The 46,043-nt window shown below is 60.2% G+C and carries 34 protein-coding genes; 14 read left to right on the forward strand and 20 right to left on the reverse strand.

All coding sequences use genetic code 11. The features are described 5' to 3' along the window. Positions 1-60: 60 nt before the first annotated feature. A complete protein-coding gene (locus ACW9IR_RS14510) occupies positions 61-543 on the reverse strand; it encodes an acyl-CoA thioesterase (RefSeq protein WP_003229693.1) in 483 nt (160 codons plus the stop codon). Between the two features lie 279 nt (positions 544-822). On the opposite strand from ACW9IR_RS14510, the gene ACW9IR_RS14515 reads away from it, so the two are divergent. Then, the gene (locus ACW9IR_RS14515) at positions 823-2,586 is read left to right on the forward strand and encodes a cation:proton antiporter (RefSeq protein ID WP_102902487.1); all 1,764 of its coding nucleotides are present in this window, start codon (positions 823-825) and stop codon (positions 2,584-2,586) included. Between the two features lie 21 nt (positions 2,587-2,607). On the opposite strand, the gene ACW9IR_RS14520 is transcribed toward ACW9IR_RS14515, so the two are convergent. From ACW9IR_RS14520 to uvrD, 3 genes are all read right to left on the reverse strand, one after another. Next, the gene (locus ACW9IR_RS14520) at positions 2,608-3,015 is read right to left on the reverse strand and encodes an SMI1/KNR4 family protein (RefSeq protein ID WP_003187120.1); all 408 of its coding nucleotides are present in this window, start codon (positions 3,013-3,015) and stop codon (positions 2,608-2,610) included. A gap of 138 nt (positions 3,016-3,153) precedes the next feature. Further along, a complete protein-coding gene (locus ACW9IR_RS14525) occupies positions 3,154-4,029 on the reverse strand; it encodes a Tim44 domain-containing protein (protein ID WP_095119739.1) in 876 nt (291 codons plus the stop codon). A 297-nt stretch (positions 4,030-4,326) separates the two neighbouring features. Then, the gene (gene uvrD / locus ACW9IR_RS14530) at positions 4,327-6,510 is read right to left on the reverse strand and encodes a DNA helicase II (protein WP_457463814.1); all 2,184 of its coding nucleotides are present in this window, start codon (positions 6,508-6,510) and stop codon (positions 4,327-4,329) included. Positions 6,511-6,767: 257 nt separating this feature from the next. On the opposite strand from uvrD, the gene ACW9IR_RS14535 reads away from it, so the two are divergent. From ACW9IR_RS14535 to ACW9IR_RS14545, 3 genes are all read left to right on the forward strand, one after another. Next, complete coding sequence (locus tag ACW9IR_RS14535; RefSeq protein WP_457463816.1) at positions 6,768-9,638, forward strand: putative bifunctional diguanylate cyclase/phosphodiesterase; 2,871 nt, start codon at positions 6,768-6,770, stop codon at positions 9,636-9,638. A 127-nt stretch (positions 9,639-9,765) separates the two neighbouring features. Next, on the forward strand, positions 9,766-10,632 hold the full coding sequence (gene hexR, locus ACW9IR_RS14540) for a transcriptional regulator HexR (RefSeq protein ID WP_008078846.1): 867 nt from the start codon (positions 9,766-9,768) through the stop codon (positions 10,630-10,632). A gap of 161 nt (positions 10,633-10,793) precedes the next feature. Beyond that, positions 10,794-10,997 carry a PA3496 family putative envelope integrity protein gene (locus ACW9IR_RS14545; RefSeq protein WP_008078845.1) on the forward strand — a complete coding sequence of 68 codons (204 nt, stop codon included), beginning with the start codon at positions 10,794-10,796 and terminating at the stop codon, positions 10,995-10,997. Here ACW9IR_RS14545 and ACW9IR_RS14550 read toward each other — a convergent pair. Then, positions 10,939-11,901 (reverse strand): LysR family transcriptional regulator, encoded by a 963-nt coding sequence (locus ACW9IR_RS14550; protein WP_095119741.1) that lies wholly within the window; start codon positions 11,899-11,901, stop codon positions 10,939-10,941. The genes ACW9IR_RS14545 and ACW9IR_RS14550 overlap by 59 nt on opposite strands. A 190-nt stretch (positions 11,902-12,091) precedes the next feature. On the opposite strand from ACW9IR_RS14550, the gene ACW9IR_RS14555 reads away from it, so the two are divergent. Then, positions 12,092-13,507 carry an acetyl-CoA carboxylase biotin carboxylase subunit gene (locus ACW9IR_RS14555; RefSeq protein ID WP_025112637.1) on the forward strand — a complete coding sequence of 472 codons (1,416 nt, stop codon included), beginning with the start codon at positions 12,092-12,094 and terminating at the stop codon, positions 13,505-13,507. 11 nt (positions 13,508-13,518) lie between these two features. Then, positions 13,519-15,327 (forward strand): sodium-extruding oxaloacetate decarboxylase subunit alpha, encoded by a 1,809-nt coding sequence (gene oadA, locus ACW9IR_RS14560; protein ID WP_016984008.1) that lies wholly within the window; start codon positions 13,519-13,521, stop codon positions 15,325-15,327. A 102-nt stretch (positions 15,328-15,429) separates the two neighbouring features. Here oadA and ACW9IR_RS14565 read toward each other — a convergent pair whose 3' ends face one another. The 4 genes from ACW9IR_RS14565 to ACW9IR_RS14580 form a co-directional block, all read right to left on the reverse strand. Beyond that, a complete protein-coding gene (locus ACW9IR_RS14565; protein WP_457463820.1) occupies positions 15,430-17,607 on the reverse strand; it encodes an autotransporter domain-containing protein in 2,178 nt (725 codons plus the stop codon). A 199-nt stretch (positions 17,608-17,806) separates the two neighbouring features. Then, complete coding sequence (locus ACW9IR_RS14570; RefSeq protein ID WP_457463822.1) at positions 17,807-20,764, reverse strand: autotransporter outer membrane beta-barrel domain-containing protein; 2,958 nt, start codon at positions 20,762-20,764, stop codon at positions 17,807-17,809. Positions 20,765-20,845: 81 nt separating this feature from the next. After that, positions 20,846-21,685 (reverse strand): amino acid ABC transporter permease, encoded by an 840-nt coding sequence (locus ACW9IR_RS14575; protein WP_457463824.1) that lies wholly within the window; start codon positions 21,683-21,685, stop codon positions 20,846-20,848. After that, positions 21,682-22,503 (reverse strand): ABC transporter substrate-binding protein, encoded by an 822-nt coding sequence (locus tag ACW9IR_RS14580; protein ID WP_457463825.1) that lies wholly within the window; start codon positions 22,501-22,503, stop codon positions 21,682-21,684. Before ACW9IR_RS14580 ends, ACW9IR_RS14575 begins: the two co-directional genes overlap by 4 nt. A 113-nt stretch (positions 22,504-22,616) precedes the next feature. Between ACW9IR_RS14580 and ACW9IR_RS14585 the strand changes: the two genes are divergently transcribed. Further along, positions 22,617-23,516 carry a homocysteine S-methyltransferase family protein gene (locus ACW9IR_RS14585; RefSeq protein WP_457463827.1) on the forward strand — a complete coding sequence of 300 codons (900 nt, stop codon included), beginning with the start codon at positions 22,617-22,619 and terminating at the stop codon, positions 23,514-23,516. Positions 23,517-23,616: 100 nt separating this feature from the next. Here the strand turns inward: ACW9IR_RS14585 and ACW9IR_RS14590 are convergent, their stop codons facing one another. From ACW9IR_RS14590 to ACW9IR_RS14600, 3 genes are read right to left on the reverse strand one after another with little or no spacing between them, the layout of a single operon-like run. Next, a complete protein-coding gene (locus ACW9IR_RS14590; protein ID WP_150728970.1) occupies positions 23,617-24,288 on the reverse strand; it encodes a GNAT family N-acetyltransferase in 672 nt (223 codons plus the stop codon). A gap of 12 nt (positions 24,289-24,300) precedes the next feature. Then, positions 24,301-24,747, reverse strand: coding sequence for an N-acetyltransferase family protein (locus ACW9IR_RS14595; protein WP_457463829.1), 447 nt, complete (start codon positions 24,745-24,747; stop codon positions 24,301-24,303). Between the two features lie 10 nt (positions 24,748-24,757). Beyond that, entirely contained in the window at positions 24,758-25,381 is a 624-nt protein-coding gene (locus tag ACW9IR_RS14600; protein WP_077575101.1) for an FMN-binding negative transcriptional regulator, read from the reverse strand. 92 nt (positions 25,382-25,473) lie between these two features. On the opposite strand from ACW9IR_RS14600, the gene pdxR reads away from it, so the two are divergent. Beyond that, the gene (gene pdxR, locus ACW9IR_RS14605) at positions 25,474-27,027 is read left to right on the forward strand and encodes a MocR-like pyridoxine biosynthesis transcription factor PdxR (protein WP_457463832.1); all 1,554 of its coding nucleotides are present in this window, start codon (positions 25,474-25,476) and stop codon (positions 27,025-27,027) included. On the opposite strand, the gene ACW9IR_RS14610 is transcribed toward pdxR, so the two are convergent. The 6 genes from ACW9IR_RS14610 to aspA form a co-directional block, all read right to left on the reverse strand. Beyond that, positions 26,984-31,597, reverse strand: coding sequence for a dermonecrotic toxin domain-containing protein (locus ACW9IR_RS14610; RefSeq protein WP_457463834.1), 4,614 nt, complete (start codon positions 31,595-31,597; stop codon positions 26,984-26,986). The genes pdxR and ACW9IR_RS14610 overlap by 44 nt on opposite strands. A gap of 130 nt (positions 31,598-31,727) precedes the next feature. Further along, positions 31,728-32,759: a histone deacetylase family protein gene (locus tag ACW9IR_RS14615; RefSeq protein WP_457463835.1), complete on the reverse strand. Its 1,032-nt coding sequence runs from the start codon at positions 32,757-32,759 to the stop codon at positions 31,728-31,730. A gap of 204 nt (positions 32,760-32,963) precedes the next feature. Then, a complete protein-coding gene (locus tag ACW9IR_RS14620; RefSeq protein WP_457463837.1) occupies positions 32,964-33,956 on the reverse strand; it encodes an AraC family transcriptional regulator in 993 nt (330 codons plus the stop codon). A 248-nt stretch (positions 33,957-34,204) separates the two neighbouring features. Beyond that, positions 34,205-35,209: an asparaginase gene (locus tag ACW9IR_RS14625; RefSeq protein ID WP_110718160.1), complete on the reverse strand. Its 1,005-nt coding sequence runs from the start codon at positions 35,207-35,209 to the stop codon at positions 34,205-34,207. A 182-nt stretch (positions 35,210-35,391) separates the two neighbouring features. Continuing rightward, positions 35,392-36,840, reverse strand: a complete 1,449-nt coding sequence (locus tag ACW9IR_RS14630) for an alanine/glycine:cation symporter family protein (RefSeq protein ID WP_457463839.1) — start codon at positions 36,838-36,840, stop codon at positions 35,392-35,394. 532 nt (positions 36,841-37,372) lie between these two features. Next, positions 37,373-38,797 (reverse strand): aspartate ammonia-lyase, encoded by a 1,425-nt coding sequence (aspA, locus tag ACW9IR_RS14635; RefSeq protein ID WP_007912102.1) that lies wholly within the window; start codon positions 38,795-38,797, stop codon positions 37,373-37,375. A gap of 180 nt (positions 38,798-38,977) precedes the next feature. Here aspA and ACW9IR_RS14640 point away from each other — a divergent pair, with 180 nt between their 5' ends. The 5 genes from ACW9IR_RS14640 to ACW9IR_RS14660 all read left to right on the forward strand — a co-directional run bounded on the left by ACW9IR_RS14640 (position 38,978) and on the right by ACW9IR_RS14660 (position 42,798). Beyond that, the gene (locus ACW9IR_RS14640) at positions 38,978-39,895 is read left to right on the forward strand and encodes a LysR substrate-binding domain-containing protein (protein ID WP_457463841.1); all 918 of its coding nucleotides are present in this window, start codon (positions 38,978-38,980) and stop codon (positions 39,893-39,895) included. A gap of 332 nt (positions 39,896-40,227) precedes the next feature. Continuing rightward, on the forward strand, positions 40,228-40,719 hold the full coding sequence (gene purE, locus ACW9IR_RS14645; protein ID WP_007920220.1) for a 5-(carboxyamino)imidazole ribonucleotide mutase: 492 nt from the start codon (positions 40,228-40,230) through the stop codon (positions 40,717-40,719). A 10-nt stretch (positions 40,720-40,729) separates the two neighbouring features. Continuing rightward, positions 40,730-41,812 carry a 5-(carboxyamino)imidazole ribonucleotide synthase gene (locus ACW9IR_RS14650; protein WP_457463843.1) on the forward strand — a complete coding sequence of 361 codons (1,083 nt, stop codon included), beginning with the start codon at positions 40,730-40,732 and terminating at the stop codon, positions 41,810-41,812. 110 nt (positions 41,813-41,922) lie between these two features. After that, complete coding sequence (locus ACW9IR_RS14655; RefSeq protein WP_007920223.1) at positions 41,923-42,168, forward strand: GlsB/YeaQ/YmgE family stress response membrane protein; 246 nt, start codon at positions 41,923-41,925, stop codon at positions 42,166-42,168. A gap of 93 nt (positions 42,169-42,261) precedes the next feature. Next, positions 42,262-42,798: a DUF3299 domain-containing protein gene (locus ACW9IR_RS14660; protein WP_007920225.1), complete on the forward strand. Its 537-nt coding sequence runs from the start codon at positions 42,262-42,264 to the stop codon at positions 42,796-42,798. 123 nt (positions 42,799-42,921) lie between these two features. Here the strand turns inward: ACW9IR_RS14660 and ACW9IR_RS14665 are convergent, their stop codons facing one another. Then, positions 42,922-43,821, reverse strand: a complete 900-nt coding sequence (locus ACW9IR_RS14665) for a D-hexose-6-phosphate mutarotase (protein ID WP_457463846.1) — start codon at positions 43,819-43,821, stop codon at positions 42,922-42,924. 57 nt (positions 43,822-43,878) lie between these two features. After that, a complete protein-coding gene (locus ACW9IR_RS14670) occupies positions 43,879-44,283 on the reverse strand; it encodes an acyl-CoA thioesterase (RefSeq protein ID WP_003229628.1) in 405 nt (134 codons plus the stop codon). 376 nt (positions 44,284-44,659) lie between these two features. Between ACW9IR_RS14670 and ACW9IR_RS14675 the strand changes: the two genes are divergently transcribed. Next, positions 44,660-45,958 carry an MFS transporter gene (locus tag ACW9IR_RS14675; RefSeq protein WP_095119761.1) on the forward strand — a complete coding sequence of 433 codons (1,299 nt, stop codon included), beginning with the start codon at positions 44,660-44,662 and terminating at the stop codon, positions 45,956-45,958. Positions 45,959-46,043 lie beyond the last annotated feature (85 nt).

Here is a 46,043-nt window from a genome sequence, read left to right on the forward strand (position 1 = left end):
CACATGGGAACGCAAAACCCTGTAGGAGCTGCCGAAGGCTGCGATCTTTTGCTTTTGATCTCAGGCGTCGCCCTTGATCTCCTGATAGCGCTTCTCCAGCTCCTGGCGAATCTGCCGACGCTGTTGCGCCTGCATATAACGACGCTTGTCTTCACTGTTCTGCGGTTGCAGCGGCGGCACGGCGGCCGGCTTGCGCTGGTCATCCACCGCAACCATGGTGAAGAAGCAGCTGTTGGTGTGGCGCACCGAGCGTTCGCGGATGTTCTCGGTGACGACTTTGATGCCGACTTCCATCGAGGTGTTGCCGGTGTAGTTGACCGAGGCGAGGAAAGTCACCAGTTCGCCGACATGAATCGGCTCGCGGAAAATCACCTGGTCCACCGACAGGGTCACCACGTAGCGGCCGGCATAGCGGCTCGCGCAGGCGTAGGCCACTTCGTCGAGGTATTTGAGCAGGGTGCCGCCGTGGACATTGCCAGAGAAGTTGGCCATGTCGGGGGTCATCAGTACCGTCATCGACAGCTGGGCGTTTCCGGGTTCCATAACGTTCTCACGGATCAAGGCTGGTTGCTGAAAGCACCTCTGCGGGTGCCTGGTCGCTTTTCAAAAGCACCGTTATCGGGACGCCGGGCGACTGGCCGCCGTCACGCCGGAATCGATCTGTTTCCATATATTGCACCGCCTTCCAGGCGGAAGTCGCGGTGTTACCCTGCAAAAGCCCGCCTCAAGGGCAATTCCCACACCAAAAGCGGATTTTTACCTAGCTCGCCCAGACTTTTCTGACGTCTGCCCGCGAGCCTTGTCATTCAAGGAGCCCACGCCATGCATGCCATCAGTTTTATTCAGGACCTGGCAGTGATCATGTTGGTCGCAGGCGTGGTGACCGTGTTGTTCCACCGTTTCAAGCAACCGGTAGTGCTTGGCTACATCGTCGCCGGTTTCATCATCGGCCCGCATACACCGCCGTTCGGCCTGATCCACGACGAAGAAACCATCAAGACCCTCGCCGAACTCGGGGTGATCTTCCTGATGTTCTGCCTCGGCCTAGAGTTCAGCCTGCGCAAGCTGTTCAAGGTTGGTGCGACGGCGTTTATCGCGGCGTTCCTCGAGATCGTCCTGATGATCTGGATCGGCTACGAAATCGGCCAATGGTTCGACTGGAACACCATGGACTCGCTGTTCCTCGGCGCGATTCTGGCGATCTCCTCGACCACCATCATCGTCAAGGCTCTCAATGATCTGAAGATGAAGAACGAGCGCTTTGCGCAGTTGATCTTCGGCGTGCTGATCGTGGAAGACATCCTCGGCATCGGCATCATTGCGCTGCTATCAAGCATTGCTGTCAGCGGCACGGTCAGCTCCGGTGAGGTGTTCTCCACTGTCGGCAAGCTGTCGCTGTTCATGATCGTCGCGTTGGTCATCGGCATCCTGCTGGTGCCGCGCCTGCTGGCTTATGTGGCCAAATTCGAAAGCAACGAAATGCTGCTGATCACCGTGCTGGGCCTGTGTTTCGGCTTCTGTCTGCTGGTGGTCAAGCTTGAGTACAGCATGGTGCTCGGTGCCTTCCTGATTGGCGCGATCATGGCCGAGTCGCGGCAGTTGCTTAAAATCGAACGCCTGATCGAGCCGGTTCGCGACCTGTTCAGTGCGATCTTCTTTGTCGCCATCGGGTTGATGCTCGACCCGATGATTCTTCTCGAATATGCGTGGCCGATTGCGGTGATCACCGTGGCCGTTGTCCTCGGCAAGATGTTGTCCTGTGGCCTCGGGGCGTTTATCGCTGGTAATGACGGACGTACCTCACTGCGCGTGGGAATGGGGCTGTCACAAATTGGCGAATTTTCCTTCATCATCGCCGCACTGGGGATGACCTTGCAGGTGACCAGCAACTTCCTTTATCCGGTCGCTGTGGCCGTGTCGGTGATTACCACGCTGCTGACGCCGTATCTGATCCGTGCGGCGGATCCGCTGTCGATCAAGCTGTCGGCGGCGGTGCCCAAGCCTCTTGGCCGAGTGCTGGGCATGTACGGCGAATGGTTGCGCAGCATTCAGCCGCAAGGCGAGGGCGCGATGCTGGCTTCGATTATCCGCAAGATCTTGCTGCAGGTCGGGGTCAATCTGGCGCTGGTGATTGCGATCTTCTTTAGCGGAGCATTCTTCGCCGAGCGCCTCTCGACCTGGTTGCAGGACTGGATTGCCGACCCGAGTTGGCAGAAGGCGTTGATCTGGGGTGGGGCGCTGCTGGTCTCGCTGCCGTTCTTGATCGCGGCCTATCGCAAGCTCAAGGCGCTGTCGATGCTGCTGGCGGAGATGGGCGTGAAGCCGGAGATGGCGGGGAGGCACACGCAGCGAGTGCGCCGGGTGATCTCCGAAGTGATCCCGATTCTCTCGCTGCTGGTGATTTTCCTGCTGTTGGCAGCCTTGTCGGCCAGTATCTTGCCGACCAACAAGTTGCTGGTGCTGATCGCCGTGGTCGCGGCCGCCGTGGCGGCGCTGCTCTGGCGCTGGTTCATCCGCGTGCACACGCGGATGCAGGTGGCGCTGCTGGAAACCCTCGACAACCACAAGGAGTCGTCGGGGCATTGACCTGGCGGGGCGGCTGGCTGATCAGCTTTCCAGCCAGACGTCCCGCGCCCAATGCCACACCGATTCCCAGGTTTCCTCGGCAATCAACTCTTCTTCGGCCTGCCATAACACTACCGTGCCATCCTCTTCGACACAGTAGTAGTCGTCGCCGTCCTGACAGATTGGAATCAGGCTGCGATCAACACCGGCATCCCAAGCGTTGGCGGCCACATCCGGCAAGTAGGTGTGGGATTGTGGGTCGGTGACAGTCACCGGTTCGAGGCTGCCATACACCACATCGCTGACGGTCAGCAAAAACTCTCTGAAGACAAACGGAATGTCGATGAACAGCTGTTCTTCGATTTCGACCAGCAGATCTTCGTCAGGCAACTCCAAAGGAACCGGCACGGGTTCGTTGGCTTCACGCAGTTGTTCGATGATTTCTTCCACGTCCGGGATCCTCTTGCTTGAATGGCGCGGTTTATATGGGCCGGTTTATACAGTAGCTCGCTATAGATGCAACCGCGAAATAGAAAACCCCAGCCGAGGCTGGGGTTTTTATTACCGCAAGTTAAGCGTAGTGAGGGATCAGCCGTTCTGGCGGATACCTGCAACCAGCCAAGGCTGGTTGTCGCCCTGCGGACGTTCCATGTTCCAGCTTTCGCTGAACACTTCGCCCTGGTCGAAGCGCGAGGACTTCGACACACCGCTGAAAGTCAGGGTAGCGATGGTCTTGTCGGCACGATCATCCACGCCATCCAGTTGTACCTGGAGGTTGTCGATGTAGGTCGACTGGAACGCATCGCCCAGATCCGCACGCTCGCGCTTGAGGAACTCGAGCATTTGCGGGGTCACGAACTCGGCGATCTTGTCCATTTCGTTGGCGTCCCAGTGCTGCTGCAGCGACTGGAAGTGGCTGCGTGCAGCTTCAAGGAAGTTCTGCTCATTGAACCAGGCCGGCGCGTTGATCACCGGACGGGCGGCAGCAGGTGCAGCCGAACCACCGAAGATCGAACCCATGGCAGCAGGCTTCTGCTCGAACGCTTCACGCTGCATCGGCGCGCCGGCCGGAGCGAATTGCTCCTGCTGCTTGCGTCGACGCGCGGCGATGAAGCGGAAGATCACGAACGCGATCACGGCCATGATCAGGATGTCGAAGATCTGCATGCCCTGGAAGCCGCCGCCCATGAACATGGATGCGAGCAGGCCACCGGCGGCGATACCGGCCAGAGGGCCGAGCCATTTCGAAGCACCGCCGGCCTTGGCAGCAGCGCCTGCGGCACCGGCAGCACCTGCGGTCGCAGCAGCGCCGCCGACACCTGGAGAAGAAGGAGCCATCTGGCTGGTCTGGTGCGTCGGCGCAGCGCCGGCGCTTTTGCCACCACCAAAGCGCTTGGCGTTGGCGTCGAGGCTCATCGTCAGGCCGATGCACAACGCCATGGCGATGCTAAGAAAACGTTTCATAAAGGGTATTCCCGTTTGTGGAGACACGCGCGCCATGTTGCACAGCTGAAGTGTTACTGGCTAGCGAGAGAGTGTTTCGGGCTTTTGCCTGACAGGTCGCGTTCAGCTTCGCGAGGCAATCAGCCTATGTACTTTTGTCTGTAGGAAAAGGAGATAGGTTCAGCGGGATTATTGGCTCAGAACACCGAACCCTGTGGGAGCGAGCCTGCTCGCGAAGGCCTCACCGCGGTCTATCAGATCAACCGCGGCGATTTCATTCGCGAGCAGGCTCGCTCCCACATAAAAGCAAAATCGGCGTCAGATCGCTTCCAGCTTGGCGTAACCGAGCATCAGCCACTTGCTGCCTTCGCTGAAGTTCACCTGCACTCGCGCCTGTGCGCCAGCACCCTCAAAGTTGAGGATCACACCGTCGCCAAAGACCGAATGGCGCACCGCCTGACCGAGGCTGAACCCCGTTTCCGGAATTTCGCTGCCGCTGAACAGGTTGCTGCCGCTCATCGACTGGTTGCCGCCAAATGGTCGGCTAACGCTGTTCGACAGACGCACTTCCTGAATCAGGCCTTTCGGTACTTCTCGTACGAAACGCGAAACCTTGTTGTAGGTCTCGCTGCCGTACAGGCGTCGGGTTTCAGCATAGGTCATGACCAGATTCTGCATCGCCCGGGTAATGCCCACGTAAGCCAGACGCCGTTCTTCTTCAAGACGACCCGGTTCTTCCAGGCTCATCTTGTGCGGGAACAGGCCTTCTTCCATGCCCACGAGGAACACGTAAGGGAATTCCAGGCCTTTGGCGCTGTGCAGGGTCATCAGCTGAATGCTGTCTTCGTGTTCGTCAGCCTGAGTGTCGCCGGCCTCCAGCGAAGCGTGGCCGAGGAACGCCGCCAACGGCGTCAGTTCTTCGTCCTCTTCGGTGTTCTCGAAGTTGCGTGCGGCGCTGACCAGTTCCTCAAGGTTTTCTACCCGAGCCTGGCCTTTCTCGCCTTTTTCCGCTTCGTGGTAGGCAATGAGGCCCGACTGCTCGATGACGGTTTGCGTCATCAAATGCAGCGGCATTTCCATGCACTTGGCGGCGAGATTCTCGATCAGTTCGATAAACGCACCGAGGGCACCCGCCGCGCGACCGGTCAGGCCTTTGTTGGCGACCAGTTGGCGCATCGCTTCCCACATCGATACATCGCTGTGACGCGCGTGATCGCGGATGGCTTCGACGGTTTTCTCGCCGATGCCACGGGCCGGCACATTGATCACCCGTTCCAGGGCCGCATCGTTGCCGCGACCTTCGAGCAAACGCAGGTAGGCCATGGCGTTCTTGATTTCCGCACGCTCGAAGAAGCGCTGACCACCGTAGATACGGTACGGAATGCGCTCACGCAGCAAAGCTTCTTCCAGAACGCGCGATTGGGCGTTGGAGCGGTACAGAATCGCGATATCGCTACGAGCCAGGCCGGTTTTCAGCGCGCTTTCGATGGTTTCGACAACGTAGCGAGCTTCGTCGTGTTCGTTGAACGCGGCGTACAGATTGATTGCTTCGCCATCACCACCGTCGGTCCACAGTTCTTTGCCCAGACGCCCGGTATTGTTGGCGATCAGGGCGTTGGCAGCCTTGAGGATGCCGGCGGTGGAGCGGTAGTTCTGCTCCAGACGAATGGTCACCGAATCCGCGAAGTCGGAGGAGTATTGATGAATGTTTTCGATCTTCGCGCCACGCCAGCCGTAAATCGACTGGTCGTCGTCGCCGACCACCATCAGGCTGTCGCCACCCTTGCCGAGCAGACGCAACCAAGCGTACTGCACGGCGTTGGTGTCCTGGAACTCGTCCACCAGAATATGCCGGAAGCGCTTTTGGTAATGCGCCAAAAGGCCCGGATGATCGCGCCACAAGTCGAGTGCGCGCAGCAGCAGTTCGGAGAAATCGATGACGCCGGCACGTTGGCACGCCGCCTCGTAAGCCTCGTAGATGCCGCGCATGGTCGCCAGATACAGATCGCCGCTGGCCTGAATGTGCTGCGGGCGCAGGCCTTCGTCTTTCTGGCCGTTGATGAACCACTGCGCCTGACGGGCCGGCCAGCGCTGCTCGTCGAGACCGAGCTCGCGGATCACCCGCTTGACCAGCCGTTGCTGGTCGTCGCTGTCGAGAATCTGGAAAGTCTGGCTCAGTCCGGCTTCCTGCCAGTGTGCCCGCAACAAGCGGTGCGCCAGGCCGTGGAAGGTGCCGACCCACATGCCCGCCGGGTTGATACCCAGCAACTGCTCGATGCGATGACGCATCTCCGCAGCGGCCTTGTTGGTGAAGGTCACCGACAGGATGGAGTGGGGCGAGGCGTTTTCGACCTGGATCAACCAGGCGATACGGTGCACCAGCACTCGGGTTTTACCGGAGCCAGCACCGGCCAGGACCAACTGACGGCCAACGCGGGCTGCTACGGCCTGGCGTTGGGCGTCGTTGAGGGAGTTCAGCAGAAGGGAGAGATCATCGCGCATCGGGGCATTCTAGGGTGCGCCGCAGGCCCGGGCAAACCGAGCTTTGCATTAGCCGATGAAAGTGCTGCGAATGACGACCGGTCGGTCACCCGCTGCAAGCGTCAGCCTGCCTCGCTCTGCGGGTTTCGTTGGCTTCGCGGGGGCGAAAAGTTTCGCTGAAAATATGACCTGGAGCAGTTTGGCAACGGGATCGGCTTGTGTATGCTCCGTCCACGTTTCGGGCGCACGCCCTCCTTATAAGAACAAGAACGTTGCCCATGACCCTCAGCGCCGAACTGTCGGGCCCCTCTGTGGAACCCCGGGTTATCCGCAAGCACTATGCCGTCGAAATGGCGGTGGAGCGCACGCGTCTGCTGTATCAGGGCTCGTTGTTGCCCACGTTATTCATGTTGATCAATGGTCTGGTCTGCGCCGCTTTGCTCTGGAGCCCGCAGCGTTATTTCGTGGTCAGCGTCTGGCTGGTGTGGTTGTTGTCGCTGGTGGCGTTGCGGGTGATTCAGGTCGCCGCGTTCGATTCGGCGATCCCTGATCGTCAGGCGCAGCCGATCTGGCGGCGGATGTTTCTGCTCGGCTCGACCATGACCGGCCTGACTCTGGCCGGCGCCGGCATCGCCCTGATGCCCGCCGACAACTTCATGCAACAAGCCTGGGTGTTCGGCCTGATCGGCGCCGCAACCCTGTCGGCCAGTGTCGCCTATGCGGTGAGCCTGCCGGCATTTCTGTCTTTTACTTTGCCGTGTCTGTTGCCAGCGATCGGTTATCTGTTCTGGGGCGGCGATGAGCAGGCGCGCGGCTGGGGCTGGCTCGGCCTGATTCTGCTGGGTTCGCTGAGCGTGGTGGCGTGGCAGGTCAATCGGCTGATTGATCGCGGCTTACTGCGGCGCTTCCAGAATCAGCACTTGATCGAACACCTGCAGCAGACGCAGTCGCGCAGCGAACAGCTCAATCAGGAACTGGCCAAGGAAATCGATCATCGCCGCTGCGCCGAAGGCAAGCTGCGCGAGGCCCAGGTGGAGCTAGAGGACCGCGTTGCCCAGCGCAGCCGAGAACTGGACGCCGCCAATCAAGCCCTGAGCAAAAGCGAGGCGCGGCTGGCGCTGGCGTTGAAGGCCAGTGAGTTGGGCCTGTGGGACTGGAACCTGCAAACTGACGAAGTCCACCACACGCAGATTCAGGAACTGTTCGGCCTCGCTCCGGAATACGTCACGGCGCTCCTGCGCGACCTCAAGCCGCGTCTGCATCCCGACGATGTGCCGACGTTGAAATACGCGTTGATCGAGCATTTGAAGGGGCGCACCGAGGACTACCAGATCGAATACCGCGTGCGTCACAGCGATGGCCATTGGGTGTGGATCGAGGACCGTGGTCGCGCAGTAGAACGCAGCGACAGCGGGCGAGTCATCCGCATGGTCGGCACCCGCCGCGACATCAGTGCCAGCAAAAGCCTCGAAGAACAGCAACGCCTGGCGGCGACGGTGTTTGAGGCGGCCAGTGAGGGCATCGTCATTCTCGATCCGAACTACGCACTGATTGCGATCAATCAGGCGTTCAGCCGGGTCACCGGTTACGACATCGAGGACATGCTCGGGCGCAACGTCGTCGAGCTGCCATGCAGCCGTGATGCCCGCCGCCATTATGTGGCGATCCGGCATGCCTTGGAGCAGCACGGCAGTTGGCAGGGCGAACTGGTGGAGACGCGCAAGAACGGCGAGTTGTACCCGCAGTGGCTGCAACTGAATGCGGTGCGCGATGGTCGGGGAAATGTCAGTCATATCGTCGGCTTCTTCGCCGATCTTTCAGCGCGACGCGAATCCGAAGAGCGCATGCGTTACCTGACTCATTACGACGAACTGACCGGGTTGGCCAACCGCTCACTGTTCCGCGAACGCTTGCATGAAGCGCATCAACGCTCCCGTCAGGGCCGGCGCAGTCTGGCGTTGCTGCACATCAACCTGGATCGCTTCAAATTGCTCAACGACAGTCTCGGTCATGAGGTCGCGGATCAGTTACTGCAGAAAATGGCGCGCCGCTTGGTCAATGCGTTGCCGGAAGCCGACACCATCGCCCGTCTTTCCGGCGATGAGTTTGCGGTGCTGTTCGATGCCTACGGCAACCTGTCGAGTCTGGCCCGGGTGGCCACGCGGTTGTCGGCCAAGTTGCGCTTGCCGCTGACCGTGGAAGGCCATGAACTGGTGGTCAGCGCGTCGATGGGCATCAGCATGCTGCCGGACAATGCCCGGGAGATTTCTGCGCTGGTCAGCCAATCGAACATGGCCATGCAACACGCCAAGCACCTGGGCGGTAACAATTTCCAGTTCTACACCGACAGCCTGCAGGCCAGCACCCTTGAGCGCTTGCAGCTGGAAAACCAGTTGCGCAAGGCCATTGAAGACAAGCAACTGAAAGTGTTCTATCAGCCCAAACTGTGTCTGGAAACAGGGCGCTTGAATGCGGCGGAAGCGCTGGTGCGCTGGGATCATCCGACCATGGGTCGGGTACCGCCTGGGGATTTCATCGGGCTGGCCGAGGAAACAGGTCTGATCGGCCCGATCGGCGAATTCGTCCTGCGTCAGGCGTGCTGGCAGGCCTGTGAATGGCAGCGCGAGGGGCTGGAGCCGATCCGTGTTTCGGTGAACCTGTCGGTGCATCAATTGCGTCAGGGCAAGTTGGTCAGTCTGGTGCGCCAGGTGCTGGAGGAAACCGGTCTGGCGCCGCACTACCTTGAACTGGAACTGACCGAAAGCCAGTTGCTCGATAGCGTCGAACATATCATCGCGACCTTCCAGCAGTTGCGCGATCTGGGGGTGAAACTGGCCATAGACGACTTCGGCACCGGCTATTCGTCGCTGAGTTACCTCAAGCGCATTCCGGTGGATTACGTGAAGATCGATCAGGCTTTCATTCGCGGGTTGGGTGAGGGCAGTGAAGATGCGGCGATTACTCGCGCGATCATTGCCATGGCTCACGGGCTGTCGCTGAAAGTAGTGGCTGAGGGCGTCGAGCGACAGGATCAGCTGGAGTTTTTACGCGCCGAGCGTTGCGATGAGGTGCAGGGCTATCTGATCAGCCGGCCCGTGGAAGCTGCCAGTCTGGCCGGGCTTTTGCGTGAACAGGAAAAACCGTTTTAAGGGCTACACGCACCTCATCGCGCCTGATATGGGGACATCGAGTTACGCATTGAGCAGGCAAAAAGCCAATTCATGTAGTATAACTACAAGCGTGCTACATCCTTGCCCATAAGAAGAGTCCAGCCCCTTGAATCTGCTGCAACACATCGCCCAGTCACGTCACCTGTTACGCAAGTCGGAGCTCAAGGTCGCCGACCACGTGCTGCTTGACCCTGCGGCGGTGATGCACAGTTCCATGGCCGACCTGGCCCACAGCGTCGGCATCAGTGAGCCGACCATCGTGCGCTTCTGTCGCGCCATCGGTTGTTCCGGTTTTCAGGATCTCAAACTCAAGCTGGCGCAAAGCCTGGCCGCCGGCGCCAGCTTCGGCCAGTTCGCGATCCATGAAGACGACTCGGTTGCTGATTACAGCCTGAAGATTTTCGACACCACGTTGCACACCTTGATGGAGGTTCGCGAGAAGCTCGATCCGATCGAGTTGCAGCGTGCGGTGACGTTGATGTCGCAGGCGCAGCGCGTCGAGTTCTACGGTTTCGGTGCCTCGGGCGCGGTGGCGGCTGATGCCCAGCACAAGTTCTTCCGTTTGCTGCTGACTGCAGCGGCGTATTCCGATCCGCACATGCAGGCGATGTCGGCGGTGACGTTGAAACCGACCGATGTGGCTATTTGTATTTCGCAGTCGGGGCGGTCCAAGGATCTGCTGATCACCGCCAATCTGGTGCGTGAAAGCGGCGCTTCGCTGATTACCCTGTGCCCGAGCCAGACACCGTTGGCGGAACTGTCGACGGTCAATCTGGCGATCGACGTGCACGAAGACACGGAAATCTATACGCCGCTGACTTCGCGCATTGCGCACCTGGTGGTGATTGATGTGCTGGCGATGGGCGTGGCCATGGCGCGCGGGCCGAGCCTGGTCAATCACCTCAAGAGCGTGAAGCGCAGTCTGCGCAGCTTGCGCTTGTCGCCGAAAGCAGCAAAAGCCCTGGATGATTAAGATCAAAAGATCGCAGCCTTCGGCATCTCCTACATTTGGAATGCGATCCCTGTAGGAGCTGCCGAAGGCTGCGATCTTTTGGTTTTCGACGGTTACTTTCATCAAACCGTCATCCCCGCCGCCTATCGTGAAACTCCCGTCATCGCCTTGGGAGACTCGAAATGGCTCAGCCCTACGAAGAACGCAACAGCGCCGCGAAAACCCGTCGTCAGCAGGAAGATCAGCGCCGCATGGAATTTCGCCGCGCCATCGAAGATCGCTTCGAACTCCGTCAGCTTCAAGCCGAAATCGGCGACTTTCCCGAGATCACTCACTGGCAGGCGGCACCCGCAGCTTCCCGTCGAAGCGCTCAACCAGCGCGCTGATCTGCACACGTTCGCTGCGGATAAACGCCAGGAAGGCGTGCGCCACCGGTGACAAGCGTTTGGCTTTCGCTTGCACCAGGCACCAGCTACGGAAAAGCGGCAATTCCTCGACCGGCAACTCGACGAGGCCGCCGGTCGCCAGCTCCAGGTTCAGGGCGTGGCGCGTCAACAGCGCCAGGCCCAGACCCGCTTGCACACATTCTCGTTGTGCTTCGGCCGACGCTACTTCCTGGGTCTGGGTGAAGTGCACGCGTTTCTCTTTGAAATATTCCTCGCACGCCAACCGCGTCCCTGAACCGGGTTCGCGAATCAGCAGCGTGTAAGGCTCAAGATCTTGCAGACGCAGTGGCCCCATGTGCGCCAGCGGGTGATCCGGGCGCGCCACGGCAACAATCGGATTGTTCAGGAACGGCAGAAATTCCAGGCCCATGTCCTGCGGCACCATCGACATGATCACCAGATCGTCGCGGTTGTCCGAAAGCCGGCGAATCACCTGGCCACGGTTGACCACGGTCAGTTGCAGATTCACTTCCGGGTGCTGGCGCTTGAACGCGGCGAACAGGTGCGGGACGAAGTATTTGGCGCTGGATTCCACTGCCAGTTTCAGCTGACCTTGCAGCGATCCCTGCATGTCCGACAGCTGCATATCGAGGTTTTCCAGGCGCCCGAAGATGTCCCGACTGGCACGCTGCAAGGCTTCAGCGGCCTCGGTCATGTAGAGTTTTTTGCCGACGTAATCGAATAATGGCTGGCCGATCAGCTCTTCGAGCTGACGAATCTGTAGGCTGACGGCCGGTTGCGTGAGAGACATTTCCTCGGCCGCGCGGCTGTAGGAGCGTAAATCACACACTTCGTTGAAGATCTGCAACTGGCGCAATGTCATACGCATCAAGGACTTACGCATTTTTTACAGACTCTGACGGCTGGCGGATGTTTCAACTATAAGTCTTTACTTATGCATGACCCAATTTTTATTCATTTTTGTTAATCCCTCATGAGCGCTAGTGTGGACCTGCGACTAAATTGAAACATTTGGTCACGCGTCGACCTGGGTCTAGCAGGTCGTGGTGCCACCGGCTCAAGGGAACCTCCAAGTGATAACAAAGATCCTGATCGCCAACCGTGGTGAGATTGCCGTACGAATCGTGCGAGCCTGCGCCGAAATGGGCATTCGCTCGGTTGCGATTTTTTCCGACGCCGACCGTCATGCCTTGCATGTGAAGCGTGCGGACGAGGCCCACAGCATCGGTGCCGAGCCACTGGCCGGTTACCTGAACCCGCGCAAGCTGGTGAACCTCGCCGTCGAAACCGGTTGCGATGCACTGCATCCCGGTTACGGTTTCCTCTCGGAAAACGCCGAGCTGGCTGATATCTGCGCCGAGCGCGGGATCAAATTCATTGGCCCGTCGGCAGAAGTCATCCGCCGCATGGGCGACAAGACCGAAGCGCGCCGCAGCATGATCAAGGCTGGCGTACCGGTCACGCCGGGCACCGAAGGCAACGTGGCCGACATCGAAGAAGCCTTGGCCGAGGGCGACCGCATCGGTTACCCGGTGATGCTCAAGGCCACCTCCGGCGGTGGCGGTCGCGGTATCCGTCGCTGCAACAGCCGCGAAGAGCTTGAACAGAATTTCCCTCGGGTGATTTCCGAAGCGACCAAGGCCTTCGGTTCTGCCGAAGTGTTCCTGGAAAAATGCATCGTCAATCCCAAGCACATCGAAGCGCAGATTCTCGGCGACAGTTTCGGCAACGTCGTGCACCTGTTCGAGCGTGATTGCTCGATCCAGCGTCGCAACCAGAAACTCATCGAAATCGCCCCGAGTCCGCAACTGACTCCGGAACAGCGCGCCTATATCGGCGACCTGTCGGTGCGTGCGGCCAAGGCTGTGGGTTACGAGAACGCCGGTACCGTGGAGTTCCTGCTCGCCGAGGGCGAGGTGTACTTCATGGAGATGAACACCCGGGTGCAGGTGGAACACACCATCACCGAAGAGATCACCGGGATCGACATCGTCCGCGAACAGATTCGCATCGCTTCCGGCCTGCCGCTGTCGGTCAAGCAGGAAGACATCCAGCACCGTGGTTTCGCGTTGCAGTTCCGCATCAACGCCGAAGACCCGAAGAACAACTTCCTGCCGAGCTTCGGCAAGATCACCCGTTACTACGCCCCCGGCGGCCCAGGCGTGCGCACCGACACGGCGATCTACACCGGCTACACCATTCCACCATTCTACGATTCGATGTGCCTGAAACTGGTGGTCTGGGCACTGACCTGGGAAGAGGCCATGGACCGTGGCCTGCGCGCTCTCGACGACATGCGTCTGCAGGGGGTGAAGACCACCGCCGCGTACTACCAGGAAATCCTGCGCAACCCGGAATTCCGTAGCGGCCAGTTCAATACCAGCTTCGTTGAAAGCCACCCTGAACTGACCAACTACTCGATCAAGCGCAAACCCGAAGAGCTGGCCCTGGCCATCGCCGCCGCCATCGCCGCCCACGCAGGCCTGTGAGGAATACAACAATGTCCAAGAAGATCTTTGTCACCGATACCATCCTGCGCGACGCTCACCAATCGCTGCTCGCCACCCGCATGCGCACCGAAGACATGCTGCCGATCTGCGACAAGCTCGACAAAGTCGGCTACTGGTCGCTGGAATGCTGGGGCGGTGCGACGTTCGACGCCTGCGTACGCTTTCTGAAAGAAGACCCGTGGGAGCGTCTGCGCCAACTGCGCGCGGCGCTGCCTAACACGCGTCTGCAAATGCTCCTGCGCGGGCAGAACCTGCTGGGCTACCGCCACTACAGCGACGACGTGGTCAAAGCCTTCGTCGCCAAAGCTGCGGTGAATGGCATCGACGTGTTCCGCATCTTCGACGCGATGAACGACGTGCGTAACCTGCGCGTGGCCATCGAAGCAGTGAAAGCCGCCGGCAAACATGCCCAGGGCACCATCGCCTACACCACCAGCCCGGTGCACACCATTGATGCGTTCGTGGCGCAAGCCAAGCAAATGGAAGCCATGGGGTGCGACTCGGTGGCGATCAAGGACATGGCCGGTCTGCTGACCCCGTACGCCACCGGTGAACTGGTTCGTGCGTTGAAAGCCGAGCAATCGCTGCCGGTGTTTATCCACTCGCACGACACGGCGGGTCTGGCGACCATGTGCCAGCTCAAGGCTATCGAAAACGGCGCCGACCACATCGACACCGCGATCTCCAGCTTCGCGTCGGGCACCAGCCATCCAGGCACCGAGTCGATGGTTGCGGCACTCAAGGGCACCGAGTACGACACCGGCCTGAACCTCGAGCTACTGCAAGAGATCGGCCTGTACTTCTACGCCGTGCGCAAGAAGTACCACCAGTTCGAAAGCGAATTCACTGCCGTTGACACCCGCGTGCAAGTCAACCAGGTGCCGGGCGGGATGATCTCCAACCTCGCCAACCAGTTGAAAGAGCAGGGCGCCCTGAACCGTATGGCCGAAGTGCTCGCGGAAATCCCGCGCGTGCGTGAAGACCTCGGCTTCCCGCCGCTGGTGACCCCGACCTCGCAGATCGTCGGCACCCAGGCATTTTTCAACGTGCTGGCCGGCGAGCGCTACAAAACCATCACCAACGAAGTGAAGCTCTACCTGCAGGGCGGCTACGGCAAAGCGCCGGGCGTGGTGAACGAAAAACTGCGCCGTCAGGCGATCGGCAGCGAAGAAGTCATCGATGTACGCCCGGCCGATCTGCTCAAGCCGGAAATGACCAAGCTGCGTGCCGACATCGGTGCACTGGCCAAGTCCGAAGAAGACGTGCTGACCTTTGCGATGTTCCCGGACATCGGCCGCAAGTTCCTCGAAGAGCGTGCCGCCGGCACCCTGACTCCTGAAGTGCTGCTGCCGATTCCTGAAGCTGGCGGCGTGACAAAAGCGGGCGGCGAAGGCGTGCCGACCGAGTTCGTCATCGACGTCCACGGCGAAACCTACCGCGTCGACATCACTGGTGTCGGTGTGAAGGCGGAAGGCAAGCGTCACTTCTACCTGTCCATCGACGGCATGCCGGAAGAAGTGGTGTTCGAGCCGCTCAACGAATTTGTCAGCGGAGGCAGCAGCAAACGCAAGCAGGCGTCGGCACCGGGCCACGTCAGCACCACCATGCCGGGCAACATCGTCGATGTGCTGGTCAAGGAGGGCGACACCGTCAAGGCCGGCCAGGCTGTGTTGATCACCGAAGCAATGAAGATGGAAACCGAAGTCCAGGCAGCGATTGCCGGCAAGGTCACCGCGATTCATGTGGCCAAGGGTGATCGGGTCAACCCGGGCGAAATTCTGATCGAGATCGAAGGCTGAGATAACCGCCGCGATCCAACGCTTTAAACCTCGGGGGGGCATGTGCTCCCCTTTTTTTCCTGAATTGTTCATCTGTAGGAGCTGCCGAAAGTGTTGGGTCAGTCAGAACGCCATGCGCCATTGGCCCATCACGCCGTGGGTGCGGCTGTCAGTGGCCATCTCACCGGTGAGACCAACACCGACCGTGTGATTGGCAGACAGCCCGAGATCAATGCCTGCATCCAAGGCCAGGCTGTTGCGATCCAGCGCGGCACCGGCAACCTCAAACCGCTTGCCACCCTTGACCAGTTGCTGGCGGGTGTCGCTTTCTATCTCGCCAAAGATGTGTTTCCAGCCGGCACTGAAGCGCGGCGTCAACGTCATGCCGTTATCCAGCCGATTGATTTTTGCCGTACGCAGACCGAAGGTGCTGCTGAGGTTGTCGCGGGTTTGCCCAAAGACTTTCAGCGCCGCATCTCCACCTTTTTCGCTGTAGCTGTCGCGCTGGTAGCGCTGATAACCGACGCTGGCGAACGGTTCGAGCGTCGCGTTGTGCCGGCCAACATTGACCGCCAGTTCGGCAAAGGCTTGCTGAGTGTTGGCGTCGTAATTGCCCTTGAGTCGATCGCTGAACCCGTTGAAGGCTACCCGACGTTTGCTGTCGCCGTCATGGCTGGCGTATGTCGCCCCGAGACGCAGTGAAAATGGTCCGTCCTGACGCACGGCATAGGCACCGAGGTGCCAGCTGTCGAGGTCGCCCTCATATTGCCGAGCGTCGAGTCGGGTTTGCGACTTACCACCGACTAGGCCGATATGCCATTGCCCATCGAGCCGCCAGTCGGCGCCCATGACCAGACCTTGGGTGGCGTGTTTGAGGGTACTGTCGAAGTCGCGGTCGACCTTGCCGCCATGGCCAAGCGCCTGAATCCACACGCGCCCTGAATCGGCAGCGCCGGCGGCCTGACGCGGTGAGTTGCCGGAGTTGTAGGCAGAACCGTAACGGCTATTCAGTTGTTGCATGGCCGAGAGCATGCTCGCGCTTACGGGAGTGATGCTGCTCAGGGTGGCTTTGGCGAGGTTGGCGTTGCTGCCGGCGGCGAGTTGTTCGAGGGCGACCGGTGCGGTGGTTTTGTCGCTGGTCAGAAGCGCGGCGACTGCTGCGTTTGCAGGTTTTATTGGCGCAGGTGCGGGCTGTTCGGCGGAATCGTTAACTTGCGCAGTAAGAGGTTCGTCCGGCATTGGCGATGGGACGGACTCTGCAATGGGAGTCGGCGCTGAAGTTGGAACAGGAACAGAAATTGGAGCTGGTGCAGACGCCGTCAATGGCGTTGGTGTCGCTGATGGCGCAGGTGCTGTTGGATCGACAATGCCCTCGGCAGCGGCACGAGCGTTGTCTGTCGTGGCAACGCTCGCAAGCGGCTCACCGTTACGGGCATAGGTCAGCCCGACGGATTTTTTGTTGTATTGAGGAGTGGCGGTCATAAAGGCGAGGTTGTTAAGGACATTGCCGAATTCGCCTTCTACCTTGCCGGCTTCGATGATTTTGTACTGGCGACTTTGCGGATACTCCCCTGGAACGGCAACGACGTTCAGGGTTGCACCTTCCAGCCTGGCAGTGCCATCGACCTTGATCGTTTGACTGCCACTGGGCGTGACCTCATAAGCCAGTTCGGCGGTTGGGGACAAGCGCAAGTCGCCTTTCACGCGCGGGCTGCCGAGTACCCCATTGACGGTGAGCAGGCCGGCGACCTCCAGGCTTCCTACCACACCTTTACCGGCAAAGCTGCCACCTCTTTCGACATAGACGTCGCCCTTGATGCCCCCCAGGTTGGTCAAAGCGGTACCGCTGTTGACCAGCACGCCGTCCTTGAAGTCACCCTTGGAACTCAGAGTCCAGTCGCCCCGGCTGAGGAGCAGGCCGTTGAAATTACGCGTGTTTTTCAGCTCGCCGCCTGCCGCTGCATCCAGGAACAGGACGTTATCTCCCCCGCCACCATCCAGCAGGCCGGTAAAGCTTGCGCCGTCCGTGAGCGTGATCAGATCGTTTACAGCGGTACCTTTAAACGTTTCTTCAGGGGTTTTAAAAGCGATGGGTACCGTACTTGGGTCGGTGAGAAACCCCTTGAGTCGTTCAAGCGCCATTTCTTTAGCGCTGGTTTCGGGCAATTCAGTGGCATTCACTACTGCGGTTGAATCAGCGACTTCAGAGGATTGCTGAGCGTTGGCAAGCTCTACACAAGCCAGCGCCAGCGAAATGGCCAAGGCCAGGTGTTTTGGTTTGAACGTGTGTCGAATGGGCATTGAGTGGAGCCTCTGTTTGCAGGAGACCTCAACTCTATTGATGCACCGAAAAATCCGATGTCGGCTGCTTCCCGCACGCTTGCAGGCGACATCGGATCGTTTTGTAGAAAAAGACCGAGAGAACCGCTACCTCGATTTTTACTCGGTCGCAGCGGTCCTTTTTCCTACAAAAAATCAAGACCGCGCCGCCTGTTCAACCTCAAAAACTCATCTGCCATTGCCCGATCAGCCCGTGATTACGACTGTTGCTGCCGATCTCACCGCTGTATCCCACACCCAAGGTATGCCGCGCAGAAATCCCCACATCCAGCCCGGCCTCCAGCACCAGGCTGTCACGATCCAGCGAGCTGCCATCGACACTGAACGCCGTGCCGCCAGTCACAAACGCCTGACGCGTCGAGTTGCTGACATCGCCGTAGGTGTGTTTCCAGCCAGCGGCCATGCGCGGCGTTACGCTCATGCCATTGTCGAGGCTGCTCAGGTGCGCCAGGCGCAGGCCGAAGGTACTGCTGAAGTTGTCCTGGGTCTGGCGGTCGACTTGCAGCGCGGCGGCGCCACCTTTTTCCTGGTAGCTGTCGCGGTGGTAGCGCTGATAACCGAGGCTGGCGAACGGCTCGGCGCTGAGCCGGCCACTGCCCATGGCATAGCCGAGTTCGGCGAAGGCTTGCTGGCTATCGGCGTCGTAGTCGCCTTTCGGTCGGTCGCTGAAACCATTGAAGGCGATGGTGCGTTTGCTTTCGCCCTGATGGCCGCTGTACGCCGCGCCGAGACGCAGCGAGATCGGGCCGTTTTGATGTAACGCGTAGACACCGGCGTGCCAGCTCTCGACGTTGCCGTCGACGCCGGTCGCGTCCAGATCGGTTTTCGAATAACCGCCCAGTACGCCCAGGCGCCATGCCGGATTCAGTGACCAGTCGGCGCCCAGCACGCTGCCCTTGGTGCGTTGCTCCAGACCACTGCTGCCGTGCTCGCCATCGAGTTTGCCGTAGCCGCCAATGCCTTGCAGCCAGAGGCGGCCGCGTGCGTTCGGGTCATTCAGGTTGCGCGCCTCGGACGGCACGCCATTGGCTGCCAGCACGGGTGTGTCGCGTTGATCGAGACCGACCAGCAGTCCCGGGCTGCCGCCCATTTGCTGCATCGCCGAGAGCATGCTGCTGCCGACCTGACTGCTGGCGCCGAGTGTGGCGCTGGTCAGGTTGGCGTTGCTGGCACCGGCCAGTTGCTCGATCGCCGCGCCAGCGCTGCTTTGGCTGGTATTGAGCAAGGCGTTGTACAGCGCACTGTTTTTGCCGATTGAGGCGAGGCTGTTGGCGGCGTTTGTGCCGTTGCCGGTCGTGGCGAATTCATTGAAAGCCACGTCGTTGCGAGTGTAGGTCAGGTCAACCTGGGTAGGCGTGTAGGCGAGGGTCGGCGTCAGGAATGCGTAGTCGCTGCTGACTTTGCCGAAAGTGCCGTTGACCTGCGCCGCTTGCAGCACGGTGTAGTGGCTCTGCCATGGATACGTGCCGCTGCCGGGATTCACTGCGAGCGTTGCGCCGTTGAGATTGGCGATGCCGCCGACCTGTACCGGCGCGCTGCTGCCGTCGGCGTTGACGCCGTAAGCGAGGGTGGCTGTGCTGGCCATGTTCAAATCGCGAACGATGGTTGCGCGACCGAGGCGGGTATCGGTGCGCAATGTGCCGTTGACAGTCAGGCTGCCCACCGAACCGCCCCCGGCATATACACCGCCGGCATCCACGGTCAGGTTGCCGGCGATGCTGCCCTGGTTGACCAGTGTGGCACCGTCGCGCACCGCGCCACCGTCACTGAAGTCGCCGCTGCCGGTGAGCGTCCACGCACCTTGTTCGACCTCCAGCCATTCGAAGTTGCGACTGGCGCCGAAGCTGCCACCGGCCGCATCGCCCATCACCACCCGGTCGTACCCGCTGCCGCCATCCACCAGGCCGACAAAGCGACTGCCGTTGCGCAGGGTCAGGCTGTCGTTGCCGCCACCCAGATCCAGCGCCAGGCCATTGCTGCCACTGATTGTGCCGCCGTTGATGACGTTGTCGGCGAACTCGCCGACGAGCTTCACGCCGAAACCGTTGAGGCCTTGAATGGTGCCGAAGTTTTCCAGAGTGGTCGCCGCCAGCCCCGAACCGCCACTGCCATCGTCGACCAGAATGGCGCTGTCGGCACCGCTGATCAAAGCGTTGTTGGCGTTGAGGATGTAACCGCCACCCAGCGCGATACCTTCACTGCCGTTAGCGAAACCGCCCTTGTCGACACCGCCCGCACCGACGCCCTGAATCGTCCCGTAGTTTTCGATGTGGGCGATCTTGTCGATGTCCACGCCATCGCCGTCACCGTTCGCTTGCAAGCCTGAGTAAGCGCCGGTGATGGTGCCGTGGTTAATCACCGTGCCATCGCCGTCGGAACCGAAGCCGGAACCATTGCGGCCGGTGATCTGCCCGTAGTTGATCAGCGTCGCGCCGAGATCAGTGGTGATGCCATGGCGGCCACCGGAAATTACCCCGTAGTTGGTCACGCTGACACCGCTCGCGGAATCGATATCGATGCCGTCGAATTTCTCGTCGGCGTTGTGCGAATCGCCGGTGGAAATCTCGCCGTAGTTGGTAATGCTTGCGTTGGCGCCGGTCTTCATGCCGTCACTGGCGTCGCCGCGAATCAGCCCGCCGGCGCGATTGATAATGGTGGTCTTCACGCCATCACTGCGCAGCGCATCGAGGTCCAGACCCTGGCCGGTGGTGGAGCGAATCACGCCGCTGTTGTCGATCACCAAACTGCCGCTGACGAAATTGCTGTCGATGCGCAAAGCATCGTTGGCGCCGAGAATCTGCCCGCCGCTGCGGTTGTAGATCTTGTAGTTGCGCGCCTGGCTCAGGTCGCCGCTGCTGTCGATGGCCCGGCCGCCGGTGGAAATGATTTTGCCGGCGTTATCGATCACCACACCCGCCCCACTGGTCTTGTCTTTCAGGCTCACGGCCTTGCCGCTGTTGGTGATGCTGCCCGGCGCGGAAATCGTCAACGTATCGCTGCCACCCAGGGTTTGCGCTGCAGTGGTGGCGGTGTCGATCTGCACGGTTTTGCCGTGGGCTGCCGTGGCGCTGATCAACAGAGCAATGGCGAGGGACAGACGCTGGGGCGGAAACGGCATGGTCGGACGGCCTTTTTGTTATAAGCGGGCCGTCCTGTATAGCGAAGGGTTTTTACAGAATGATGTCTTCGAAGTGATGAGTTAGTGATCGCGACGCACGTAAGCCTTGCCGTAATGCCGCTCCATGCGCGCCTGAATCAACTCCAGGCCAATCGACATCAGCCAGTAAATGATCGCCGCCGTCGTGAGCATTTCGATGTAGCGGTAGCTTGAGCGCCCATAAGACTGAGCGAGAAACATCACTTCCCAGACGCCCATCACCGAAATCAGTGACGAGTCCTTGAGCATCGAGATGAACTGGTTGGTCGTGGGCGGGATGATCGTGCGCATGGCTTGCGGCAGAGTGATGCGCCAGAAAATCACCGTCTCGCGCATACCCAAGGCCAGCGAAGCTTCGCGCTGGCCGTGGTCGACCCCGAGGATGCCAGCGCGGAAGATCTCGCTGAGATAGGCGCCGTAGTTCAACGACAGGGCGATGATTCCGGCGACGATGGCGCCAGGCACGATGCCCAATTGCGGCAAGCCCAGGTAGATCAGCAAAATCTGGATGAGCAGTGGCGTGCCGCGAAAGAACGAGGTGTAAAAACTGGCAATGCCGAACGCCACGGCGCTTTTCGACAGGCGTGCCAATGCCGTGATAAAGCCCAGCAGGGACGAGGCGACAATCGAGCACACGCAGAGGAAAAGCGTCAGCGCCGCGCCCTGCAAAAAGCCGTTGGGCGCCAGGTGCAGGCCGACCAGATTGGGCAGTTTGTCGAGGATGATCGAGAACTTCAGGTCGAAGCTCAGGAAGAACCCGGCGAACAGGCAGAACAGCGTTGCCCAGGTCAGGTACAGCCGCGTACGAAAACCGAACATCCGTTGCAGGCGTGTTTCAGCCACCGGTTGCGGTGGCTGGGGAGGCGTCGGGAAAGAAGTCATTGGCTGATATCAGCGCCGATCCATTTTTGCGACAGCTTGCTCAGGGTGCCGTCCTGTTTCAGTTGCGCGAACACCTCGCGCACTTTGGCATCCCATTGCGCGTCACCCTTTTCGATGGCCACCGAGTTCGGCTCCGAGTACAGCGGCGCGCCGGCCAGTTTGAAGCGTTTGTCCTGGTTCAGACGTGGTTGCGCGGTGACGAGGTTGGTGAGGATTGCATCCAGGCGCACGCCGGCGCCCAGGCCCAAGTCCTGGAAGGCGACGTTGTCGGTATCGTATGGCGCGATCTGCACGTCTTCGAACGGGTACTGCAACTGAGTGTCTTCGGCACCTTCGATAACCAGATTCTTGTTCAGATAGCTTTCGTAACTGGATGCGCTGGTGAGGCCGACTTTTTTACCACTCAAATCCTTGGCATCGTGAATCCGATCATCCTTGGCGTTGACCACGATCACCGCTGGAGAAGCGTAGTACTCGACCGGGAAATCGAACACTTCGGCGCGGGCCTTGCTCGGCGTCATCGAGCAGATGCAGATATCGTAACGCCCGCTCCAGCGGCCGGCGGCAATGACGTCCCACGACGGCGTTTCGAGTCGCAGCTTGACACCCAACTTGTCAGCCACTGCTTTGGCGACGTCCACGTCGAAGCCATCGAGCTGGTTCTGGTCATTGAGAAACGAGAACGGTGGATAGCTTTCCATCAGCACACCGACCAGCTCTTTTTTCTGCTCGATACGATCCAGCGTGGCGCCAGCAAAGGCTTGAGTGGAGGCGGCCAGAATCGTCAGGCCCAGGGCCAGTAGCGGTTGAAATTTCACAGTCGATCCCTGGGTAAAAAAGAGGTTGTTTTTAACGGAATGGTGCGTATTAAATAGTTATAAGAACGACTCTGATAGTGAGTTATTTTCATAAGCATATGAGTGAAAAGCATATGGGCGCAGGCAGCACGATTATTCTCGATGGCGGCATGGGCCGTGAGTTGCAGCGCGCCGGGGCGCCATTTCGTCAGCCGGAGTGGTCGGCGCTGGCGTTGAGCGAGGCGCCGCAAGCGGTTGAGGGGGTGCATGCCGCTTATATCGCCAGTGGCGCCAATGTGATTACCACCAACAGTTACGCCGTGGTGCCGTTCCATATTGGCGAAGAACGTTTCGCCGCCGAAGGGCAGGCGCTGGCCGCGTTGGCCGGTGAGCTGGCGCGGCGTGCGGTGCAGGCCTCGGGAAAATCCGTGCGGGTGGCCGGCTCATTGCCGCCGCTGTTTGGCTCCTATCGTCCGGATCTGTTCGAGGCCGCACGAGTAACCGAGTTACTGACGCCCTTGGTCAATGGCCTGGCACCGCACGTTGATCTGTGGCTGGCGGAAACCCAGAGTTCGATCATCGAGGCGCGAGCCATTCACGCCGGGTTGCCGAAGGATGGCAAACCGTTCTGGTTGTCGTTCACCTTGAAGGACGAAGACACCGATGAAGTGCCGCGCCTGCGCTCTGGAGAGCCTGTCGCCGAAGCGGCTGCGGTGGCGGCTGAGTTGGGCGTCGAGACGTTGCTGTTCAATTGCAGTCAGCCGGAAGTGATCGGTGCCGCGATTGATGCCGCGCGTGAAACCTTCGAGCGTCTGGGGGTGAAGATTCACATCGGTGCTTACGCCAATGCGTTTCCGCCGCAGCCAAAAGAGGCTACCGCCAATGACGGACTCGACCCGCTGCGCGAGGATCTGGATCCGCCGGGTTACCTGCATTGGGCGATTGACTGGCAGCAGCGCGGTGCCAGCCATTTGGGCGGGTGCTGCGGGATCGGGCCGGAGCACATTGCGGTGCTTGCGCAAAAGCTGGGCTGAAAACAGATCAGAAGATCGCAGCCTGCGGCATCTCCTACAGGGTGAACGTCAATCCCGTGTAGGAGCTGCCGCAGGCTGCGATTTTTTGCTTTTTAGATAATCACGATCGGCATTCAACCAAGCCTTTGACCTGCCCGTCGGGCGTCTGATTTTCATCCGACAGCCACCGCTCGAAACCTGCCGCAATCGTCGGCCACTCGCTATCCAGAATCGAGTACCACGCGGTATCGCGGTTCTGCCCCTTGACCACCATATGCTGGCGGAACACGCCTTCGAAGCTGAAGCCCAGACGTTCTGCGGCGTATTTGGAGCGGGCGTTGCCGTTGTTGCATTTCCATTCGAGGCGGCGGTAGCCGAGGTCGAAGGAGTGTTTGGCCAGCAGGTACACCGCTTCGGTGCTTCTCGGCGAGCGCTGCATTGGCGCGCCGAAGGTGACGTGGCCGATTTCGATACGGCCCTGGGCCGGGACGATCGACATCAGGCTAAGGATGCCTTGTACCTGACCGCTGGCGCGATCAACGACGCTGAAGAAATACGGGTCGCTGGCGGCCGCGTGGTTGTTCAGCCAAGCGTCGAAAACGCTGCGTTCCGGGAACGGGCCGTAGGGCAAGTAATCCCAGAGTTTCGGATCGGCACCGGGGCCTTCGAGGGCGGCGAACAGTTGGTCACCGTGACGTGCCGGGTCGAGTCGTTCCAGGCGAATGAAGCGGCCTTCGAGCAGTGTGGCGCTAGGGGCAGGGACGCCTTTCCAGTCAGCGAGTGATGCGGTCATGCGTGCGTCTCCTTAAATGGCTTTGCGAAACTGGATGAAGCCCGGGCGTTCAGCGATGCGCTCGTAGAGCTGGATCGCGGTGGCGTTGGTTTCGTGGGTCAGCCAGTGCACTTTGCAGCAGCCGTCAGCCTTGGCCGTGGCGTAAACGTGTTCGATCAACAGACGGCCGACGCCGGTGCCACGGGTTTCGGGTATCACCAGCAGGTCTTGAAGGTAGCAGGAGTTTTCGATGCTCCAGTTCGAGCGATGGTAGATGTAATGCACCATGCCCACGGCTTTACCGTCGGCCCAGGCCAATGCCGCGTGGGTTGGTTCGCTCGGATCGAGGAAACGCTGCCAGGTGCTTGCCGTCACAGCTTCCGGCAGTTCGGTGTTGTAGAAACGCAGGTAGGCCTGCCACAGCGGCAGCCAGGCGGCGTGGTCGTCGGCGCTGACCGGGCGAATATCGATCTGACTCATGGGAATTTCCTTAGCGCATCAATCGGGCGAGGGTTTGATCATTGATTTCCGGGCTGGCTGCGAGGCCTTCGCGCACGCCGGCAATGTCTTCGGCGCTGCGGTTCTGGCTGAGTTTGCGCTTGCCTTCGAGGCGGTCGATGGGAATGGCAAAACCGACAATCGCTTTGAGCATGCCGTCGATGTAATCGGCGGGCGCATCGGCGACTGACCACGGCTGGGCGCGGCCGGCCTCATGACGGTCGGTGAGGGTACTGACGATGTCGAGCAAACGCCCACCATCGCTGAAGGTTTCGGCGTGGCCATAGGCGTGCACGGCGATGTAGTTCCAGGTCGGCACGACTTTGCCGTGCTCGGCCTTGCTCGGGTAAAAACCCGGGCTGACGTAGGCATCGGCGCCAGCGAAGATCAGCATGGCTTCGGCGCCGTCGCGCAAGTCTTTCCACTGTGGATTGGCGCGGGCCAGGTGCCCGTACAGCGTGCCGTACTCGCCTTGCTCGCAATGCAGCAGCACCGGCACATGGCTGGCTTGCAGGCCGTTTTCGCCATGGGTCACCAGAATGGCGAGGCGGGTGGCGAGAATCAGTTCGTGCAGTTGGGGCAGGTCTTCGATGGCAAAGGCGCGTGGCGTGTACATGGACAGATTTTCCTTGGCGAATGCCTGCATCGTAGGCAGGCTATTGGTCTGTTGTAAGAGCCATTGATGACCAATTTCATAGGTCCATTGTCATGTCCGATTCGCCAACGATGTCCATGCCATTCAACCCTGCCGGTATCGAGCTTGATCGCCGCCAGGGTTTGAGTCGCCAGCTCTATCAGGCGTTGCGCCTGCGGGTACTGGATGGACGGCTGGCGAGTGGTACGCGGTTACCGGCCAGTCGCGATCTGGCGGCGGCGTTGGGGATCTCCCGCAACAGCGTGGTGCGCGCCTACGATCAACTGTATGCCGAAGGCTTTATCGAAGGGCGGGTAGGGGATGGCACCTACGTCGCACAACTGATGCCGGTAGTGAGTTCTGCGAAAAAATTATCCACAAAAGTATCCACAGGGTTTTCAACAGGCTTACCCACAGCCTTATCCACAAATTGGCTGGATTTACCTGTGATTCCATCCAGTAAAGTTATCCACAGCGATAGTTTTTCGCGCATCGAAAAGAACCATTTGGCCCGGCCACCGAGTGGTCCGCCGCGAGCATTCAGGGTCGGTGTTCCGGCGTTTGATCTGTTCCCGTTTGAGGTGTGGGCCAAGCTGAATGCGGCTTTCTGGCGTAAACCGGATCTGGAGCAACTGTGTTACGGCGACCCGTCCGGCGACGCGCGCCTGCGTGCAATGATCGCCGCCTATTTGCGCAGTTCGCGCGGCATGCAGTGCTCACCTGAGCAAATTGTGATCACCAGCGGCGCACAGCAGGGCATAAGCCTTTGTGCACAGTTGCTGGTGGAGCCGGGCGATGCTGTGGCGATCGAGAATCCGGGCTACCGCGCGGCCGGTCATGCGTTCGCCGTGGCGGGCGCTCGTTTGCACGGGATTGCCGTGGACGAAGAGGGCATGGATTGCTCGGCGTTGGCGGCCACCGGGGATTGTCGGGTGGCGTATGTCACGCCCTCGCATCAATACCCGACCGGCGTGGTGATGAGCCTGGCGCGACGTCTCGAACTGCTCGCCTGGGCCGAGCGCTGCCAAGGCTGGATCGTCGAGGACGACTACGATGGCGAGTACCGCTACACCGGTGCACCACTGGCACCGTTGGCGGCACTCGATCGACAGGGACGCGTGCTGTATGTCGGCACTTTCGGCAAGGTCGCGTTCCCGGCATTGCGCCTCGGTTACCTGGTTCTGCCCCCGGCGCTGGTCGATGCGTTCTCGCAACGCCGGGCGGTGGATGTCCGGCATTCCGAGGTGAGTACCCAGGCCGTGATGGCCGAGTTCATGGCGGCCGGGCATTTCCAGCGGCATATCCGGCGCATGCGCCGCGCCGCCCTGAGCCGTCGCAACACTTTGCTCGACGGTTGGCCGGCAGCCATTGCCGGTGTGGGCGATTTACCCGCGGTATCGGCCGGGCTGCATCTGACCGTGGCCGTTGACAGCATCGAACGCGAGCAGCAGTTGATCGCGCAAGCTGCTCGTGTCGATGTTGAGATCAACGGCTTGAGCAGCTACTGGCTGCCCGATTCCACCACGCCTCTGGACCAGCGTGCCGGGCTGGTGCTGGGTTTTGCCGCTGTCCCTGAGCCGGCGATCAAAGCGGCGCTGACCCGGTTACATCAGGCTTGGCGGGCGTGAAGAACACGCTTTCGGCCAGTTGGCTTGAAAGAATCTCGCTGCGATGAATTTCGATCACTTGCTGATTGTTCAAGCCGCGCAAGTCATATGCACCACCGAGGCGACGCTGTGCCACGGTTTTCATGTGTGCGGCGCCGATGGGTGTCAGCGGGGCGTCGACACTTTGATAGTGAAAGTGCGCATAGCACAGGACCTTGTCGGTTTTCGCATCGCGTACTTCGTATTCGTCGAGAAAGTCGTTGGCGTGTTTTTTCAGCCTGCGTCGAGTAACGGTTTTGGTGATGTTTACTTCACGTTGGCTTTTCAGCCACTCAACCCCTGCGGCCGTGGGCGGTTGCTGTTTGATCATGTTGATGCGCAGGCTGGTGCCTTTTTCGTAAAGACGGGTCGCGGCATCGTTGAGGGCGTGACCGAGGGTTTCCGTCCCGGGTGACGAGCCGGCAGTGAGATTGCTTGCCGTCAACGCTTCATCGATCGCCGCGTTGGCCTTGCGCAGGCGGGCAGCATGATTATGAAAGGCCTCTTCAATCTCGACCGGAATTCGTTGCGCGCGTTTGATGCGGGCCTCGGTACGCTGTTCGAACGCAGGCAGGCCATCGATCAACGCCTGCCCCTCCTCAATGCTGGTTTTAAGATTCGGCCTGGCCTTGGGTCTGGTAGGAGGGGATGGCGTCGTGCCGTGTTCGACCCACTCCCCCGGCGTCTTCTCATGAAACGTAGCGATTACCCCGGTCAGTTCGCTGCGCACTTCAACCAGGTCGGTGTCGTGGCCATCAATACTCTTTTTTCGTTCGCCGACCAGCGTGCCTTTGAATCGGGTCTTGATGATTTTTCGGCTGGAGGCCGAGCCCGAAGACGGCCTCGATGGGCCGGGCTGGGGATCCAGCAAGTGTTTGTTACGCAGCAGATCCGCCAGTCGCACATCGGTTTGCGCCTTGAACTCGATCACTCGAGTGCGCACGTGCCCCAGTCGAGCCGACTGAATCTGCTCGGGAAACTCTACGGCGAAATCGGCAAAGCGTTGATCCACAGCGGCAAACTGTTCCGAGACATTGCTCAGGGCGTCGATTCTTTCGCGCAGATTGCTCAGGCTTTCGTCAGCGGTCAGGTTCAGTGAACTCTGAATATTCAGCGCAGCATCTTCAATAAGCGTTTCCAGTGTCTGCTGCGCATCGGCGCGGATTGCTGTTTCGCCGGGCTTGATGCAAATCTCTTGGCCAAGACTGATCTGCAACAGCTTGAGATCATTCAAATCGTAGGCCGGCAGCGCTTTTCGATAAATGGCCAGGGTTTCCACGGCGTCCCTGCCAAGCAGTTCGAGCTCGCGGAATCGGCTATGCGCCGACTCGATCTTGTCGATGATGCCCTGGGTCTGATCAGTCATTTGTTCACAGGCCTGGATAAAGGCCTGCCGCTCGACGCGGGTGTCGTCCGCAATCATCGCCATCGTCGTCATTACATTGGTTTGATAGTCGGTGGAATGCTGGCTGAGCCACTCCTGGCCAAGAAACAATTGCATCTCCAACCGCTGGATCATGGTCGTGCGATAGTTGGGAATGTCCTGCGCGAGGTTCAATGCCTTGATCTTCTCGATGTTCGCGCCGTAATCCTTGCTCTGCGCATCGAGGGTGTCCAGATACTGCTGGCGTGCCGCTGCCAGGGCTTGTGGCTGAGCCGAGAGCATTGCGCTGTGGGCTTGATCGAGTCGGTTCTGTTTGTCCTCCATCGTCAAGTCGAAAGCCTTGAGGTCGATGGTCAGTTTTTTCGCTTGCCTGTCGCTTTTGCTCTTGGCGTCCTTGCGGCGATTGCGCAGCCCGCCCCCGCGCAGGCGCAAGCGCAGGTCGACCACCCATAGACCGCCGGTGCTGCGGGTGAGTAAGGGGCCGGATATCAGCGACTGCATACGCGTGTCGATGATCTGCACATCTTCGTTGTCATTGATCGCGACCTCAAACCAGCGTTTGCCGACGGGGGCATACCATTTGTTCTGATGTGCATAGAGGTGTTGATGTCGACCGGTACTGGCGGCATCACCAAGCCCTTCTGGTTTCTCGACGTTGAAACGGTCGAGCAGGGATTTCAGCGCCAGGGGCGAGCGCAGTAGCGCGGCCATGGCGTTGACCGAGGATTCATGGGCGGCGGGCAGCTCGGTACGGGTGACGTCGGGCAAGCGCACCGGTTTGATCGGTGCTGGGCGTGGGGTTGTTGCCTGCGCCTCTTCCTCTGGCTCCACATAGGTTGATTCGGCGGGGGGCGCGTCGCCGACCGCGGCGCGATGAGCGAGCACCATGCCCAGCGCGAGGAAAATATCGGCCAGCGCCGTCCAGGCAAACTTGCCGGACTCTTGATTGGCGACGTCGCTGATCTCCTGCAAGTCGTCCATGATCTGCCAGATCCATGCCGCCGTGCCGACACTGCGGCCCAGAAACGGCAGTGCTGCATTGAAAAGCATCCAGCCGCCGCTTTTCAGTGTGGCCCAACGCGCTTCCGCATTGGAGACAGACTGGCGGTCGGCTTGAGTGATGACAGCCTGAGCGTTGGTGGTGTGCAAGGTCGTCAGGATGTCACTCTCGATAACGGCAGTGCCCAGAGCAACGGGGCCGGACATATCGATTGAGGTGAGCGGGTTGACCAACAGTTGCGGGATCGTCCACACCGACGGCAATTTAGCGGTGAACACGAACTGGCTGTAATTGAATCGCACATCGTCCGGCAACCAGGCCAGTACCGACTCACGCAGGTGTCGTGAATGCCGGATCGAATACAGCAGGTTGGCGTGACTGGGGTACTGAATCAGTGCCATGTCGAACAGCGGCCGATAAAGCACGCAGGGGCCCTTGCTTGCGTCGCGCGGGCCGATGACGAACATGTTGGTCACGGTGTCGGCCGCTGAACTTGTGCGATGGGCTACGAACGCCAGTGGCCGGATGACGATCTCTTGCCCATCGACTTGACGCGCTTCGGCACGGTCGTCAAGGACGGCGACCACGTATCGGTAACCCTGCTCGTCGATACCTGCTGTTCCACGAATCTTGTTTTGCAGTGCTAGCAACGGTAGTTCGAGAGCCAACTGACCGGTGTAAAGCTTCTGCAAGGCAGCCGCTTGCACGGCATCGTCAATCAGCAGCTTCTTCAGGTGCGCGGGGTAGGTTTTGCCGATGTCGACGGTACTCACCAGTCGCTCGACATAAGCCACGGTCATCCAGTCCGGCAGAGCACTGTCGTCCTTGTAGCGTACGGTTTTATTGCCCAGCGGCAGACCTGCCAGGTTTTGCAGGGCAAGCTCGGTCAGCGACAGGCTCCTGGTTTGAATCTGGCCCGGCAAGACGAATGTGCCCCAAACCTCAAGACTGGCGATGCTGATCTCGATGTCGTCGATTTTCACCTCGCCCGCGCTCGGATGCTCCTTGAGAATCTGCCGCGTCAGGGCCTCGCGAGTAAAGGTCTGCAGACTGACGACCTGTGCCTGAAACGACCGACCCTTGTGCGAATGCTGCAACACCGTCAGGTCCAACAGGTAACGACTGAAAGCGGCCTGATCGGCGGGCGCGGCGTTGTCCAGCCAGGCAGGCAGCATCGGGCGCAGACGGTCGACATGGGGCTTGATGCCTGGCGGTGGTCGCCGGGGGCGACCGGTGTGAGGGTAGGGCAGATTGAATGTCGGGCCTTCGAAGAAATTGATCTCGCCGAGCGCGTCGCCTTCCAGCGCGATCAGAGTGCAGGCCTGGTGGTCGAAGAAGTTGCCTTGCGGTTCCACCAGCCGCCACTTGAGCCCGCGGTCAGGGGTGCGTTGCCAGTACTTGCGCGGCAGTGCTTCACCGAGTTCATCCAGCGAATCGAAACTCTGGAAGCCATGGATCACTGAATACGTCAGGATCATCGTGCGCTGCCCGACGGTGCCGATCAGTACGGCGCTGTCCAGCAGGGTCAGGTGACTGCTGTCTTCGTCAGCGACCTGGCTCTGATCGAGGTCAATCAGGCAGGCGCGGGTCTTGTAGGGGTCTGCGGGCAAACGCTGGTGCTTGTCCGGGACCTTGAAAACAGCCTGAGCCATGGCCAGTTGATCGGTGTCCCAGCCAGTGCGGGCGCTGACATTCCAGACGTTGCGCAGAGCGTCCGACATTTGCTGCCAGCGTGGCTGATGCGCAGCGGTGAATGCGCCCCAATAAGCAATATGTTGTTCTTTGAAGGCCACGAACATCAGGGGCGCGAGTTCGTTGAGCAGGCGGCCGACGGCGTCGATCTTTACCGGTAACTGGATCGCCAGTCTGCCGGGCTGCAACGTCAGAAAGTGTTCTGCATCGAGGTAGGTCACGGTGGTTCCGTTCAGCGTGAGCCGTACCAGAGCATCGGTCAGCGATTCGATCTGCTCGCGGCCGGGGACGATGCGCCCGCCCTCGTAGAGCCAGGACGGCGTCACCACCATGGCCTGTTGCGGATCAATGTTCAGCGTCGGATACAGCGTCTTGAGTGCCGGTTGCAGGGTTTTCGAGGCGACCTCGCGCAACGAGGGGCCGGTCATCAGTTGGGTCACTACATCAATGGTATTGGGGAGGGGAAAATCGGGCATGAGCCATTCCTGATCTGACGAGAGAGATTCATATCAGGGCAAGGTAGAGGTCGCGTCGTGGCGGTGTGCGGTACATAAATCTTGCGGGCAAAAAAAGACCCGCGAGCGCGGGTCCTCAGCTGTTTTCGGGTTACTGCGCGCTTTCGAAACCTTCAAGTACGTTCACTGCGTTGATTCCGATTTCTTCCACCGCGTAACCGCCCTCCATTACAAACAGTACGGGTTTGCCGAGGGCGGCAATGCGCCTGCCCATTGCCAGATAGTCCGGGCTGTCGAGTTTGAATTGCGAGATCGGATCGTCTTTGAACGTGTCGACCCCCAGCGAGACGACGATGATGTCGGCGCCGTAGCTGTCGATTTCATTGCAGGCCTGATCCAGTGCCGCGCTCCAGACATCCCAGGCGGAACCGGCAGGCAGCGGATAGTTGAAGTTGAAGCCTTCACCGCCGCCTTCGCCACGTTCATCTTCGTACCCGAGGAAGAAGGGGAACTCGGCTTCCGGATGGCCGTGAATCGAGGTGAACAGCACGTCGCTACGCTCGTAAAAGATCGACTGGGTGCCGTTGCCGTGGTGATAGTCGACGTCGAGGATCGCGACCTTCTGGTGGCCCTGATCAAGGAAGGCCTGCGCGGCGATGGCGGCGTTGTTGAGGTAGCAATAGCCGCCCATCAAGTCGCTGGCAGCATGGTGTCCCGGTGGCCGGCACAACGCAAAGGCACTGCGCGCGCCGCGCTGGATTTCGGCTTGCGCGGTCAAGGCCACTTGCGCTGCGCTATACGCTGCTTGCCAGGTGCCGGCAGTGATCGGTGCGCCGCCATCGAAGCTGTAATAGCCGAGCTGGCCGTGCAGGCTGGTCGGTTTGATTGCACGTAGCGTGCGTGCCGGCCACGTGTAGGGCAGCAGATCGCCGTCGGTGTTGAATTCGGTCCAGCGCTCCCAGGCGCCTTTGAAGAAGTCGAGGTAGTCGCGGCTGTGGATACGGGCAATCGGTTCGAGGCCGAAATCCCTGGGCGCCTCGACCGGGCCGAGGTTCTGCTGCTGCACCCTTTGCAGCACATGGTCGGCGCGCGATGGCATCTCGAAGCAGGGCTTGAGCTGGCCATCGATCAATTCGCAACGGCCATGGTGCAGGTGGTGATCGTCTGAGTAGATCGTCAGCATTTGTTGTTCTCCGCAGGGCTGATTCGGTTGTTGTCAGTGTTGCGGCGCGCGGCGAATCGGAGAACGGCAGGAAAGGCCAAAAGGGGACTGATATGGCCAAAAAAACTGACCGCAATTGCCCCTTTAGGATCAAAAGATCGCAGCCTTCGGCAGCTCCTACGCCGATCCCTGTAGGAGTTGCCGAAGGCTGCGATCTTTTGATCTTCAGGCCCTGAACTGACTCGGCGCCACGCCGCTCCAGCGTACAAAGGCATGGCGGAAGCTGGCGGTCTCGCTGAAACCGAGGGTTTCGGCAATGCGGTAGATCGGTAGCTGATCCTCACACAACATCTGCTTGGCCCGCTCGAAGCGCAATTCATCAAGCAGTTCCTGATAGCTGCTGCCCATGTCTTTGAGATGCCGGCGCAAAGTGCGGGGTGAGCATTTCATCTGTTGCGCCAGCCCCTCCAGACCGGGCGCGGCATTCAGTTGGGCGCTGAGCAACTGACGAATCCGCCCGAGCCAGGCCTGACGCCCGGTGAACTCAATGTTTTGCTTGCGGCAACGCTCAGCCATGGCTTGATGAGTAATGACGTCCGCCAATGGCAGCGGCTGATCGAGCCAGCGTCGGTCGAAGGCAAAGGCGTTGTCCTTGGCACTGAAGTGCAGCGCACTGTGGAAGTGCTCGGCATAACTGTCGCGATAATCCGGCGCTGCGTGCTCGAACCGCGTCGCCAGCAAGGGCAACGGGTGCCCAAGCAAGTCGTCGCAAATGACTTTAAGTGAAACGAGACAGAACTCGGCGTTGAAGACCGCCATTGCCGGACTTTCACGATAGTCGGCGGCGACAAACCAGACGCGCTCGCCGTCATCTTCCAGACTCAGTTCGAAAAGTGTTCCCAGTAGCGCCGGATAACGGATCGCCAGACGCAAAGCGTCACCGAAGGTGGCACAGGTAAGCAGCGCGTAACCGAGGATGCCGTAGCAGGAAACGTGCATGCGCCGACCCAGTTCCAGGCCGATGTCATGCTTGAGCGCGACGGCATTGGCGCAAACCTGCATCTCCTGATTGGTGGTAATACGGGTGTCGGCGCGCTGCAAATCTGCCGCACTGATGCCGCTGCCGGCCAACAGCGCCTCGCTCGACAAGCCTTCGGCCTTGAAGGTGCTGAGGATCAGCGAGACAGCGTTGAGGGTGGTGAGGTGGGAGTGAAGCATGGGATCTTCCAGCCTTGAGATGGCTGGAACGCAGCAAGTTGCATGCCGCAGCAGCCCCTCACCCCAGCCCTCTCCCAAAGGGAGAGGGGGCCGATTGGGGGATATTGAAGAGATACGCCGACGTGAAAAAACTGTGCCGAATCCATAATCGACACTTTTTTTCAGGTCGGCGTATAGCGCAAGACACTAAGGTCAGTTCCCTCTCCCTCCGGGAGAGGGCTAGGGTGAGGGCCGATCCAGAGCCTTGCTCAGAGCAACTCACCACACAAGTCCAGTTCGATCAGCCGGCGGACATCACCTGTATCCAGCCCTGCACCCAGCAACCCATGCAACTTGCCGAACGCTGCTTCGCGAGTCATGCCGCCGCCGGACAGCACGCCAACACCGCGCAAACGACTGCCAGCCTCGTAGACATCCAGCTCAACGCCTCCTTCATGACACTGCGTGACCGCAACCACGACCACGCCGTTATCCCGCGCACGGCCAAGGCTTGCCAGAAACTCAGGGTTGTCGCTCGGCCCTGTACCGCTGCCGTAGCACTCCAGCACCAGACCTTGAATGCCGCTGGCGAGAAGTCCGTCGAGCACCTCGGCACTGATGCCGGGGAATAGCGGCAGCACGGCGACCTTGGCCAGTTGCTTCGGTTGGTTGTAGTTCAACGACGCTGGAATCGAAGGCGCTTTGACACCGCCGCCCTGACGCTCCAGACGCTTGAACGGATGACGGCCAAAACTGCGCACTTTCGCGCAACGGGTCGGCGCCAGCAGTTCGCCGTGGAAATACAGATGGACGCCCGGTGCCAGACCCTGGCCGAGGGCAACCAGTGCGCCGCCAAGGTTTTCCCAGGCATCGCTGTCGGTAACGCCGGCCGGCAGCATTGAGCCGGTGAAGCACACGCGGGCGTGCAGGCCGAGCAACTGGAAACTCATCGCCGCCGCACTGTAAGCCAGGGTGTCGGTGCCGTGCAGGATCAGCACGCTGTCGCAGCCTTGCACATCCACGGCATCGACCACCGCTTCACGCAGTTGCTGCCAATAGGCCGGGGTCATGTTGGCGCTGTCGATCAGCGGCGACATTTCACGGAAGCGCCACTGCGGCACCACCAACTCAGGCTGGCTGTGCAGGTAGTCGCGCATCCGCGCTTCGAAACCGGACGCCGGGGCCAGGCCATTGGCGCTGGCCTGCATACCGATGGTGCCACCGGTGTAGAGCACCATGACGTGTTGGGCGCTGGGGTAGGTCGACGAATTCATGGGATTCTCCGAAAGGATGAGGTCCTTGTGGGAGCGAGCCTGCTCGCGATGGCGGTTCATCATTCAACATTGATGTTGGTTGAAAGACCGCTATCGCAAGCAGGCTCACTCCGACAAGTTATTGCACCACAATAACTGACGGGCGCAGGGGATGCGCCCGTCATTCACCTGTCATTCACCTGTCAGCGTTGCGCTGCAGGTACGCCTTGCGGCTCGGCTTCAGTCTTGCCGACAGCGGCAGACGGATTGGTCGGCCAGGCTTTCAGGTCGAGGTCCAGATCAGCAAATTTGCTGGAGTCGAACACCGGCTGTTTGACCCCGGCGCGGCGCTGCTCGTCGTAGTCGCGCATCACACGCATGCCGACCTTGAACAGCATGGCCAGGGCGATCAGGTTGACGAAGGCCAGGCAGGTCATGGTGATGTCGGCGAAGGCGAACACGGTCGACAGGTCCTGCATCGAACCCCAGACCACCAGCGCCAGCACCAAACCGCGGAAAATCATCAGCGCGGCGCGGTTGCGGGTGAGGAACTGCAGGCTGTTTTCGCCCAGGTAGTAGTTGTAGAGGATGCAGGTGAAGACGAACAGCGACAGCGCGACGCTGACGAACATGCGACCCCAGTCACCGACCACAGCGGCCAGCGAGTTCTGGGTCAGGACGATGCCGTCACCTTCGAAGCCCGGGGTGTAGAAGCCCGACAGCAGGATCAGCAGCGCGGTGCAGGTGCAGATCACGAAAGTGTCGAGGAACACGCTGAAAGCCTGAACCACGCCCTGAGCGCCCGGGTGCTTCACGGCGGCCACGGCGGCGACGTTCGGCGCACTGCCGAGGCCCGCTTCGTTGGCGAACACGCCACGCTTCACGCCCATGACGATGGCGCTGCCGAGCAGGCCGCCAAAGGCCGGGTCGAGGCCGAAGGCGCTCTTGAAGATGGTTTCCAGCATGGCGGGCACGTGTTCGATCTGGGTACCGATCACGTACAGGGTCACGCCGATATAGGCCAGGGTCTTGATCGGCACCAGCAGGTCGGACACCGAGGCGATACGCTTGATGCCGCCGATGAAGGTGATAGCCAGCAGCACCGCCAGGACGATACCGGTGTGTTGTGGGTTGAATTCAAAGGCGTTCTGCAGCGAGTGGGTCACGGTGTAGGACTGCAGGCCAATGAAGGCAAAGCCGTAGGTGACCAGCAGCAGGACCGAGAACACCACCGCCATGCCTTTGAGTTTCAGGCCGTGCTGGATGTAGTAAGCCGGGCCGCCACGGTACAGGCCGTCGCCATCGGCGCGCTTGTAGACTTGGGCCAGGGTGCACTCGAAGAAGCTGCTGGACATGCCGACCAGTGCGGTCACCCACATCCAGAACACCGCACCCGGACCACCCAAGGTCACGGCGATGCCGACACCGGCGATGTTGCCTGCACCGACACGGCCGGCAAGGCTGAGCATCAGGGCCTGGAACGAGCTGAGTTGCCCGGCGCTGCCCTTGAGGCTGTCGCGGAACACCGCGAACATGTGGAAGAAGTGGCGCAATTGAACGAAACGCGAGCGAATCGTGAAGTAGCTACCGAGCCCGACAATGAGCACGATCAGTACTTTCCCTGAGAGGAAGTCGTTAATGACTTCGAGCATGGATTTTTCCTCGCTGTTTATTGTGTAAGCAAATACTGGATGGAAGAAACATCGTGTTACACCGGTGTGCGCGCGGCACGACGGGTGAGGCGAAGGTTTCGTCCGGTTCCATTTCGCGGGTTTGTTATTAGTTCGGGTTTCGCATGGGTTATGGCCTCGTTACCGACGACCGCTCACGCGAAGAGGGGCGGCACTATACCGATCAGTGACGCGCCCGTCTGCACGGTAGTGGTGCAAGCGACGAAACGAGGCTTTGAAACACCCGGCGTTACCGGCGCCGGGCTTGTGTGGGAACTGCTCTTTTGTGGGAGCGAGCCTGCTCGCGAAAGCGGTATTGCAGACACATCGTTTTTGACTGTGTCGCCGTCTTCGCGAGCAGGCTCGCTCCCTCATTGTTCAGTCCCCAGACATACGGGTCTCAGGGTCAGAAAGTTAAAAAAAAGGGCTTGGGGACTAAATCCCCAAGCCCTCAAAAGGTGAGAGGTGTCTAGTCCCTCGACCTGGTGAGCGGTGCTACAAGTAACGCGTCGGTTCAGGCTTTGAGCGGAACCAGACGCGGAGCAATCATGTTTTCCGGGCGCAGGATGTCGGCGAGCATGGCTTCGTCGAGCAGACCTTCTTCGCGCACCAGTTCCAGTACGCCGCGGCCGCTCTCAAGAGCGAGGCCGGCGATACGGGTGGCGTTTTTGTAGCCGATGTACGGGTTCAGTGCGGTGACCAGACCGATCGAGTGCTCGACCAGTTCACGGCAGCGCGCTTCGTTGGCCGTGATGCCGACGATGCAGTGCTCGCGCAGCATGTCCATGGCGCGTTGCAGCAGGCGGATCGAGTCGAAGATCTTGAAAGCGATCAGCGGCTCCATAACGTTCAGCTGCAGTTGGCCGCCTTCGGCTGCCATGGTCAGCGCCAGATCGTTACCGATGACCTGGAACGCCACCTGGTTAACGGCTTCCGGAATCACCGGGTTGACCTTGCCGGGCATGATCGAGCTGCCTGGCTGACGCGCTGGCAGGTTGATTTCGTTAATGCCGGTGCGTGGGCCGCTGGACAGCAGGCGCAGGTCGTTGCAGATCTTCGACAGCTTCACCGCGGTGCGCTTGAGCATGCCGGAGAACAGCACGAAGGCGCCCATGTCGGAAGTCGCTTCGATCAGGTCGGCCGCCGGAACCAGCGGTTGACCGCTGATCAGGGCCAGACGCTGTACCGCCAGCGCTTGATAACGCGGGTCGGCGTTGATGCCGGTACCGATCGCGGTGCCGCCCAGGTTCACTTCAGTCAGCAGCTCCGGGGCCAGCGTCTTCAGACGGGCCAGGTCCTCGCCCATGGTGGTGGCGAAGGCACGGAATTCCTGGCCGAGGGTCATCGGCACGGCGTCTTGCAGTTGGGTACGGCCCATTTTCAGGACGTGATCGAATTCTTTGCCCTTGGCCGCGAACGCCTGAATCAGGCTGTCGAGGCTGGCCAGCAGGGTGTCGTGACCGAGCAGCAGACCCAGGCGGATCGCCGTTGGGTAAGCGTCGTTGGTCGACTGCGCCATGTTGACGTCGTCGTTCGGGTGCAGGTACTGGTACTCGCCTTTCTGATGACCCATTGCTTCCAGAGCAATGTTGGCGATCACTTCGTTGGCGTTCATGTTGGTGGAAGTACCGGCGCCACCTTGAATCATGTCGACCACGAACTCTTCGTGGTAATCACCGCGGATCAATCGGGCACAGGCTTCGCTGATGGCAGCGTGCTTGGCTTCGCTCAGGTGACCCAACTCGCGGTTGGCGTCAGCAGCGGCCTGTTTGACCATTGCCAGGCCGACAACCAGTTTCGGGTAATGCGAAATCGGAACGCCGGAGAGACGGAAGTTGTTCACCGCTCGCAGGGTCTGGATGCCGTAATACGCTTGAGCCGGTACTTCGAGGGCGCCAAGCAGGTCGTTTTCTGTGCGGAAAGATGCAGCGGAGGACATGATAGAAATCATCTCGATATGGACCCGGTCTGTGCCGGAACGCTGCGAATGCTAGGCTTGTGGGAAATTTTGGGCCAATGCTGTTCAGCACTGCCCTATGCACATTCGGCATAATGCCCGTGTGACGCCGCGTGCGCGGCAGACGTGTGACCCGTTTTGGTGCGTGTCCGGGAGGACGTGATGAATCTGGAAAGCAAATGGCTCGAGGACTTCAGTGCTCTGGCCGCCACCCGCAGCTTCTCGCAAGCAGCCGAACGGCGCTTCGTGACCCAGCCGGCGTTCAGCCGCCGGATTCGCAGTCTCGAGGCTGCACTGGGGCTGACTCTGGTCAATCGCTCGCGCACGCCGGTCGAGCTGACGGCGGCGGGGCAACTGTTTTTGGTGACGGCGCGCACGGTGGTCGAACAGCTCGGTGAAGTGCTACGTCATTTGCATCATCTGGAAGGCGGGCAGGGCGAAGTGATGCAAGTCGCGGCCGCTCACTCGCTGGCGCTGGGCTTTTTCCCGCGCTGGATCGCGCAACTGCGTAATGAAGGCTTGAACATCGCCACGCGACTGGTCGCCACCAACGTTGGCGATGCGGTGCATGCGTTGCGTGAAGGTGGCTGCGATCTGATGCTGGCGTTCTACGACCCGGATGCGGCGATGCAGATGGATCCGGAAATCTTCCCCTCGCTGCATTTGGGTCAGACGGAAATGCTCCCGGTGTGCGCGGCGGATGCTGATGGCAAGCCGCTGTTCGATCTGGAAGGTGATGCGAGCGTGCCGTTGCTGGCGTATAGCGCCGGGGCGTTTCTCGGGCGTTCGGTGAATGGTTTGCTGCGTCAGCGTCAGTTGCGTTTCACGACGATCTACGAAACCGCGATGGCCGACAGCCTGAAAAGCATGGCGCTGGAAGGCTTGGGCATTGCCTGGGTGCCGCAGTTGAGCGTGCGTGCTGAGCTGGCGCGTGGTGAGTTGGTGGTCTGCGGTGGCCCGCAATGGCATGTGCCGTTGGAGATTCGCCTGTATCGCTGCGCATTGGTGCGCAAGGCCAACGTGCGGCTGCTGTGGCGCAAGCTCGAAGGCAGTGCTGCACAAGGTACAACCGGAGCCTGAGGTTGATGAAAAACCCTGTGGGAGCTGGCTTGCCAGCGATTGCGGTGGGTCAGTCCCCCGCGCTTTTTACTGATGCGACGCCATCGCTGGCAAGCCAGCTCCCACAGGGATCGTGTGATGTCTATGCGCTGACCTTCAGGTCAATAAAACCGGGCATTTGCGGCAGATGACAGATGGTCGTGCGGGGGGCTGTTTATTGCTTTCTTTGCGGTATACTGCGCGGCCTTCGGCCGGCACGTCCGGCCATTTTTCGTACAATCAAGCCACGCAACCTGCGTGGCTTGTTGTTTTATGACGCGCCTGCGGGCGCTCCAGAGAGAAGAGGCGCGACGATGAGTGCACTGGTTGGCGTGATCATGGGCTCCAAGTCCGATTGGTCCACCCTTAGCCACACCGCCGATATGCTGGAAAAGCTCGGCATCCCGTACGAGGTCAAGGTGGTTTCTGCCCACCGCACCCCGGATCTGCTGTTCCAGTACGCCGAAGAGGCTGAAAGCCGCGGCATCGAGGTGATTATCGCCGGTGCCGGTGGCGCAGCCCACTTGCCAGGCATGTGTGCGGCCAAGACCCACCTGCCGGTGCTGGGCGTGCCGGTGCAGTCGGCCATGCTCTCGGGCGTCGACTCGCTGCTGTCGATCGTGCAGATGCCAGCGGGCATTCCGGTTGCCACCCTGGCCATTGGCAAGGCTGGCGCCATCAACGCCGCGCTGCTCTCGGCGAGCATCCTCGGCGCCAAGCATCCACAGTTCCACGCGGTACTGAAGACCTTCCGTGCCGAGCAGACAGACAGCGTCCTGGACAATCCAGACCCACGTATTGCCTGAGGTTGTTGAGATGAAGATCGGTGTAATCGGTGGCGGCCAGTTGGGTCGCATGTTGGCCCTGGCGGGCACTCCGCTGGGCATGAACTTCGCTTTCCTCGACCCTGCGCCGGACGCCTGTGCGGCCGCGCTGGGCGAACACCTGCGGGCCGATTACGGCGATCAGGATCATCTGCGCCAATTGGCCGATGAAGTCGATCTGGTGACCTTCGAATTCGAAAGCGTCCCGGCTGAAACCGTGGCATTCCTCTCGCAATTCGTCCCGGTCTACCCGAGCGCCGAAGCCCTGCGCATCGCTCGCGATCGCTGGTTCGAAAAGAGCATGTTCAAGGACCTGGGCATCCCGACTCCGGCCTTCGCCGACATTCAATCGCAAGCCGATCTGGATGCCGCCGTGGCTTCAATCGGCCTGCCAGCCGTGCTGAAAACCCGCACCCTGGGTTATGACGGCAAGGGCCAGAAAGTCCTGCGCAAGCCGGAAGACGTGGTCGGCACCTTCGCCGAATTGGGCAGCGTTGCCTGCCTGCTGGAAGGCTTTGTGCCGTTCACCGGTGAAGTCTCGCTGATCGCCGTGCGTGCCCGCGATGGTGAAACCAAGTTCTATCCGCTGGTGCACAACACCCACGACAGCGGCATCCTCAAGTTGTCCGTTGCCAGTACCGATCACCCGTTGCAGGCGCTGGCCGAAGACTACTCGAGCCGTGTGCTCAAGCAGTTGAACTACGTCGGCGTGATGGCGTTCGAGTTCTTTGAAGTCGACGGTGGCCTGAAAGCCAACGAAATCGCCCCGCGCGTGCACAACTCCGGGCACTGGACCACCGAAGGCGCCGAGTGCAGCCAGTTCGAAAACCACCTGCGCGCCGTTGCCGGCCTGCCGCTGGGTTCGACGGCCAAGGTTGGCGAGAGCGCGATGCTTAACTTCATCGGTGTGGTTCCGCCGGTTGAGAAAGTCATCGCCATCGAAGACTGCCATCTGCATCACTACGGCAAGGCCTTCAAGGCCGGGCGCAAGGTCGGTCACGCCAACCTGCGTTGTGCCGACATAGCCACGCTGCAGGCGCAGATCGTCAAGGTCGAAGCGCTGATCGCCGAGTAACGACAGTTTCATGTGGCAGCGGCGGAACCATTCAGGGGCCGCCGTTCTCTCATGGCAGGATGCCAAAGTCTGACTAGGCTTCGCATATCTACTATTCAGAGGGAAATGCCATGGGAATTATCGGAACCATCTTTATCGGCTTGATCGTCGGCCTGCTGGCGCGGTTCCTGAAGCCGGGCGATGACAGCATGGGCTGGATCATGACCATCCTGCTCGGTATCGGCGGTTCGCTGGCAGCCACTTACGGCGGCCAGGCTCTGGGCATCTATCACGCGGGCGAGGGCGCAGGTTTCATCGGTGCACTGGTCGGCGCGATCGTGTTGCTGGTGATCTACGGTCTGATCAAAAAGAACTGATCCAAAGCGACAAAGCCCTCTCGGCCAACGTGGCCGGGAGGGCTAGAATGCTCGGCGATTCACTGTTCCTTCCCTTCTATACCGAGCACCTTCATGCGCCGTCTTCTGTTGACTCTCCTTTTCCTGGGCAGCGGTTTGGCCCACGCCGGCGAATTGCCGGAAACCGACTGGCTCGAACTGATGCCCAAGTCGGACCAAAAGGCCCTCGAGGCCATGCCTGAAATCGACCACAACTCCCCGGAAGCCACCGGCACCTTCACCGAGAAGGGCGGGATGAAGCAGGCCAAAGGTCTGCCGGCGGTGATGTACTCGACCAAAACCGTGGCATCGATGAATGACAAACACATCCGCATCGGCGGTTATCCGGTGCCGCTGGAGTCCGACGCCAAGGGCCGCAGCACGTTGTTCTTCCTTGTGCCGTATCCGGGCGCGTGCATCCACGTGCCGCCACCGCCACCGAATCAACTGGTGCTGGTGCGTTATCCGAAGGGTTTGAAACTGGACGACATATACACGCCGCTGTGGGTGACCGGCACGCTGAAGGTCGAGAAGGTCAGCAATGACTTGGCTGACGCGGCGTATGCGCTGGAAGCGGACAAAGTGCGGGTGGTGCAGGAGTCCGATCTGTAGGACCTATACAAAACAATTGTGGGAGCGAGCTTGCTCGCGAATGCTGTCTCTCATTCACATTGATGTTGACTGATACGACGCTTTCGCGAGCAAGCTCGCTCCCACAGTTTTATCGGGTGTGGCTTAAAGCGATTTGCTGCCGACGCTGACGCCCATTGTGTGGCTAGCCCCCGGCGCCAGCGTGACGAGGTCATCCATCACATTCGCCGTCTCGATGCACAACATGCGCTGCCAGCCATCGTTGTCCATATCCGCCAACGCTGCAGCTCGGTCGATCCACGGGTTCCAGATCACCGCCGTGCGTGAACCTGTTGCCGTCAGCACAATGCGTCTTTCCCACGTCGGATCGACAATGCTCAGCTGCGGCGGAGCATCGAGGTAGATGCGGTCGGTTTCGCCGGCAAAATGCAGATCGCCTTGCTGACTGGTGGTTTTCCAGTCATCCAGCGTCTCGATGTACTTCAATCCATCCACGCCGTCGACATGCACATTGCGCACGTCACTCACTGCGAAATAAGTGTGCAGCGCTTGACTCAGGCTGACGGTGTCACTGCCACGGTTGTGGCTGGTCAGGCTGAAACTCAGTTGCTCGGACAAGTGCAGGGTCAGGGTCAGATCGACCTGATGCGGCCATCCCGGCAGGCCACCTTCGGGATAGGGCAGCTTGAACTCGACCTTGATACCGTCAGCCTCTGATTCGATGCCGCCCAGCTCCCAATCCATCGCCCGCACCAGACCATGCGCGGGTGCCGGTTGCTCACCGGTGTACATGGCCTGCACGCTCTGCGGGTTGCGTTCGAACTTGCCGAACCACGGCCAGCACACCGGTACACCGGCGCGGATGCTTTTGCCTGTCTTGAACTCGGCCTTGTCGTTGAGCCAGATGATCGGCGGCTGCCCATCGATCTGATAACTGAGGATGTGCGCGCCTTGCTGGGCCACCAGCACTTCGGCCTGACCGTGGCGAATGCGCCAGCAGTTCAGTTCATCCAGTTTCACCGCTTCAACGTTGGGCGTGTTCATGGGACAGCTCTCGATCAGTAACAAGGACCACTATCGACCGTCAAACGGCCACGAGGTTTAGCGCGCGCGTGGTGGAACCGAGCGAGTGCGGCCGCTGCCGTCGATGGCGACGAAGACGAATACCGCTTCGGTGACTTTACGCCACTCGCTGGACAGCGGGTCGTCGCTCCACACTTCGACCATCATCTGGATCGAGCTGCGGCCGATTTCCAGAGTCTGGGTATAAAAGGACAATTGCGCGCCGACAGCCACAGGCACGAGGAACGCCATGCGATCAATGGCAACCGTGGCCACGCGGCCGCCAGCGACACGGCTGGCCATTGCGGTGCCGGCCAAATCCATCTGCGCTACCAGCCAGCCGCCGAAAATATCGCCAAAGCCGTTGGTTTCACGTGGAAGTGCGGTGATTTGCAGGGCCAGGTCGCCTTGCGGGATTGGATCTTCTTGTTCGAGCTCTATCATGCCGGGGGTGCCTCTGACCCGTGACTCTTCGTTGGTATTGCTGGTGGTAGCCGTCTTCGGGAAAAACGATTCAGCACCGAACCTACTACGTTCGTCACGTTTTCCATCAGGCGCCTAAGGAGAAACTCTGCGAAACCGGCTAATCCCGAGCAAAGGCCGGGCCAACGACGTTTTCGCACAGCAACCCCTTACAAACCGGAGCAGGTTGCGAGTATATCGGTCGGTAGACTCCACGACGACCATCCGGTTCTCATTTCGACCGTCAATTACGCGCCTGTATGTGCTTTTTCGAACAATTTGCTATGGTGCCGAACCTGCCCAAGCCACCGCCAGCGTTGTTGTGGCGGCAGATCCGACTATAAGAGAAGCCCTTGCCATGACCACAGCGCCTTCGAGCCTCGCGCAGCCCGAGCAACCCGCACGACCGTTGACCCGCAATGACTACAAGACTCTGTCGCTGTCCGCCCTCGGTGGTGCGCTGGAATTCTACGACTTCATCATCTTCGTCTTCTTCGCCACTGTGGTCGGCAAGCTGTTCTTCCCGGCCGACATGCCCGAGTGGCTGCGCCTGATGCAGACCTTCGGCATCTTCGCCGCCGGCTACCTCGCGCGGCCGCTGGGCGGCATCGTCATGGCGCACTTCGGCGACCTGCTGGGGCGCAAGAAGATGTTCACCTTGAGCATTTTCATGATGGCCGTGCCGACCCTGATCATGGGTCTGCTGCCAACGTATGCACAGATCGGCATGTGGGCGCCGATCCTTCTTCTATTAATGCGGGTCATTCAAGGCGCGGCCATCGGCGGTGAAGTGCCGGGCGCCTGGGTCTTCGTTTCCGAACACGTGCCGCAAAAGCACATGGGCTATGCCTGCGGCACGCTCACCAGCGGCCTGACCGCCGGTATTCTGCTCGGTTCGCTGGTCGCCACCGCGATCAACAGCATCTATACGCCTGCCGAGGTGTCCGATTACGCCTGGCGGATCCCGTTCCTGCTCGGCGGCGTGTTCGGTCTGTTCTCGGTCTACCTGCGCCGCTGGCTGCACGAGACCCCGGTGTTCGCCGAGCTGCAACTGCGCAAAGCCTTGGCTGAAGAAGTGCCGCTGCGCGCGGTGCTGCGTGACCATCGCGGCGCAATTGCGATCTCGATGCTGCTGACCTGGCTGCTTTCCGCTGGCATCGTCGTGGTCATCCTGATGACGCCGACCGTGCTGCAAACGGTCTATCACTTTTCGCCTACCGAGTCGCTGCAGTCAAACAGTCTGGCGATCGTGTTCCTGAGCATCGGCTGCATCATTTCCGGCGCACTGGCGGATCGCTTTGGTGCCGGGCGCGTGTTTGTGTTCGGTTGCCTGGGCCTGCTGATCAGCTCGTGGACCTTCTATCACAGCCTCGCCGATCACCCGAACTGGCTGTTCCCGCTGTACGCGTTGACCGGTTTTCTGGTCGGCACCATTGGTGCGGTGCCGTATGTGATGGTCAAGGCGTTCCCGCCGGTGGTGCGCTTCAGCGGTTTGTCGTTCTCGTACAACGTGGCGTACGCGATCTTTGGTGGTCTGACGCCGATGGTGGTCAGCCTGCTGCTGAAAGAAAGCGCGATGGGGCCTGCCTACTATGTGGCGGTGCTGTGTGCGATGGGGATTCTGGTCGGGGCGTGGCTCTGGAAGAAGGGGCGCTGATCCGGAATTTCCTCTAGCAGTACCGGCCCTTTCGCGAGCAGGCTCGCTCCCACATTGGAATGCATTTCAACTGTGGGAGCGAGCC

This window comes from Pseudomonas sp. SDT291_1_S447, assembly GCF_054070155.1.

Coding starts and splice junctions, on each gene's coding strand:
- ACW9IR_RS14510 (WP_003229693.1), bottom strand. CDS start 543: ATGGAACCCGGAAACGCCCAGCTGTCGATGACGGTACTGATGACCCCC.
- ACW9IR_RS14515 (WP_102902487.1), top strand. CDS start 823: ATGCATGCCATCAGTTTTATTCAGGACCTGGCAGTGATCATGTTGGTC.
- ACW9IR_RS14525 (WP_095119739.1), bottom strand. CDS start 4,029: ATGAAACGTTTTCTTAGCATCGCCATGGCGTTGTGCATCGGCCTGACG.
- uvrD (WP_457463814.1), bottom strand. CDS start 6,510: ATGCGCGATGATCTCTCCCTTCTGCTGAACTCCCTCAACGACGCCCAA.
- ACW9IR_RS14535 (WP_457463816.1), top strand. CDS start 6,768: ATGACCCTCAGCGCCGAACTGTCGGGCCCCTCTGTGGAACCCCGGGTT.
- ACW9IR_RS14545 (WP_008078845.1), top strand. CDS start 10,794: ATGGCTCAGCCCTACGAAGAACGCAACAGCGCCGCGAAAACCCGTCGT.
- ACW9IR_RS14550 (WP_095119741.1), bottom strand. CDS start 11,901: ATGCGTAAGTCCTTGATGCGTATGACATTGCGCCAGTTGCAGATCTTC.
- oadA (WP_016984008.1), top strand. CDS start 13,519: ATGTCCAAGAAGATCTTTGTCACCGATACCATCCTGCGCGACGCTCAC.
- ACW9IR_RS14565 (WP_457463820.1), bottom strand. CDS start 17,607: ATGCCCATTCGACACACGTTCAAACCAAAACACCTGGCCTTGGCCATT.
- ACW9IR_RS14570 (WP_457463822.1), bottom strand. CDS start 20,764: ATGCCGTTTCCGCCCCAGCGTCTGTCCCTCGCCATTGCTCTGTTGATC.
- ACW9IR_RS14575 (WP_457463824.1), bottom strand. CDS start 21,685: ATGACTTCTTTCCCGACGCCTCCCCAGCCACCGCAACCGGTGGCTGAA.
- ACW9IR_RS14585 (WP_457463827.1), top strand. CDS start 22,617: ATGGGCGCAGGCAGCACGATTATTCTCGATGGCGGCATGGGCCGTGAG.
- ACW9IR_RS14590 (WP_150728970.1), bottom strand. CDS start 24,288: ATGACCGCATCACTCGCTGACTGGAAAGGCGTCCCTGCCCCTAGCGCC.
- ACW9IR_RS14595 (WP_457463829.1), bottom strand. CDS start 24,747: ATGAGTCAGATCGATATTCGCCCGGTCAGCGCCGACGACCACGCCGCC.
- ACW9IR_RS14600 (WP_077575101.1), bottom strand. CDS start 25,381: ATGTACACGCCACGCGCCTTTGCCATCGAAGACCTGCCCCAACTGCAC.
- pdxR (WP_457463832.1), top strand. CDS start 25,474: ATGTCCGATTCGCCAACGATGTCCATGCCATTCAACCCTGCCGGTATC.
- ACW9IR_RS14610 (WP_457463834.1), bottom strand. CDS start 31,597: ATGCCCGATTTTCCCCTCCCCAATACCATTGATGTAGTGACCCAACTG.
- ACW9IR_RS14615 (WP_457463835.1), bottom strand. CDS start 32,759: ATGCTGACGATCTACTCAGACGATCACCACCTGCACCATGGCCGTTGC.
- ACW9IR_RS14620 (WP_457463837.1), bottom strand. CDS start 33,956: ATGCTTCACTCCCACCTCACCACCCTCAACGCTGTCTCGCTGATCCTC.
- ACW9IR_RS14625 (WP_110718160.1), bottom strand. CDS start 35,209: ATGAATTCGTCGACCTACCCCAGCGCCCAACACGTCATGGTGCTCTAC.
- ACW9IR_RS14630 (WP_457463839.1), bottom strand. CDS start 36,840: ATGCTCGAAGTCATTAACGACTTCCTCTCAGGGAAAGTACTGATCGTG.
- aspA (WP_007912102.1), bottom strand. CDS start 38,797: ATGTCCTCCGCTGCATCTTTCCGCACAGAAAACGACCTGCTTGGCGCC.
- ACW9IR_RS14640 (WP_457463841.1), top strand. CDS start 38,978: ATGAATCTGGAAAGCAAATGGCTCGAGGACTTCAGTGCTCTGGCCGCC.
- purE (WP_007920220.1), top strand. CDS start 40,228: ATGAGTGCACTGGTTGGCGTGATCATGGGCTCCAAGTCCGATTGGTCC.
- ACW9IR_RS14650 (WP_457463843.1), top strand. CDS start 40,730: ATGAAGATCGGTGTAATCGGTGGCGGCCAGTTGGGTCGCATGTTGGCC.
- ACW9IR_RS14655 (WP_007920223.1), top strand. CDS start 41,923: ATGGGAATTATCGGAACCATCTTTATCGGCTTGATCGTCGGCCTGCTG.
- ACW9IR_RS14660 (WP_007920225.1), top strand. CDS start 42,262: ATGCGCCGTCTTCTGTTGACTCTCCTTTTCCTGGGCAGCGGTTTGGCC.
- ACW9IR_RS14665 (WP_457463846.1), bottom strand. CDS start 43,821: ATGAACACGCCCAACGTTGAAGCGGTGAAACTGGATGAACTGAACTGC.
- ACW9IR_RS14670 (WP_003229628.1), bottom strand. CDS start 44,283: ATGATAGAGCTCGAACAAGAAGATCCAATCCCGCAAGGCGACCTGGCC.
- ACW9IR_RS14675 (WP_095119761.1), top strand. CDS start 44,660: ATGACCACAGCGCCTTCGAGCCTCGCGCAGCCCGAGCAACCCGCACGA.